Origin of the sequence: Streptomyces calvus (genome assembly GCF_006782915.1) — a bacterium.
Taxonomy (GTDB): domain Bacteria; phylum Actinomycetota; class Actinomycetes; order Streptomycetales; family Streptomycetaceae; genus Streptomyces; species Streptomyces calvus.
The window spans coordinates 1-55,794 of sequence record NZ_VCNP01000056.1 but is presented as its reverse complement, the minus strand read 5'-3'; the positions used below and the strand labels follow the sequence as shown (position 1 = coordinate 55,794).

General features: G+C 73.7%; 51 protein-coding genes and 1 pseudogene (1 of these 52 only partly in view). 17 read left to right on the top strand and 35 right to left on the bottom strand.

The window, feature by feature from the left end:
• On the bottom strand, positions 1–1,217 hold the 5' portion of the coding sequence (gene argH / locus FGW31_RS28590) for an argininosuccinate lyase (RefSeq protein ID WP_142196442.1). Its footprint begins 217 nt before the window's first position; the window shows 1,217 of its 1,434 coding nt (coding positions 1–1,217); its start codon is at positions 1,215–1,217; its stop codon lies off the left edge, out of view.
• Between the two features lie 102 nt (positions 1,218–1,319).
• Positions 1,320–2,513, bottom strand: coding sequence for an argininosuccinate synthase (locus FGW31_RS28585; protein WP_142196441.1), 1,194 nt, complete (start codon positions 2,511–2,513; stop codon positions 1,320–1,322).
• Positions 2,514–2,890: 377 nt separating this feature from the next.
• Here FGW31_RS28585 and FGW31_RS28580 point away from each other — a divergent pair, with 377 nt between their 5' ends.
• From FGW31_RS28580 to FGW31_RS28565, 4 genes are all read left to right on the top strand, one after another.
• Positions 2,891–3,478, top strand: coding sequence for a pyridoxamine 5'-phosphate oxidase family protein (locus FGW31_RS28580; RefSeq protein ID WP_142196440.1), 588 nt, complete (start codon positions 2,891–2,893; stop codon positions 3,476–3,478).
• A gap of 394 nt (positions 3,479–3,872) precedes the next feature.
• Positions 3,873–5,255, top strand: coding sequence for a ferredoxin reductase family protein (locus tag FGW31_RS28575; RefSeq protein WP_161174257.1), 1,383 nt, complete (start codon positions 3,873–3,875; stop codon positions 5,253–5,255).
• A 107-nt stretch (positions 5,256–5,362) separates the two neighbouring features.
• Positions 5,363–6,232 carry an FMN-binding protein gene (locus tag FGW31_RS28570; protein ID WP_142196439.1) on the top strand — a complete coding sequence of 290 codons (870 nt, stop codon included), beginning with the start codon at positions 5,363–5,365 and terminating at the stop codon, positions 6,230–6,232.
• A gap of 55 nt (positions 6,233–6,287) precedes the next feature.
• The gene (locus FGW31_RS28565) at positions 6,288–7,025 is read left to right on the top strand and encodes an FAD:protein FMN transferase (protein WP_142197269.1); all 738 of its coding nucleotides are present in this window, start codon (positions 6,288–6,290) and stop codon (positions 7,023–7,025) included.
• Between the two features lie 128 nt (positions 7,026–7,153).
• Here the strand turns inward: FGW31_RS28565 and FGW31_RS28560 are convergent, their stop codons facing one another.
• The 6 genes from FGW31_RS28560 to FGW31_RS28535 all read right to left on the bottom strand — a co-directional run bounded on the left by FGW31_RS28560 (position 7,154) and on the right by FGW31_RS28535 (position 13,177).
• Complete coding sequence (locus FGW31_RS28560) at positions 7,154–7,693, bottom strand: arginine repressor (protein ID WP_142196438.1); 540 nt, start codon at positions 7,691–7,693, stop codon at positions 7,154–7,156.
• 7 nt (positions 7,694–7,700) lie between these two features.
• On the bottom strand, positions 7,701–8,906 hold the full coding sequence (locus tag FGW31_RS28555) for an acetylornithine transaminase (protein ID WP_142196437.1): 1,206 nt from the start codon (positions 8,904–8,906) through the stop codon (positions 7,701–7,703).
• A complete protein-coding gene (gene argB / locus FGW31_RS28550; protein WP_142196436.1) occupies positions 8,903–9,805 on the bottom strand; it encodes an acetylglutamate kinase in 903 nt (300 codons plus the stop codon). Before argB ends, FGW31_RS28555 begins: the two co-directional genes overlap by 4 nt.
• Positions 9,802–10,953: a bifunctional glutamate N-acetyltransferase/amino-acid acetyltransferase ArgJ gene (gene argJ / locus FGW31_RS28545; RefSeq protein WP_142196435.1), complete on the bottom strand. Its 1,152-nt coding sequence runs from the start codon at positions 10,951–10,953 to the stop codon at positions 9,802–9,804. The genes argB and argJ overlap by 4 nt, the downstream gene beginning before the upstream one ends.
• An 88-nt stretch (positions 10,954–11,041) precedes the next feature.
• Positions 11,042–12,070 carry an N-acetyl-gamma-glutamyl-phosphate reductase gene (gene argC / locus FGW31_RS28540; RefSeq protein ID WP_142196434.1) on the bottom strand — a complete coding sequence of 343 codons (1,029 nt, stop codon included), beginning with the start codon at positions 12,068–12,070 and terminating at the stop codon, positions 11,042–11,044.
• 171 nt (positions 12,071–12,241) lie between these two features.
• Positions 12,242–13,177 (bottom strand): LysR family transcriptional regulator, encoded by a 936-nt coding sequence (locus tag FGW31_RS28535; protein WP_142196433.1) that lies wholly within the window; start codon positions 13,175–13,177, stop codon positions 12,242–12,244.
• Positions 13,178–13,310: 133 nt separating this feature from the next.
• On the opposite strand from FGW31_RS28535, the gene FGW31_RS28530 reads away from it, so the two are divergent.
• Both FGW31_RS28530 and FGW31_RS28525 read left to right on the top strand, forming a co-directional pair.
• Positions 13,311–14,555: an MFS transporter gene (locus FGW31_RS28530; RefSeq protein WP_142196432.1), complete on the top strand. Its 1,245-nt coding sequence runs from the start codon at positions 13,311–13,313 to the stop codon at positions 14,553–14,555.
• Between the two features lie 80 nt (positions 14,556–14,635).
• Positions 14,636–15,190: a DoxX family membrane protein gene (locus FGW31_RS28525; RefSeq protein ID WP_142196431.1), complete on the top strand. Its 555-nt coding sequence runs from the start codon at positions 14,636–14,638 to the stop codon at positions 15,188–15,190.
• A 67-nt stretch (positions 15,191–15,257) separates the two neighbouring features.
• Here FGW31_RS28525 and FGW31_RS28520 read toward each other — a convergent pair whose 3' ends face one another.
• Entirely contained in the window at positions 15,258–17,747 is a 2,490-nt protein-coding gene (locus tag FGW31_RS28520; protein WP_142196430.1) for an alpha-L-arabinofuranosidase C-terminal domain-containing protein, read from the bottom strand.
• A gap of 157 nt (positions 17,748–17,904) precedes the next feature.
• On the opposite strand from FGW31_RS28520, the gene FGW31_RS28515 reads away from it, so the two are divergent.
• Positions 17,905–18,345 carry a DUF6314 family protein gene (locus FGW31_RS28515; protein ID WP_142197268.1) on the top strand — a complete coding sequence of 147 codons (441 nt, stop codon included), beginning with the start codon at positions 17,905–17,907 and terminating at the stop codon, positions 18,343–18,345.
• Here the strand turns inward: FGW31_RS28515 and FGW31_RS28510 are convergent.
• The 3 genes from FGW31_RS28510 to FGW31_RS28500 all read right to left on the bottom strand — a co-directional run bounded on the left by FGW31_RS28510 (position 18,327) and on the right by FGW31_RS28500 (position 21,031).
• Positions 18,327–18,920 (bottom strand): histidine phosphatase family protein, encoded by a 594-nt coding sequence (locus FGW31_RS28510; protein ID WP_142196429.1) that lies wholly within the window; start codon positions 18,918–18,920, stop codon positions 18,327–18,329. The two genes, FGW31_RS28515 and FGW31_RS28510, sit on opposite strands and share 19 nt — an antisense overlap.
• Before the next feature lie 129 nt (positions 18,921–19,049).
• Positions 19,050–19,487, bottom strand: a complete 438-nt coding sequence (locus FGW31_RS28505) for a GNAT family N-acetyltransferase (protein ID WP_142196428.1) — start codon at positions 19,485–19,487, stop codon at positions 19,050–19,052.
• A 71-nt stretch (positions 19,488–19,558) separates the two neighbouring features.
• Positions 19,559–21,031, bottom strand: coding sequence for an aminotransferase-like domain-containing protein (locus tag FGW31_RS28500; RefSeq protein ID WP_142196427.1), 1,473 nt, complete (start codon positions 21,029–21,031; stop codon positions 19,559–19,561).
• Here FGW31_RS28500 and FGW31_RS28495 point away from each other — a divergent pair.
• Both FGW31_RS28495 and FGW31_RS28490 read left to right on the top strand, forming a co-directional pair.
• Positions 21,030–21,947 (top strand): DMT family transporter, encoded by a 918-nt coding sequence (locus FGW31_RS28495; protein ID WP_142196426.1) that lies wholly within the window; start codon positions 21,030–21,032, stop codon positions 21,945–21,947. The genes FGW31_RS28500 and FGW31_RS28495 overlap by 2 nt on opposite strands.
• 91 nt (positions 21,948–22,038) lie before the next feature.
• Positions 22,039–22,236, top strand: coding sequence for a DUF1918 domain-containing protein (locus tag FGW31_RS28490; RefSeq protein ID WP_142196425.1), 198 nt, complete (start codon positions 22,039–22,041; stop codon positions 22,234–22,236).
• Position 22,237: 1 nt separating this feature from the next.
• On the opposite strand, the gene FGW31_RS28485 is transcribed toward FGW31_RS28490, so the two are convergent.
• Positions 22,238–23,470, bottom strand: a complete 1,233-nt coding sequence (locus FGW31_RS28485) for a glycoside hydrolase family 10 protein (protein WP_233452586.1) — start codon at positions 23,468–23,470, stop codon at positions 22,238–22,240.
• A 170-nt stretch (positions 23,471–23,640) separates the two neighbouring features.
• Here FGW31_RS28485 and FGW31_RS28480 point away from each other — a divergent pair, with 170 nt between their 5' ends.
• Positions 23,641–24,501 carry a 3-hydroxybutyryl-CoA dehydrogenase gene (locus tag FGW31_RS28480; protein ID WP_142196424.1) on the top strand — a complete coding sequence of 287 codons (861 nt, stop codon included), beginning with the start codon at positions 23,641–23,643 and terminating at the stop codon, positions 24,499–24,501.
• A 60-nt stretch (positions 24,502–24,561) separates the two neighbouring features.
• On the opposite strand, the gene FGW31_RS28475 is transcribed toward FGW31_RS28480, so the two are convergent.
• From FGW31_RS28475 to infC, 10 genes are all read right to left on the bottom strand, one after another.
• The gene (locus FGW31_RS28475; protein ID WP_142196423.1) at positions 24,562–25,089 is read right to left on the bottom strand and encodes an NUDIX hydrolase; all 528 of its coding nucleotides are present in this window, start codon (positions 25,087–25,089) and stop codon (positions 24,562–24,564) included.
• Positions 25,090–25,231: 142 nt separating this feature from the next.
• Positions 25,232–26,572, bottom strand: coding sequence for a transcriptional regulator (locus FGW31_RS28470; protein ID WP_142196422.1), 1,341 nt, complete (start codon positions 26,570–26,572; stop codon positions 25,232–25,234).
• A gap of 255 nt (positions 26,573–26,827) precedes the next feature.
• Complete coding sequence (locus FGW31_RS28465) at positions 26,828–27,925, bottom strand: PP2C family protein-serine/threonine phosphatase (protein WP_142196421.1); 1,098 nt, start codon at positions 27,923–27,925, stop codon at positions 26,828–26,830.
• A 210-nt stretch (positions 27,926–28,135) separates the two neighbouring features.
• A complete protein-coding gene (pheT, locus tag FGW31_RS28460; protein WP_142196420.1) occupies positions 28,136–30,703 on the bottom strand; it encodes a phenylalanine--tRNA ligase subunit beta in 2,568 nt (855 codons plus the stop codon).
• Positions 30,703–31,824: a phenylalanine--tRNA ligase subunit alpha gene (gene pheS / locus FGW31_RS28455; protein ID WP_142196419.1), complete on the bottom strand. Its 1,122-nt coding sequence runs from the start codon at positions 31,822–31,824 to the stop codon at positions 30,703–30,705. Before pheS ends, pheT begins: the two co-directional genes overlap by 1 nt.
• Before the next feature lie 146 nt (positions 31,825–31,970).
• Positions 31,971–33,107 carry a sensor histidine kinase gene (locus FGW31_RS28450; RefSeq protein WP_142196418.1) on the bottom strand — a complete coding sequence of 379 codons (1,137 nt, stop codon included), beginning with the start codon at positions 33,105–33,107 and terminating at the stop codon, positions 31,971–31,973.
• A 102-nt stretch (positions 33,108–33,209) separates the two neighbouring features.
• The gene (locus FGW31_RS28445) at positions 33,210–34,070 is read right to left on the bottom strand and encodes a TrmH family RNA methyltransferase (protein WP_142196417.1); all 861 of its coding nucleotides are present in this window, start codon (positions 34,068–34,070) and stop codon (positions 33,210–33,212) included.
• Between the two features lie 252 nt (positions 34,071–34,322).
• Positions 34,323–34,706: a 50S ribosomal protein L20 gene (rplT, locus tag FGW31_RS28440; RefSeq protein WP_004933571.1), complete on the bottom strand. Its 384-nt coding sequence runs from the start codon at positions 34,704–34,706 to the stop codon at positions 34,323–34,325.
• A 98-nt stretch (positions 34,707–34,804) separates the two neighbouring features.
• Positions 34,805–34,999 carry a 50S ribosomal protein L35 gene (rpmI, locus tag FGW31_RS28435; RefSeq protein ID WP_004933563.1) on the bottom strand — a complete coding sequence of 65 codons (195 nt, stop codon included), beginning with the start codon at positions 34,997–34,999 and terminating at the stop codon, positions 34,805–34,807.
• Positions 35,000–35,107: 108 nt separating this feature from the next.
• A complete protein-coding gene (gene infC / locus FGW31_RS28430) occupies positions 35,108–35,752 on the bottom strand; it encodes a translation initiation factor IF-3 (RefSeq protein ID WP_142197266.1) in 645 nt (214 codons plus the stop codon).
• A gap of 393 nt (positions 35,753–36,145) precedes the next feature.
• Here infC and FGW31_RS28425 point away from each other — a divergent pair, with 393 nt between their 5' ends.
• Positions 36,146–36,523, top strand: coding sequence for a DUF1844 domain-containing protein (locus tag FGW31_RS28425; RefSeq protein ID WP_142196416.1), 378 nt, complete (start codon positions 36,146–36,148; stop codon positions 36,521–36,523).
• Positions 36,524–36,712: 189 nt separating this feature from the next.
• Here FGW31_RS28425 and FGW31_RS28420 read toward each other — a convergent pair whose 3' ends face one another.
• A complete protein-coding gene (locus tag FGW31_RS28420; protein WP_142196415.1) occupies positions 36,713–37,447 on the bottom strand; it encodes an SseB family protein in 735 nt (244 codons plus the stop codon).
• Between the two features lie 67 nt (positions 37,448–37,514).
• Between FGW31_RS28420 and FGW31_RS28415 the strand changes: the two genes are divergently transcribed.
• Entirely contained in the window at positions 37,515–38,294 is a 780-nt protein-coding gene (locus tag FGW31_RS28415; RefSeq protein WP_233452585.1) for a serine hydrolase, read from the top strand.
• Here the strand turns inward: FGW31_RS28415 and mycP are convergent.
• Positions 38,291–39,469 (bottom strand): type VII secretion-associated serine protease mycosin, encoded by a 1,179-nt coding sequence (gene mycP, locus FGW31_RS28410; protein ID WP_142196413.1) that lies wholly within the window; start codon positions 39,467–39,469, stop codon positions 38,291–38,293. The two genes, FGW31_RS28415 and mycP, sit on opposite strands and share 4 nt — an antisense overlap.
• A complete protein-coding gene (locus FGW31_RS36135; RefSeq protein WP_308432317.1) occupies positions 39,466–41,115 on the bottom strand; it encodes a hypothetical protein in 1,650 nt (549 codons plus the stop codon). The genes mycP and FGW31_RS36135 overlap by 4 nt, the downstream gene beginning before the upstream one ends.
• Before the next feature lie 734 nt (positions 41,116–41,849).
• Here FGW31_RS36135 and FGW31_RS28400 point away from each other — a divergent pair.
• Positions 41,850–43,052 (top strand): amino acid deaminase/aldolase, encoded by a 1,203-nt coding sequence (locus FGW31_RS28400; protein ID WP_142196412.1) that lies wholly within the window; start codon positions 41,850–41,852, stop codon positions 43,050–43,052.
• Here the strand turns inward: FGW31_RS28400 and FGW31_RS28395 are convergent.
• The 6 genes and pseudogenes from FGW31_RS28395 to FGW31_RS28370 form a co-directional block, all read right to left on the bottom strand.
• A complete protein-coding gene (locus FGW31_RS28395) occupies positions 43,049–43,951 on the bottom strand; it encodes an IS481 family transposase (RefSeq protein WP_142196411.1) in 903 nt (300 codons plus the stop codon). The genes FGW31_RS28400 and FGW31_RS28395 overlap by 4 nt on opposite strands.
• Positions 43,952–43,959: 8 nt before the next feature.
• Positions 43,960–44,238, bottom strand: a pseudogene (locus tag FGW31_RS28390) (leucine zipper domain-containing protein); the annotation flags it as partial.
• 111 nt (positions 44,239–44,349) lie between these two features.
• A complete protein-coding gene (locus FGW31_RS28385; RefSeq protein ID WP_142197264.1) occupies positions 44,350–45,267 on the bottom strand; it encodes a DUF2510 domain-containing protein in 918 nt (305 codons plus the stop codon).
• Between the two features lie 27 nt (positions 45,268–45,294).
• A complete protein-coding gene (locus tag FGW31_RS28380; protein ID WP_142196410.1) occupies positions 45,295–46,077 on the bottom strand; it encodes a 3-oxoacyl-ACP reductase in 783 nt (260 codons plus the stop codon).
• Between the two features lie 6 nt (positions 46,078–46,083).
• Positions 46,084–47,457 (bottom strand): aldehyde dehydrogenase family protein, encoded by a 1,374-nt coding sequence (locus FGW31_RS28375; protein ID WP_142196409.1) that lies wholly within the window; start codon positions 47,455–47,457, stop codon positions 46,084–46,086.
• A gap of 8 nt (positions 47,458–47,465) precedes the next feature.
• A complete protein-coding gene (locus FGW31_RS28370) occupies positions 47,466–48,836 on the bottom strand; it encodes a glutamine synthetase family protein (protein ID WP_142196408.1) in 1,371 nt (456 codons plus the stop codon).
• A gap of 85 nt (positions 48,837–48,921) precedes the next feature.
• Here FGW31_RS28370 and FGW31_RS28365 point away from each other — a divergent pair, with 85 nt between their 5' ends.
• From FGW31_RS28365 to FGW31_RS28355, 3 genes are all read left to right on the top strand, one after another.
• Positions 48,922–49,656 carry a FadR/GntR family transcriptional regulator gene (locus FGW31_RS28365; RefSeq protein ID WP_142196407.1) on the top strand — a complete coding sequence of 245 codons (735 nt, stop codon included), beginning with the start codon at positions 48,922–48,924 and terminating at the stop codon, positions 49,654–49,656.
• A 157-nt stretch (positions 49,657–49,813) separates the two neighbouring features.
• Positions 49,814–51,262, top strand: coding sequence for an ethanolamine permease (gene eat, locus FGW31_RS28360; RefSeq protein WP_373303445.1), 1,449 nt, complete (start codon positions 49,814–49,816; stop codon positions 51,260–51,262).
• 19 nt (positions 51,263–51,281) lie between these two features.
• Positions 51,282–51,989, top strand: a complete 708-nt coding sequence (locus FGW31_RS28355; protein ID WP_142196406.1) for a gamma-glutamyl-gamma-aminobutyrate hydrolase family protein — start codon at positions 51,282–51,284, stop codon at positions 51,987–51,989.
• A gap of 32 nt (positions 51,990–52,021) precedes the next feature.
• On the opposite strand, the gene FGW31_RS28350 is transcribed toward FGW31_RS28355, so the two are convergent.
• Positions 52,022–52,957 (bottom strand): LysR family transcriptional regulator, encoded by a 936-nt coding sequence (locus tag FGW31_RS28350; RefSeq protein WP_142196405.1) that lies wholly within the window; start codon positions 52,955–52,957, stop codon positions 52,022–52,024.
• Positions 52,958–53,027: 70 nt separating this feature from the next.
• Here FGW31_RS28350 and FGW31_RS28345 point away from each other — a divergent pair, with 70 nt between their 5' ends.
• Positions 53,028–54,179 (top strand): TDT family transporter, encoded by a 1,152-nt coding sequence (locus tag FGW31_RS28345; RefSeq protein ID WP_142197262.1) that lies wholly within the window; start codon positions 53,028–53,030, stop codon positions 54,177–54,179.
• Here the strand turns inward: FGW31_RS28345 and FGW31_RS28340 are convergent.
• The gene (locus FGW31_RS28340) at positions 54,091–54,819 is read right to left on the bottom strand and encodes a helical backbone metal receptor (RefSeq protein ID WP_142196404.1); all 729 of its coding nucleotides are present in this window, start codon (positions 54,817–54,819) and stop codon (positions 54,091–54,093) included. The two genes, FGW31_RS28345 and FGW31_RS28340, sit on opposite strands and share 89 nt — an antisense overlap.
• Positions 54,816–55,391: a helix-turn-helix domain-containing protein gene (locus tag FGW31_RS28335; protein WP_142196403.1), complete on the bottom strand. Its 576-nt coding sequence runs from the start codon at positions 55,389–55,391 to the stop codon at positions 54,816–54,818. Before FGW31_RS28335 ends, FGW31_RS28340 begins: the two co-directional genes overlap by 4 nt.
• Positions 55,392–55,794: the final 403 nt, after the last annotated feature.

The window sequence follows — 55,794 nt, the reverse complement described above, 5'->3', positions numbered from 1 at the left end:
TCGGCCTCGGCGGCCTTGACGCACTCGCCGGCCACCTCGTGCGCGACGCGGAACGGCACGCCCTGCTTGACCAGCCACTCCGCGATGTCGGTGGCGAGCGAGAAGCCGGCCGGGGCCAGTTCCTCCATGCGCTCGCGGTGCACGGTGAGGGTGGCCATCATGCCGGTGAAGGCGGGCAGCAGGATCTCCAGCTGGTCGATGGAGTCGAAGACCGGCTCCTTGTCCTCCTGGAGGTCCCGGTTGTACGCCAGCGGCAGCGCCTTGAGCGTCGCCATCAGGCCGGTGAGGTTGCCGATGAGGCGGCCGGACTTGCCGCGCGCCAGCTCGGCGATGTCCGGGTTCTTCTTCTGCGGCATGATCGACGAGCCGGTGGAGAAGGCGTCGTGCAGCGTCACGAAGGAGAACTCCTTCGTGTTCCAGATGATGATCTCCTCGGCGATCCGGGAGACGTTCACGCCGATCATCGCGGTGATGAACGCGAACTCGGCGACGAAGTCCCGGGAGGCCGTGCCGTCGATGGAGTTGGCGGCGGAGCCGTGCTCGAAGCCGAGGTCCTTGGCGACCGCCTCCGGGTCGAGGCCGAGGGAGGAACCGGCCAGGGCGCCCGAGCCGTACGGCGACACGGCCGTCCGCTCGTCCCACTGGCGCAGCCGCTCGGCGTCCCGGGACAGCGCCTGGACGTGGGCGAGGACGTGGTGGGCGAAGAGCACCGGCTGGGCGTGCTGGAGGTGGGTGCGGCCGGGCATGGCCACGTCCGGGTGGGCCTCGGCGAGGCCGACGAGCGCGTCCTGGAGGTCGGCGATCAGTCCGCCGATGGTGCGGGCGTGGTCCCGCAGGTACATGCGGAAGAGGGTCGCCACCTGGTCGTTGCGCGACCGGCCGGCGCGCAGCTTGCCGCCGAGGTCCGGGCCGAGGCGCTCCAGCAGTCCGCGCTCCAGGGCGGTGTGGACGTCCTCGTCGGCGATGGTGCCGGTGAACGAGCCGTCGGCGACGTCGGCCTCCAGCCGGTCCAGGCCCTCGATCATGCGGGTGAGTTCGTCCTCGGTGAGCAGGCCCGCGGTGTGCAGGACGCGCGCGTGGGCGCGCGAGCCGGCGATGTCGTAGGGCGCGAGCCGCCAGTCGAAGTGGACGGACGCGGACAGCTTCGCCAGGGCCTCGGCGGGACCGTCGGCGAAACGGCCGCCCCAGAGCCGTACGTCACCGCTGTTGCTGCTCACTGCGTTGCTCCTCGGGAAGATGGCGATGTGCGACCGCCTCCCCACTCTCGGCAAGCGGGGAGGCGGCTGTCAGGCTAGTGCGTGCGGAGGACCGTCCGGCGCTTACGCGAGGTCGCGCTTGGCGGCGATCTTCGACGACAGGCTGTAGATGTCGATGAAGCCCTTGGCGGCGGCCTGGTCGAAGGTGTCGCCGGTGTCGTACGTGGCCAGGTTGAAGTCGTACAGCGACGACTCCGAGCGCCGGCCGGTGACGACGGCGCGGCCGCCGTGCAGCGTCATCCGGATGTCGCCGTTGACGTGCTGGTTGGCCTCGGTGATGAAGCCGTCCAGGGCGCGCTTGAGCGGGGAGAACCACTGGCCGTCGTAGACCAGTTCGCCCCAGCGCTGCTCGACCTGCCGCTTGTAGCGGGCGAGTTCGCGCTCGACGGTGACGTTCTCCAGCTCCTGGTGGGCGGTGATCAGGGCGATCGCGCCGGGGGCCTCGTACACCTCGCGGGACTTGATGCCGACGAGGCGGTCCTCGACCATGTCGATCCGGCCGATGCCCTGGGCGCCGGCGCGCTCGTTGAGCTGCTGGATGGCCTGGAGCACGGTGACGGGCTTGCCGTCGATGGCGACCGGGACGCCCTCCTTGAAGGTGATGATCACCTCGTCGGGCTCACGCGACAGGGCGGGGTTCTGCGTGTACTCGTAGACGTCCTCGATCGGCGCGTTCCAGATGTCCTCGAGGAAGCCGGTCTCGACGGCGCGGCCGAAGACGTTCTGGTCGATGGAGTACGGGGACTTCTTGGTGGTCGCGATCGGCAGGCCCTTGGCCTCGCAGAAGGCGATGGCCTTGTCGCGGGTCATGGCGTAGTCGCGGACCGGGGCGATGCACTTCAGGTCGGGGGCGAGGGCGACGATGCCGGCCTCGAAGCGGACCTGGTCGTTGCCCTTGCCGGTGCAGCCGTGGGCGACGGTGGTGGCGCCGTGCTTCTGCGCGGCGGCGACGAGGTGCTTGACGATCGTCGGCCGGGACAGGGCGGAGACCAGCGGGTAGCGGTCCATGTAGAGGGCGTTGGCCTTGATCGCCGGGAGGCAGTACTCCTCGGCGAACTCGTCCTTGGCGTCCGCGACCTCGGCCTCGACGGCACCGCAGGCGAGCGCGCGCTTGCGGATGACGTCCAGGTCCTCGCCGCCCTGGCCGACGTCGACCGCAACGGCGATGACCTCGGCGCCCGTCTCCTCGGCGATCCAGCCGATGGCGACGGAGGTGTCCAGACCGCCTGAGTAGGCGAGTACGACGCGCTCGGTCACGGGTTTCTCCTCACAGTGCATTCGCTGACATGCATGAGTATGCAGGAGTCCGCATGATTCGTCAATCCGCCCGGGTCCGCCCTCCCCGGAGGGCCATGGATCCGGCCGTACGGAGGCCGGGTCCATGGCGCGCGTGAACGGTGACCACCGCCGACCCGTACCCCTGCGCGACCGCGGACGCCGCGCCGGCCGGACCCGTCGCCACCACCGCCGGACCGCCGACCGTCCCGGCCCGCCGGCCGCCTGCCCTTCACCGAGTGGGGCGGCAGGCGCCGCGACCGCCCCGTGTACGCGCCGGCCGGGGCGGCCGCGGACCCCTCCGGCGCGTTTCGCAATTCCTTAGACGAGCGAAAGATTCGCGTCCATAATCGTTAGACATGGGAAAGACCTATGAGCGCATGGACGGCCGCCTCCGCACCTTCATCGAGGAACAGCCGGTCTTCTTCACCGCCACCGCACCCCTGTCCGCCGACGGCACGGTCAACCTCTCGCCCAAAGGGCTCAAGGGCTCCTTCGCGGTCCTCGACGAGCGCACCGTCGCCTACCTCGACTTCGCCGGCTCCAACGCCGAGACCATCGCCCATCTGCGGGAGAACGGCCGCATCACCCTGATGTGGTGCGCCTTCCAGGGCCCGCCGAACATCGTCCGCGTGCACGGCCGCGGCGAGCCGGTCTTCCGAGACGACCCGCGCTTCGGCGACCTGCTCGCCCGCTTCCCGGACATCGACCCGGGCAACCACGGCCTGCGCGCGATCGTCGTCGTGACGGCCGAACTGATCCGGGACACCTGCGGGTACGCGGTGCCCCTCATGACGTACGAGAGCGACCGGGACCTGCACGGGAAGCGGTTCGCGCGGGAGGACGACACCTCGCTCGACGCGTACTTCACCAAGAAGGAGCACGTCGCGACCAGCCTGGACGGACTTCCCGGGCTGCCGTTGCCGCTGCCGCCCTCCACGGTCTGAGCCATGCGCCCGGCCGTCGTCCCCGCGACGACCGCCGCGCACCGTCGGCGGCACGACGACGCCCCCGACACCGCTGCCCCCGCCGTCCTCCTCCCGCCGGCCCTGCTCGTGCCCGGCGCCGGGCCGTCCGCCCCCGCCGCTGCCGACGCGGACGGCGGACACCGGGGGCGGCAGCCGGCTGATCACCGCGCCGGGCACGGGCGCGGTCTCCGTCACGCCCACCTGACGGAACCGCAGGAGCGGACGCCGAGTGACGGCCGGTTCCGCGCCGGGCCGCTTCGGGACGAAGGGCGGGCGCACGGCGATCACGCGCTGCCGAACCGGCAGCGGCGCTGAACGCTCCCGCGTGACGGCACGTACTCGTGGGCCAAGGGCCGAGTCCCACGGAGGAACCGTGACCACCACGCTCGCCGGCGGCCGTGCCGCCCGCCGCCAGACGATGCGCCGCATCCGTCCGCGCCGCTCCCCCGCCGTCCCCCTGCTGCTCGCCGTGGCGGCGGGCGCGGCGGCCGTGCTCTGGCTGTGGTGGAGCAGCACCGCGTCCATCGCCGACACCACCGGCCGGATCGTCGCCGCCGGCCGGATCACGGGTCTGCTCGCCGGTTACCTGATGGCGCTGGTGGTGCTGCAGATGGCGCGGGTGCCCGCGCTGGAGCGCCGGGTCGGTTCGGACCGGGTCGCCCGCTGGCACGCGATGAGCGGCCGCTACACCGTCTGCCTGGTGCTCGCCCACGTCTTCCTGATCATGTGGGGCTACGCCCGTCAGGCGGGCCGGAGCCTCGGCGGCATCGTGCAGCAGACCGTCACCTCCGTCACCACGCTCCCGGACATGGGCAAGGCCGCCGCCGGCACCGGCCTGCTGTTCCTGATCGCGCTCCTGTCCGTCGGCGGGATCCGGCGCCGGCTGCCGTACGACGCCTGGTACCACGTGCACCTGCTGACGTACGCGGCGGTGTACCTGACGTTCTGGCACCAGATCACCACCGGCAACGAGTTCGCCGTCGAACCGGCCGCGAAGACCTTCTGGTACGGGCTCTACGGCACCGTGACGGTACTGGTCCTGTGGTACCGGATCATCACGCCGGTCCGGCTCAACCTTCGGCACCGGATGCGGGTCGAGGCGGTCGTCGAGGAGACGCCGGGCATCGTGTCGGTGCTGATCCGCGGGCGGCGGCTGCACCGGATGGGCGCGGAGGCCGGGCAGTTCTTCCGCTGGCGGTTCCTGGCGCCCGGGATGCGCTTCAGCTCCCACCCGTACTCGCTGTCGGCGGCGCCCCGCCCGGACATGCTGCGGATCACGGTGAAGGCGATCGGCGACCACAGCTCCCGGCTGCGCGAGCTGGAGCCGGGCACGCGGGTGTGGGCGGAGGGCCCGTACGGGGCGCTGACCGCGCAGCGCCGCAGCCGCGGCAAGGTGCTGCTGGTCGCGGGCGGCGTCGGCATCACTCCGATGCGGGCGCTGTTCGAGACGCTGCCCGGCGCCTCCGGCGACATCACGCTGCTGTACCGCGCCAACAGCACACAGGACCTGGCGCTGTGGGGCGAGCTGGCCGGGATCGCCGACGAGCGCGGCGCCCGGCTGATGTACGCGGTGAACAGCCCCGGCGGTGAGCGTCCGGACATCTCGGCGGAGAGCCTGCGGCGGAAGATCCCGGACATCGACCGCCACGACGTCTTCCTGTGCGGGCCGCCCGGCTTCGCGCGGTCGGTGTACGAGGCACTGCGCGGCGCCGGGGTCCCCGCCCGCCGCATCCACCACGAGTCGTTCGAGATGTGAGCGACGGGCCGTCCACCCCGCCAGGAGCTGTCGTTCACACCCGTCAGGAGCTGTCGTCCGCACCCGTCAGGAGCTGTCGTCCACACCCGTCAGGAGCTCGAGAAGCGATGAGGAAGTCCCATCCCGTCCGGCGTGCCGTCCTCGCGACCGCCGCCACCGTCTCCGGCATCGTGCTGCTGCTGTCGCTCAAACCGGCGTCCGATCCGGGCTCGGCCGCCGCGGCCGGCGGTTCCGTCCCGCCCGCGGCGGCCGGGTCCCCGCAGGGCGGGGCCCGGCCCGTCGGGGACGGCACGGTCACCGGCGACGCGGCCCGCACCCAGTACGGCGCGGTGCAGGTCCGGCTGACGGTGAGCGGCGGAAGGATCACCAAGGCGGAGGCGGTCCGGGCACCCGCGGGCGGGCAGAGCGACCGGATCACCTCCAACGCCGTGCCCCGGCTCAACCGGGCGGTCGTCACCGCGCAGGGCGCGGACATCGACGCCGTGTCCGGCGCCACCTACACCAGCACCGGGTACAAGCAGTCGCTCCAGTCGGCGCTCGACAAGGCGCGGGCGGCCGGGGACTCCGGGGCGCCGGGGTCCTCGGGACCGGCCGGCTCGTCGGGCTCGTCAGGCTCATCGGGCTCGTCCGGAGAGTCTGGAGGGTCCGGAGAGTCTGGAGGGTCCGGAGGGTCCGGCTCCGGGGAGGCGGGCGGTGAGCGGGCCGCCCGGACCGTCACCGGCGACGCGGCGCAGACCCGGTACGGGCCGGTGCAGGCGCGGATCACCGTCAACGGCGGAAGGATCACCAGGGCCGAGGCGGTCCAGGCGCCCCGTGGCGGACAGAGCGACCGGATCACCTCCGACGCCGTACCGAAGCTCAACCGGGCGGCCGTGGCGGGCGGGAACGCGGACATCGACGCCGTGTCCGGCGCCACCTACACCAGCGCCGGGTACAAGCAGTCGCTCCAGTCGGCGCTGGACCGGGCCGGTGGCTGACGCGGTGGACGAGTCCGCCGGGACTCCCGCCGCGGTGCGTCACGCGGAGGAGACGATGGGGACCGTCTTCTCCTTCGACGTCCGCGGCGGGGAACCCGCCGCCGTCCGCGCCGCACTGCAGGCGGCGGTCGCCGAACTGCACCGGGTGGACGAGGTGTTCAGCACCTACCGCGACGACAGCCAGGTCTCCCGGCTGGCCCGCGGGGAGCTGACGCTCGGGGAGTGCGATCCCGAGGTCGCGGAGGTGCTGGAGCTGGCCGCGGAGGCGGAACGGGTGAGCGACGGCTGGTTCAGCCCTCGCTACCGGGGCCGTCTCGACCCGACCGGGATCGTCAAGGGCTGGGCCGCCGAGCGGGCGGCGCGGCGGATCGCCGGGGCCGGGGCGGCGGGGGTGAGCGTCAACGGCGGCGGCGACGTCCAGCTGCTGGGCGTGCCGGGGGCGGACCGGCCGTGGCGGGTCGGTGTGTCGGACCCGCTGCGCCCCGGCGCTCTGGCCGCCGTCGTCTCCGCGGCCGGCGCGGCGGAGCTGGCCGTGGCCACCTCGGGCACCGTGGAGCGCGGTGAGCACATCGTCGACCCTCGCACCGGCCGTTCCGCGGTCACCGACCTGGTCGCCGTGACCGTCGTCGCGCCCCGGCTGACCTGGGCCGACTGCTGGGCCACGGCGGCCTTCGCGATGGGTTCGCGAGGGGCCCTCGGCTGGCTGGAGTCGCTGCCGGACGCCGAGGCCCTGCTCGTCACGGCGGGCGACGAGGTCCGCTGCACCGGCGGGCTGGCGGCCTGGCTGGGGTGAACCGGGCCGCGGTCCACGGCCCCGCACCTCAGCCCGCTCCTCAGCGACCGTTGCCGGCGAGCGCCCCTTCCGCACAAGCCGTCAGCGCCCGCCCCGCGCGAACCGTCAGCGTCCGCACGGTTCCGGCCTCAGTGCCCGTTCTGGGCGAGCCGCAGCAGGTGCTCCGCCAGCGCCTGCCCGCCCGTCGGCTCCCTGCTGATCAGCAGCAGCGTGTCGTCGCCGGCGATGGTGCCGAGGATGTCGTGCAGTTCCGCCTGGTCGATGGCCGAGGCGAGGAACTGCGCCGCGCCGGGCGGGGTGCGCAGGACCACCAGGTTCGCCGAGGCCTCCGCGGAGATCAGCAGCTCCTGGGAGAGCCGCCGCATCCGCTCCTCCTTGGCGGACTCCCCCAGCGGCGCGCGGGGCGTGCGGAACCCTCCTTCGCTCGGCACCGCGTAGATGAGGTCGCCGTCGGTGTTGCGGATCTTCACCGCGTTCAGCTCGTCCAGGTCCCGGGAGAGCGTCGCCTGGGTGACGCTCAGCCCGTCGTCGGCGAGGAGTTTCGCCAACTGGCTCTGGCTGCGCACCGGTTGCCGGTTGAGGATGTCCACGATCCGGCGGTGGCGTGCGGTGCGCGTCTGCGGCACGGCAGGCCCGGCGTGCTGGCCCTGGTCCTGCTCCTGGCTCATCGTCGTCTCATTCTCCGGATCGTCCTTCCCCGCCCGGCCTGCCGGCCTCGTCCAGGATGCCGGGCAGCGCCCCGAGGAAGGCGTCCACCACGTCGTCCCCGAGGGTCAGCGGCGGCATGAGCCGTACGACATCGGGGGCGGGCGCGTTCACGAGGAATCCGGCGTCCTGAGCCGCCTGTTGCACCTGGGGCGCGAGCGGCTCGGTGAGCACGATACCCAGGAGGAGGCCCGCGCCCCGGACATGGTCGACCAGGGCGTGGCCGAGCGCCTCGATTCCGGCGCGCAGTTTCTCGCCCTGCCGCTTGACGTTGTCCAGCAGTCCGTCGTTGGCGATGGTGTCGACGACGGCGAGTCCGGCGGCGCAGGCGACCGGGTTGCCGCCGAAGGTCGTGCCGTGCTGACCGGGCTGCAGCAGGTCGGCGGCGCGTCCGAAGGCGACGGTGGCGCCGAGCGGCAGTCCGCCGCCGAGTCCCTTGGCGAGCGTGACGACGTCCGGCAGGACTCCTTCGTGGGCCTGGTACTCGAACCAGTTGCCGGTGCGGCCGATGCCGGTCTGCACCTCGTCCAGCACGAGCAGCGCGCCCGTGGCGGCCGTGATGGCGCGGGCCGCCTTCAGGTAGCCGGCCGGGGGCACGACGACCCCGTTCTCGCCCTGGACCGGCTCGATGATCACCAGTGCGGTGTCCTCGGTGACCGCGGCGGCCAGCGCCTGCGCGTCGCCGTACGGGACGTGTGTGACGTCGCCGGGCAGCGGCAGGAACGGCTGCCGTTTGGCGGGCTGGCCGGTGAGCGCGAGGGAGCCCATGGTGCGGCCGTGGAAGCCGCCGTCGGTGGCGACCATGTGGGTCCGCCCGGTCAGCCGGCCGATCTTGAACGCGGCCTCGTTGGCCTCGGCGCCCGAGTTGCAGAAGTAGACCCGGCCCTCGCGGCCGAAGAGCTGGATCAGCCGTTCGGCGAGGGCGACGGGCGGTTCGGCGACGAACAGGTTGGAGACGTGGCCGAGCGAGGCGATCTGCCGGCTGACGGCCTCGACGACGGCCGGGTGGGCGTGGCCGAGCGCGTTGACGGCGATGCCGCCCACGAAGTCGGCGTACTCCCGGCCGTCGGCGTCCCACACCCGGGCGCCCTCGCCGCGTACGAGCGGCAGGCGCGGGGTGCCGTAGTTGTTCATGAGCGCGCCCTGCCAGCGCTGGGTCAGCTCTTCGTTGGTCACGACTCCCCCTGTTCGTCGGGCACGACCATGGTGCCGATGCCCTCGTCCGTGAAGATCTCCAGCAGGATCGAGTGCTGGACCCGGCCGTCGATGACGCGGGCGGTGGTGACGCCGTTACGCACGGCGTGCAGGCAGCCCTCCATCTTCGGCACCATGCCCGAGGACAGTTCCGGCAGGAGTTTTTCGAGCTGGGACGCGGTGAGGCGGCTGATCACCTCGTCGCTGTTGGGCCAGTCCTCGTAGAGGCCCTCGACATCCGTGAGGACCATGAGGGTCTCGGCGCCGAGTGCGGCGGCGAGTGCCGCGGCCGCGGTGTCGGCGTTGACGTTGTAGACGTGGTGGTCGTCCTGGCTGCGGGCGATCGAGGAGACGACCGGGATGCGGCCGTCGGCGAGCAGCGCCTCGATCGCGCCGGTGTCGATGGCGGTGATCTCGCCGACCCGGCCGATGTCGACCGGCTCGCCGTCGATGCGGGGCCGGTGTTTGGTGGCGGTGAGGGTGTGCGCGTCCTCGCCGGTGAGGCCGACGGCGAACGGCCCGTGCCGGTTGAGCAGCCCGACCAGTTCCCGCTGCACCTGTCCGGCGAGCACCATCCGTACGACGTCCATGGCGTCCTCGGTGGTGACGCGCAGGCCGGCCTTGAACTCGCTGACGATGCCGTGCCGGTCGAGGGCGGCGCTGATCTGGGGTCCGCCGCCGTGCACGACGACCGGTTTGAGGCCGGCGTGCCGCAGGAAGACCACGTCCTGGGCGAACGCGGCCTTGAGGTCCTCGTCCACCATGGCGTTGCCGCCGAACTTGATGACGACGGTCTTCCCGTGGTGCCGGGTCAGCCAGGGCAGGGCCTCGATGAGGATCTGCGCCTTGGGCAGCGCGGTGTGCTTACGCGTGGTGGTCATGAGGAGTAGGCGCTGTTCTCGTGGACGTAGTCGGCGGTGAGGTCGTTGGTCCAGATGGTGGCGGTCTGCTCGCCGGCGGCGAGGTCGGCGACGATGTGGACCTCGCGGTAGCGCATGTCGACCAGGTCGCGGTCCTCGCCGACGCCGCCGTCGCGGCAGACCCAGACGCCGTTGATGGCGACGTTGAGCCGGTCGGGCTCGAAGGCGGCGGACGTGGTGCCGATGGCGGACAGGACGCGGCCCCAGTTGGGGTCCTCGCCGTGGATGGCGCACTTCAGGAGGTTGTTGCGGGCGATGGAGCGGCCCACCTCGACGGCGTCGTCCTCGGTCGCGGCGTTGATCACTTCGACCTTGATGTCCTTGCTGGCGCCCTCGGCGTCGCGGATGAGCTGCTGGCCGAGGTCGTCGCAGACGGCCCGGACGGCCTCGGCGAACTCGTCGTAGCCGGGGGTGACTCCGGCGGCGCCGGAGGCGAGCAGCAGGACGGTGTCGTTGGTGGACATGCAGCCGTCGGAGTCGACGCGGTCGAAGGTGACCTTCGTGGCATCGCGCAGGGCCTTGTCGAGGGTGGCGCTGTCGAGGTCGGCGTCGGTGGTGAGGACGACCAGCATGGTGGCGAGGCCGGGGGCGAGCATGCCGGCGCCCTTGGCCATGCCGCCGACGGTCCAGCCGTCCCGGGTGACGACGGACGTCTTGTGCACGGTGTCGGTGGTCTTGATGGCGATGGCGGCCTTCTCGCCGCCGTGCTCGGACAGCGCGGCGGCGGCCGTCGCGACCCCGGGGAGCAGCTTGTCCATGGGCAGCAGCACGCCGATGAGGCCGGTGGAGCAGACGGCGACCTCGCCGGCGCCGCAGCCGAGCACCTCGGCGGCCTTCTCCGCGGTGGCGTGGGTGTCCTGGAAGCCCTTGGGGCCGGTGCAGGCGTTGGCGCCGCCGGAGTTGAGGACGACGGCGGACAGCTGCCCGCTCTTGAGCACCTGCTCGGACCAGAGCACCGGCGCGGCCTTGACGCGGTTGGAGGTGAAGACGCCGGCGGCGGCGCGGCGGGGTCCGTTGTTGACCACGAGGGCCAGGTCGGGGTTGCCGTTCTCCTTGATTCCGGCGGCGATGCCCGCCGCCGTGAATCCCTTCGCGGCCGTCACACTCACTGTGTCTCCTCGTTGGCTTCTCCGCCCGCGCGGTGCGAGGGTGCGGGCGTCGTGGTCGTCTGCGGCCCGGTGGCTGCGCGGGCGTCGCTCACGGCGCGACGCCGATCGTCGTCAGCCCGGTGGTCTCGTCGAGACCGAGGGCCAGGTTCATGCTCTGGACGGCACCGCCCGCGGTGCCCTTGGTCAGGTTGTCGATGGCGCTGATCGCGATGATCCGCCCCGCGTCCGCGTCGTACGCGACCTGCACCTGAACAGCGTTGGAAGCGTGGACGGACGCCGTCGCGGGCCACTGGCCCTCGGGCAGCAGGTGCACGAACGGTTCGTCGGCGTAGGCCTTCTCGTAGGCGGCGCGGACGGAGTCGGCGGTGACGCCGGGCTTCGCCTTGGCGGTGCAGGTGGCGAGGATGCCGCGGGGCATCGGCGCGAGGGTCGGGGTGAAGGAGACGGAGACCGGCTCGCCGGCGACCGCGCCGAGGTTCTGCATCATCTCGGGGGTGTGCCGGTGGCCGCCGCCGACGCCGTACGGCGACATGGAGCCCATGACCTCGCTGCCCAGCAGGTGCGGCTTGGGCGCCTTGCCGGCGCCGGAGGTGCCGGAGGCGGCGACGATCACGGCCTCGGGCTCGGCGAGCGAGGCGGCGTACGCCGGGAAGAGCGCCAGGGACACCGCGGTCGGGTAGCAACCGGGCACCGCGACGCGCTTGGACCCCTCCAGCGCGGCGCGGGCACCCGGCAGTTCGGGCAGGCCGTACGGCCAGGTGCCGGCGTGCGGGGAGCCGTAGAACCGCTCCCAGTCGGCGGCGTCCTTCAGCCGGAAGTCGGCGCCCATGTCGATCACGAGCACGTCCGGGCCGAGCTGTTCGGCGACGGCGGCCGACTGTCCGTGCGGCAGCGCGAGGAAGACGACCTCGTGTCCGGCGAGGACCTCGGGCGTGGTGGGTTCCAGGATGCGGTCGGCGAGCGGCAGCAGGTGCGGCTGGAGCGCGCCGAGCCGCTGTCCGGCGTTGGAGTTGCCGGTCAGGGCGCCGATCTCGATCCCGGGGTGGGCGAGCAGCAGACGCAGCAGTTCGCCTCCCGCGTACCCGCTGGCTCCGGCCACTGCGGCACGTACGGTCATGGAACCTCCTCCTCGATGGCATGACTATACGCAGCGATGCAGATTTATGCAATGGTCATCCGCTCGCACCCGAGGCCCGCCGAACCGGGCCCGGCAGGTCACTGCCCGGGTCGCACGCGGCCCATGCCCGCGCCTTCACCACGGTCACCGCCCCGGCCGCCGTCGCGGCGGTCAGCGAGGGATCACCCAGTCCGGCGTCCAGGTCCCGGCGGCGTCGTGGCCGGCGGCCGTGGCGGCGAGGTGGGCGCGGAGGGCGGCCAGTGCGGGGTGGGGGTTGTCGCGGTGCCAGAGGAGCGCGTGCGGGTAGACGGGCGTCGGGTCGGTCACCGGGATACGGCGCAGGCCGTGGCCGGCGGGCCGGACGAGGCGGGGGTGATCACCCATGAAGGTGGCCAGGGCCGGGGTGTCGGCGACCGTGTCGAGGAGCGCGTCCGAACCGAAGTTGGGGCCGGTCGCCTCGATGGTGAGGCCGAACGCGGCGACGAGGTCGTCGTAGTAGGCGGCCCACTCGGTTCCGGGGACGATGCCGGGCATCCAGATCCGGTGCCCGGCGAGCCCGGCGAGGGTCACCGAACGGGCGCCCGCCAGCGCGTGGGCGGGGCCGGTGAGGAGGTGGAGCGGCTCGTCGAGCACCCGGACGGACGCGATGTCGTCGGGCAGGGGCCGGCCGGGCGCGGCGACGGCGCGGAAGGACGCGTCGATCTCACCGGACCGGAGGGCGGCGACGGCCGTGCCGACGTCGAACAGCTTCACCACGTCGAGGTCGATCCCGGGATGCGCGCGGTGGAAGCCGCGCATCAGGCCGGAGGTCGCGCCGCGCAGGTTGATCACGTCCACGCGCAGGGGGCGGCGGCCGGGACGCACGGAGGCGGCGGCCCGGTCGGCGGCGCGCAGCAGTTCGCGCGCGTGGGGCAGGAACGCCTGCCCGTCGATGGTGAGCTCGACACCGCGCGGCGTACGGGTGAACAGGCGCACGCCGAGGGTGCGCTCCAGCGCGGCGATGCGTTTGGAGACGGCCTGCTGGGTGACGGCCAGCTCGGCGGCGGCCTCCTGGAACTGCCCCGCCTCGGCGGCGAGGAGGAAGGTGCGGACGGCGTCGAGGTCCATGACGGCACCCTACGGACACAACCACCGGTTGTGTCCGGGCGCTCCCGCGGTTGTTTGATCCCCGGGCGCGGCGCTCGTTTTGATGCTCCCGATCGCGGATCGGTCGTGCGGACGGGTGGCGAGGGGCGGCGGGATGCGGAGCGGGTACCGGCTGGGGCGGCGGTTCGGATGGCTCTGGGCGGCGTACGGGACCAGCGCGCTGGGCACCTGGCTGGCCTTCGGGGCGTTCCCGCTGATCGCGCTCCAGGTGCTGCACGCCTCTCCGGCCGAGGTGGCCACACTCTCCGCCGTGGGGGCGGCGGCGGGCGCGGCCGTGGCGGTGCCGCTCGGCCCGTGGGTGGAGTTCCGCCGCAAGCGGCCGGTGCTGATCGCGACGGATCTGGTGCGGTGCGCGGCGCTGCTGACGGTCGCCGCCGCGTTCGCGCTGGGCGTGCTCACCTTCGTCCAGCTGCTGCTGGTCTCGGTGGTGGTCGCGGCGTCCGACATCGTCTTCCGCGCGGCCTCCGGCGCCTACCTGAAGTCGCTGCTGCCGCCCGAGGACCTGCTCGTCGCCAACGCCCGGTTCGAGTCGACGGCCTGGACGGCCACGGTCGTCGGACCGCCGCTCGGCGGGGCGGTGACCGGGCTGCTCGGTCCGGTGGCGACGGTGGTGGCCGACGCCGTCAGCCATCTGCTGTCGGCCCTCGGCATCCGCGCGACGGGCGGGCACGAAGCGCCGCCTGGGCGCCGGGCGGCGCCGCGCATGCGGGCCGGTGACCTGCTCGACGGCTGGCGGTACGTCCTCGCCGACGCGACACTGCGTCCGCTGCTCCTGCACACGGCCCTGTTCAACGGCCTGGTGACGGCCGCCTCGCCGCTGCTGGCCGTGCTGCTGCTCGGCCGGCTCGGTGTCGCGCCGTGGCAGTACGGCCTCGCCTTCGCCGCGCCTTCGGTCGGCGGGCTGGTCGGCGCGCGCCTGGCCCGGCCGCTGGTGACCCGGTTCGGGCAGCACCGGGTCCTTGTGACGGCCGGGACGCTGCGCACGCTCTGGCCCGTCGGCCTGGCCTTTCCGGGTCCTGGCACCGGCGGGCTGCTGCTGGTGGCGGGCGTCGAGGCCGGGCTCATCCTCTGCTGCGGCGTGTTCAACCCCGTCTGCGCCACCTACCGCCTCGAACGCACCGCGACCGGCCGGGTCGCCCGCACGCTGACCGCGTGGACGGTGACGGTCAGGGCCACGACCGCGCTGCTGACGGCCGTCTGGGGTGTGCTCGGCGGGCTGCTGGGCCTGCGTACGGCCATCGGCCTGGCCGGTGTTCTCCTGCTGGCGACCCCGCTGCTGCTGCCCCGCCGGGACCATTGCTTGAAAGTTGAAACAGGGACGGGTCATCGCTTAACTTGAAGCTTCAAGATTTCCGTGGTGCCGCCACCCCCACCCACCGGGCGCCCACCGTCCCCGCCGTCCCCTCACGAGGAGTCCCCATGAGCCGTCCCGCCTCGACCCTGACCCGCCCCACGGCCACGACCGGCCAGGACGCCCACGCCGCGCCCGCCCGGGCCTACGACATCGGCCTGCTGGTGCTGCGTCTCGCGCTCGGCCTGATCATCGCCGCGCACGGCACCCAGAAGCTGTTCGGCTGGTTCGGCGGCGGCGGCATCGAGGGCACCGGGATGTTCTTCGCGTCCGTCGGCTACCCGGCGCCCGAGACGTTCGCCGTCGTCGCCGGGCTGACCGAGACCCTCGGCGGGCTCGGCCTCGCCCTCGGCCTGCTCACCCCGCTCGCCGCCGCGGCCGTCGCCGGCACGCTGGTCAACGCGCTCGCCGTCAAGTGGGGCGGCGGCTTCTTCGCTCCGGAGGGCGTGGAGTACGAGATCCTCATCGCCCTGGCCGCGGTGGCGCTCGCCCTGACCGGCCCCGGCCGGATCGCCGCGGACCGGCTGGTTCCGCCGCTGCGCCCGCACCGCCTCGCCCACGGCGTCGCCGCCGTCGTGCTCGGCGCCGTGCTGGCCGGCGCCACCCTGCTGCTGCGCCACTGACGCGCCCCGCACGGCCTGCGCGGGAGCGGGCCGCCGTCTCCCGGACGGCGGCCCGCTCCCGCGTCCGCTACCGCCGCGCGATCCTCAGGAACGTCACCGAGTGCGCCGGGAACGTGTACGTGAACTCGTCCGCGACGCCGCGGAAGGTGGACGTGACCGGGCTGACCGGCGTGTCCGTCTCGGTGTTCACCGCGTCCGCGTCGGCGGCCAGCGTGGTCACCCGGGCGCTGGAGCCGACCCGGGCGCCGCCGAGGTCGATCGCCGTGCGGGCCTCGGCCGGCTGGGCGTTGACCACCTTGACGATCAGGTCGCCGGTGCGCTCGTCCTCGGTGACCACCTGGCGGAACGGCTCGGCCGGCTTGTCGTCGGTGAAGCTGCCCCACTCCTCGCCGTCGAGGTAGAGGGTGACCTGGCGGCCGCGCACCGTGATGTCGATGTCGTAGGCGCGGCCCGTCTCGATCGACCCGGCCCTGGAGATCAGCGTCGACTTGCCGCCGTCCACGGACTGCTCGACGGCGGACTGGGTGTTGTTCCAGCCGCCGAGGTTCCACCAGTAGTGGTTGCCGGTGTCCTTGACGCCGAAGGCGACGAGGAAGCCCTCCTTGCCGGACTTCTTGGTGGCTCGCACGTGCAGGTCGTAGTCGTGCCAGGCCGGGTCGCCGGCCGTCACCAGGGTGTTCTCGGCCGCCTCGTCGGTCTGGACGTACTGCCCGTCCCGGACGCTCCAGCTGCCGCCTCCGCTGTGGGTCCACCGCGAGGCGTCACCGGAGAAGTCGTCGCTCAGCAGCGTCGAGCCGTCCGCGGAGGTGACCCTCACGTCGTCGTACGCGGCGCTGGTCGCCCACGTCGACAGGCCGACGGAACCCGTGATCGGGCCGCTGACGTCCGGGGTGGTGCTCGCCCGCGACGGGACCACGCGGTCGCCGACGTTGGTCATGAACAGCTTCTGGACCTCGTAGTTGGCCGAGCCCCAGGAGGCGTGGTTGTTGAACCAGATCATGTCCGGCGACCACTGGACGTAGTCCTCGTTGGCGAGCAGCGGCGCGTACGAGGCGAGCTTCACGATGTCCGCGTTGCGCTCGAGACCGGTCATGAACGCCGCTTCGGCCAGGCCGTTCTTCCAGGCGTTGCCCTGGGAGGCGTACTCGCCGAGGAAGACCTTCGGGCCGCCGCGGTCGTAGGAGTCGTAGCGGTCGTTGTTCTGCAGGAACCACTGCGGGCTGTTGTAGTAGTGCTCGTCGACCATGTCGACCCTGCCCTCGCGGTTGAGCTGCCAGGCGGTGTCGAAGGTCGTACCGGAGTCGTCCGGGCCGGAGTTGGAGATCACGGTGATGTCCGGGTACTCGGCCTTGATGGCGGCCCGGAACCTCTCGAAGCGGGCGAAGAACTCCCTCGGGAGGTTCTCCTCGTTGCCGACCCCGATGTGGGTCAGGTGGAAGGGCTTGGGGTGGCCCATCTGCGCGCGGACCTTGCCCCATGTGGAGGTCGCCGGGCCGTTGGCGAACTCGATGAGGTCGAGAGTGTCCTGGATGTGCCGCTTCAGCAGCGCCTCGTCGTCGGTGGCCCGGTTCTGGCCGCAGCCGGTGACCAGGGCCGGGACGACGGGCAGCGGCATGGCGCCGATGTCCTCGGCGAAGCGGAAGTACTCGTAGTAGCCGAGGCCGTAGCTCTGGTTGTAGCCCCAGAAGTTGGCGTTGGTGGCGCGCTCCTCGACCGGGCCGATCGTGTCCTTCCACTGGTAGGAGCGCTTGCGCTGCCAGCCACTGGCCTCGCTGTAGTCCTCCATGGAGCCGGTGTTGACCAGGCAGCCGCCGGGGAAGCGGACGAAGCCGGGCTTCAGCGCGGCGATCTTCTCGGCGAGGTCCTTGCGCAGCCCGTTGGGCTGGTTCTTGTAGGTGTCGCGCGGGAACAGCGACACCATGTCGAGGGCGGCGGCGTCCGTGGCGGCGACGGTGAGCCGCCCGCGGTTGCTGGTGCGGGCCGCGGTGAACGTGGCCTCGTACTGGGCCCAGCCGCCCTCGACGGCGACCTGGCGGGTGGTGGCCAGCGCGCCCGCGGCGTCCTTCAGGGAGACGGTGAGCGTGGTGCCGCTCGCGGCGCGCGCCCACACCGAGAAGTCGTACCGCTTGCCCTTCTCCACCCGGACGCCGGTGTTGTAGCCGGCGTTCGTCACCGACGAACCGGCGCCCAGGGAGAGGTAGTTGCGGTTGCGCTCGTTGAGCCGGCCCGAGTCGTTCACCACCTCCGCGGTGCCGGTCACCGACCAGGAGGTCAGCGGCGTGTAGGAGCCGTTGTCGGCGGTGGAGTACTCGAAGGACCGGTTCTGCACGAGTTCGGCGTACAGGCCGCCGTCGGCGGCCCGGTTGATGTCCTCGAAGAAGACGCCGTACATCGTGTCGTCGATCCGCGCGCCCTCGGCGGCCGGGTCGACGGTGATCGTGTAGTCGGCGACGTCCTCGGCGTGCGCGGGCGCGGGGACGAGGGCGGCGGCCGTCAGCAGGGCGGTGGCGGTGAGACCGAGTCTGAGGCGGGTGCGGCTTCGGGCGGTGCGTGACATGGATGCTCCGCGGCTCTGTAGGAGTGGGTGGCACGGGGGCACCACCCTCGTTCGAAATATCGACCATTGGTCAACACTTCGAACGGCAAGATAGGGAGGAGGCAGGAGCACGTCAATGGGTCGTGCACCGGCGAACCGGCACGGAAAGCGGGACGGGATGGGCGAGTTCTGGCCAGTGCCCGATGCACTGGACTACCTGAGCGGAAGGTGGCGGGCGGAGCGCAGCGTGCGGGACCTGGCGAGCGGCGACCGGGGACGCTTCACGGGAACCGTCGACTTCGGGCCGCTGGAGGGCGGCGGTCTGCTGCACCACGAGTCCGGCGCGTTCACCTGGCGGGGCGTGACCCGGCCCGCCGAGCGCACCCTGCGCTTCCTGCCCGGACCCGGCGGCACGGCGGACGTGCGGTTCGCGGACGGCCGCCCCTTCCACGACCTGGACCTCGGCACCGGCCGGCACGTCGCCGACCATCCCTGCTCCGCCGACCTCTACCGGGGCGAGTTCACCGTTCTCGGCGCGGGCCACTGGCGGGCGGTCTGGCGGGTGCGCGGCCCCGCGAAGGACCTGGAGCTCGTCACCGACTACGCCCGCGTCGGCTGAGCGCCGGCCCCTTCCAGGCGCAGGTTCCAGCGGCCCGCCCGCCCGGCGACGGTGATCGTCGACAGTGAGCGGACGTCGATGCTCCAGTACGTGGCGGGCGGCGCCTTGAGCACATAGACCAGGGCCGCGCGGATCACCGACGGCTCGGCCACGGCGACGACCCGGCAGCCGTCCTCCACCGGCCGGGTGTCGAGCCAGCCGCCGACACGGCCGATGAAGTCCGGCAGCGACTCACCGCCGTACGGGGCGGAGCACGGGTCGGCGAGCCAGGCGTCCACGGCCTGAGGCTCCCGGGCCATCGCCTCGCCCAGCGTCAGCCCCCGCCACCGGCCCATGTCGCAGTCCCGCAGGGCGAGTTGCACCAGCGGTGCGTAGCCGAGGCCGTCGCCGGTGGCGCGGCTGCGCGGGGCCGGGGAGCAGTAGCGCAGGTCGGCCGCCGCGAGCGGCAGCAGCTCGTGCGCGACCTGTTGCACCTCGTTCCAGCCGGCCCGGTCCAGCGGCCGGGCGTCCTCGAACCGCTCGGCGAGCGCCGAGGAGCTCCCCGCGGCGGCGACAAAGGTGACCCGAAGTGCCATGCGGCGATGGTCGGGCGCCGGAGGGTGGCGGTCAAGAGGTGTCGCGGGCCCGTCACTCCAGGTGCCACGGGCCTTACTCGCTGGTAAGGACGCGGGGATCGCGTCACCCGGGACACCGGACCGCCGCGCTCACTCGAACAGCAGCGCCATCCACTGGTCGGGCCGGTCCAGCGGGCGGAAGCCCAGCTCGGCGTAGACGCCGTGCGCGTCGTGCGTGGCGAGCACGACGCGCTTGACCCCGTACCCCCGCACCTCGTCCCGTACGGCCGCCACCAGGCCCGTGCCGAGCCCCTTGCCCCGCACCGACCGGTCGACGTACACGTCGCACAGCCAGGCGAAGGTCGCCCGGTCGGTGACGACCCGCGCGTACGCCACCTGCTCGCCCGAAACCGCCTCGTACACACCGAAGTTGAGCGATCCGGCGATCGCCAGGTCCTGCCTCTCGCGGGAGCGGCCCAGGGCCCAGTACGCGTCGGTGGACAGCCACCGGTGCACCCGTGCGGCGTCGATGCGGGCCGGGTCGGCGGAGATGTCGTAGCCCTCGGGCAGGCGCGGTGTGTCGGTCATGGCGGGATGGTCGCAGGCCGGACGGCCGGGCGTCGACCCGTTATCGCGGCGGGCGGCGGGGCGTCGACCCGTTATCCGGGGCGGTGGGCGCCGGCCCGTTGTCCCGGGCGGCCGGGCAGGTCGTCGAAGGCCGTGCGCAGCCGCCGTACGCCCTCCTCGATCTCGCCCGTGCCCGCCACCGCGGCGAAGCTGAGGCGCAGGTGTCCGGCCGGTGGTTCGGCGCTGAAGTAGGGGCGGCCGGGGGTGACGGCGACGCCCGCGCGCAGGGCCGCCGCGGTCAGCGCGGACTCGGAGGTGCCGTCCGGCAGCCGCAGCCACAGGTGGTAGCCGCCGGACGGCACGTGCGGCAGGGCCGGTTCGGGCAGGTGCAGGCGGAGCGCGGCGGTCATCGCCTCCCGGCGGGAGCGCAACGCGGCCGAGACCGCGCGCAGATGGCGCGGCCAGGCCGGCGAGCCGACCAGTTCCAGCGTGGCCTCCTGCAACGGCCGTGGCACGAAGAAGGTGTCCACGACCTGGATGGCCCGCAGCCGCTCCAGCACCGGCCCGTGCGCGACCAGGGCGCTCACCCGGAAGCTGGGCGAGGTGGCCTTGGTGAGCGAGCAGACGTGCACCACGACCCCGTCGGGGTCGTCGGCGGCGAGCGGGCGCGGCAGCGGACCGGCGTCCTCGTGCACCAGCCGCCGCACGAAGTCGTCCTCGACCACGAAGGCACCCGCCTCCCGGGCGATGCGCAGCACCTCGCCGCGCCGCTCCGGAGCGAGCACGGCCCCGGTCGGGTTCTGGAACAGCGGCTGGCAGACCAGGACCCGGGCGCCGGTCGCCTTGAACGCGTCGGCGAGCAGCGCGGGCCGTACGCCGTCCGCGTCCACCGGGACGGGCACCGGGCGCAGTCCGGCCGCGCGGGCGATGGCCAGCATGCCGGGGTAGGTGGGCGACTCCACGAGCACGGGGGCGCCCGGCGGGGCGAGCGCGCGCAGGGCGGTGGTCAGCGCGGACTGGCCGCCCGAGGTGACCAGCACGCCCGCCGCCGTGACCGGTCCGCCGATCTGGCGCGCGAACCACTCGCGCAGCTCCGGCAGGCCCTCCATGGGCGGCCGCCCCCAGGCGCCCGGCCGGCGCCCGGCCCGGGACAGCGCCGCCGCCATCGCCCGCTCCGGTTGCAGGCAGGGGTGCAGATAGCCGCCGTTGAACTCGATGACGCCGGGCGGCGGCGCGGCCAGCGAGACCAGCACTCCCGAGGCGTCCACGGAGCGGGGTACGACGTCGGCGGCGCCGTCCGCGCTGAGGGCCACCTCCTGCCAGGAGGTGTCGCCCGCGGCCGCGGCCTGGGGGCGGGGCTGGGCGCGGAAGGCGCCGGCGCCGGGGCGGGTGACCACCAGGCCCTCGGCGGCGAGCTGCGCCAGCGCCCGGGACACGGTCACCGGACTCACCCGGAACCGCTCCACCAGGGCCCGACTCGACGGGAGCTTCCCACCCGGAGAGTAGCAGTCCAGCTCTTCTCGCAGCTTGTCCGCCAGGTCACCGACGCTGCTACCCTCATGCATGAGAGCACAGAGTAGCGCTACTACCCCTCCCGCGATAGCGGTCCCCGCCGACCGCGACCGCCGCGGCCTCGGCACCCTCCAGGCCGCCCTCGGCGTCATCGCCTTCTCCCTCACCTTCCCCGCCACCGCCTGGGGTCTGGAGGGCTTCGGGCCCTGGACGCTGGTGGCCGTGCGCAGCGCGCTCGCGGCCCTGATCGCCGGCGGCTGTCTGCTCGCCCTGCGCATCCCCGTGCCCGACCGCCGCCACTGGCCCGGGCTCGCGGTGGTCGGCGCCGGGGTGGTGCTCGGCTTTCCGATGCTGACGACGCTGGCGCTGCAGACCTCGACCACCGCGCACGCCGCCGTCGTGGTGGGCCTGCTCCCGCTGACCACGGCCCTGCTGTCCGCCCTGCGCGTCGGCTCCCGTCCCTCGCGCACCTTCTGGGTGGCGGCGCTCGCCGGGGCCGCCGCCGTCGTGGCGTTCACCGTGCAGCAGAGCGGCGGCGCGCTGACCACGGCCGACCTGTACCTGTTCGGGGCGCTGGTGGTGTGCGCCGCCGGGTACACCGAGGGCGGCAGGCTGGCCCGGGTGATGCCGGGCTGGCAGGTGATCGGCTGGGCGCTGATGCTGTGCCTGCCGCTCGCGCTGCCCGTCGCCGCCGTCGCGCTGGCCGTCGAGCCGGTGACCCTGACCGCGCACAGCGTGGCCGGACTGCTGTGGGTGGCGGCGGGTTCGCAGTTCCTCGGGCTGATCGTCTGGTACCGGGGCATGGCGGCCATCGGCATCCCCAAGGCCAGCCAGTTGCAGCTGGCCCAGCCGCTGCTCACACTGGTGTGGTCGGTGCTGCTGCTGAACGAGCACCTGACGGCGGCCGCCCCGCTGACGGCCGCGGCGGTGCTGGTGTGCATCGCCGTCACCCAGCGGGCCCGCGGCTGAGGAGTCGTACGGCCCGCTGCCCGGCGCTGCGCTCCGCCGTAGACTCGAGGACACGGACCGCTGCTCCCGCATCCGCTGAGGAGGCCCCGCGATGCGCGCAACCGAGGGTGACCAGCTTGTCCAGCACGGCAGGGTGGTCGGCCAGCACGACAAGGTCGGCGAGATCGTCGAAGTGATGGGCCAGGAAGGCAACCCGCCCTATCGCGTCCGTTTCGAGGACGGGCACGAGGGAGTGTGCTCCCCCGGCCCCGACACCGAGATCCGGCACCGGACCAGGACCGAACGGTAGATCAGCGCGGGGGTTCCGCCGGCCGGCGGTAGTGGTCGGCGACCACCCGCGCCATCGCCCCGACCGGATCGGTCGCCACCTCACGGGCGGCGAAGAAGACGTGCCCGCGCACCTGCGGGTGGCGCCCGGCCAGCGTGAGGTGGCGGGAGAGTTCGGCCGGGTCCTGCCAGGGGACGGGCTGGGCGGGGTCGCCCGCCTTGTACAGCGCCTCTCCCACGTACAGCCGGGTCCCCGAGCCCCGGACGACCTCGGCCCACCAGGGCAGCAGCGCGGCGTAGTCGGCGGCGGCGAAGCCGATGTTCCAGTACAGCTGCGGGCAGATGTAGTCGATCCAGTTCTCCCTGGCCCACTTCCGGGTGTCCGCGTGCAGGTCGTCGTACGTCTGCACGCCCGCGTGCGTGTCGGAGCCGCGCGGGTCGGTCGCGGCGTTGCGCCACACCCCGAAGGGGCTGATGCCGAACCGGGTGCCGGGCCGGATCGCCCTGATCCCGTCGGCCGTCTCGCGCACCAGGCGGTCCACGTTGTCGCGCCGCCACGCGGCCCGGTCCGGGAAGGCGCCGCCGTGGGTGTCGTAGGCGAGGTCGTCGTCGAAGGTCTGGCCGGCCACCGGATACGGATAGAAGTAGTCGTCGAAGTGGACCGCGTCCACGGGGTAGCGGCGTACGGCGTCGAGCATCGCCTCCCGCACGAAGGCGCGCACCTCGGGCAGCCCCGGGTTGTAGTAGAGCCGGCCGCCGTACGGCACCACCCAGCCGGGGTTGCGGCGGGCCGGGTGGGAGGCCGTGAGCCGGCCGGGGTCGGCGTGCATCGCGACCCGGTACGGGTTGAACCAGGCGTGCAGTTCCAGACCGCGGGCGTGCGCCGCGGCGACGGCCGTGCCGAGCGGATCCCAGCCGGGGTGCGCGCCCTGGGTGCCGGTGAGGTACTGCGACCAGGGCTCGTGGGGCGAGGGCCACAGCGCGTCGGCGGTGGGCCGCACCTGGAGGACCACGGTGTTGAGGCGGGCGCGGACGGCCGCGTCGAGGAGGGCGAGCAGCTCGGCCCGCTGGGCGGCGGCGCCCAGTCCCGGCCGGGAGGGCCAGTCGCGGTTGGTCACGGTGGCGATCCACATGCCGCGCATCTCGCCGGCCGCCGGGGCGCGTCCGGCGCGTGCCGGCGCGGCGGACGCCTGCGGCACGGTCGCCAGCGCCGCCAGCGCCGCCGTCGCGAACATCCTGCGTGACACCCGTCCCATCGCGTCCCCCTCGGACCTCGCCGAACCGCCTGGTCACCGACCGTCAGGCGTTCAGGATGCCCCACCCCCGCGATCGATCATCGATACTTCGGAGTAACGTGCACGAACGGAGCAGGCACCGGGACCCGGGCGGACCTGCCACAGCCGTAAGCAGTAGCGAAGGGAACGATGTGACCGACATCGAACGCGTCGGAGTGGTGGGCTGCGGTCAGATGGGCGCGGGGATCGCCGAGGTGTGCGCCCGCGCCGGCCTGGACGTCATGGTCGCCGAGACCACCGGCGAAGCCCTGGAGATCGGCCGTACCCGGCTGTTCAACTCCCTGTCGAAGGCGGCCGAGCGCGGCAAGATCAGCACGGAGGAGCTCGAGGCCACCCAGGCCCGGCTGAGCTTCACCACGGACCTCGGCGAGTTCGCCGACCGTGACCTGGTGATCGAGGCCGTGGTCGAGAACGAGCAGGTCAAGACGGAGATCTTCCAGGTGCTCGACCAGGTGGTGACCCGCCCGGACGCCATCCTCGCCTCCAACACCTCCTCCATTCCGCTGGTGAAGCTGGCGGTCGCCACCTCGCGGCCCGACCACGTCATCGGCATCCACTTCTTCAACCCGGCCCCGGTGCAGAAGCTGGTGGAGCTGATCCCGGCGCTCACCACGTCCGAGGGCACGCTCAGCCGCGCCCAGGTGTTCACCGAGAAGGCGCTGGGCAAGCACGCCATCCGCGCCCAGGACCGCTCCGGCTTCGTGGTCAACGCGCTGCTGATCCCGTACCTGCTCTCCGCGATCCGGATGTTCGAGTCGGGCATCGCCAGCCGCGAGGACATCGACAACGGCATGGAGATGGGCTGCGCCCACCCGATGGGCCCGCTGAAGCTGTCCGACCTGATCGGCCTGGACACGGTGGCCTCGGTCGCACACTCGATGTACGAGGAGTACAAGGAGCCGCTGTACGCCGCTCCCCCGCTGCTCCAGCGCATGGTGGACGCGGGCCGGCTGGGCCGCAAGAGCGGTTCCGGCTTCTACACCTACGGCTGAGCCCGCCGAACGGCGCGGCGAAGGGGCCCGGCACCGCGTACGGTGCCGGGCCCCTCGGCGTCAGATCCGCAGGTGGTGCAGCAGGAGTAACGCGGCCGCCATGCCGGCGGCCGGGACCTCGCCGCGGGCGACGAGGTCGGGGACGACCTTGAGCGGCACCCACTCCCTCCGGTCCGACTCGAAGTCGTCCACCGGGTGTCCGACGTACTCGGCCTCGTCGGTCCAGTAGATGTGGTGCCGGGCGTCGGTGAGGCCGTTGGACGGTTCCACGCTCATCAGATGGTGCAGGGGTCCCGGCCGCCAGCCGGTCTCCTCCTCCAGCTCCCGCGCCGCGGCACGGGCCACGTCCTCGCCGTCCTCGACGACGCCCGCCGCCAGTTCCCAGCCCCAGCTGTCGGTGATGAAGCGGTGGCGCCAGAGCAGGAGGACCTCGTTGGCCTCGTTCACCACCGTGGCCGCGGCGACGGGCCGCAGCCGTATGAGGAAGTGGTCGAGGTGCCGGCCGTCCGGCAGCTCGACATCCGCGAGATTGACGCTGAACCAGCGGTTTGAGTACCTAGTTTGTTCGTTCTGTTTCGTCCACTGCACGGTTCTGCCACCTTCCGGGGAGTAAGGGGCAATATCGCAGCAGGAGCGCTCCGGCAGCAGGCGCACGGGAGGCCGCCTCCGGCGCAGCGGAAGGCGCGGTGGAGGCGCATGCCGGTCGCGGCGGCCCCGGACCCGGCGGTTTCTACAGCGGCAGGCGCAGCGCCCCGTCGATGAGTTCGGCCGCCTCGGCCGTGCCCGCGCACCCGCTGCGCACGAGGTGCTCGCGCACCGCGCGCAGGCGGTCGCGCAGCCGCTGCGACTCCATCCCCCGGGCCTGCTCCGCCATCTGGACCGCGATGGCCACCGCCTTGTCGGCGTTGCCCTGGCGCAGTTCGATGGTGCTCAGCATGGCCAGCCGGTGCACCCGCCCGCGGTCGTGCGCGGGCGTGCCGACGGCCGCGGCGGCGTGCTCCCCGGCCGCCGCGACGTCGCCGAGGCTCAGCAGTGCCTCCGCGACCTGGACGTTGACCAGTCCGGGCTGCACATAGCCGGTCTCGTCGGGTTCGTGTCCGCGCCGGATGCGCTCGGCGGACTGTTCCGCCCGGCGGATGCAGGACAGCGCGCTCGTGCCGTCACCGAGGTGCGCGTACGCCTTGGCCTGCATCGCGTACAGGTCGGAGGCGAGCGCCGGGGTGATGTCGGTGCCGGCGGCGCGCAGCGCGGCCTCCGCGAAGGCGACGGCCTGCCGGTGCTCCCGCATGTACAGCGACTGGTTGACGAGCAGCGCGATCACATAGGCGCCGAGCCCTCGGTCGCCGCTGGCCTTGGCCAGCCGGAGCGCCTGGTGGAAGTAGCGCTGGGCGAGGCCGTGCGCGTCGGAGTCGTAGGCGCAGATGCCGGCGATGGCCACCAGGCCGCCGGTGGCGCGGTGCAGTTGGCGGCCGGTGGCGTCGGTGTAGCCGCCGCGCAGCAGCGGGGCGGCCTCGGCGTTGAGGAAGCCGACGATCCGGGCGCGCGTCACCATGCCGCCCGCCTTGCGGTACATCTGCTCGTAGTGGGTGCGGGCGGCGCGCAGCATGTCGAGGTCGCCGGGGGTGACCCGGTGCCGGCCGCCGCGCGAGACGTCCACGTCCTCGGGCGGGTTCTCCCACTCCCACACGGGCATCACGGCGGGCGTCCCGGTGACCGCGGGAGCGCCGAGGACGTGCGGGCGGCGCTGCTGGTCGGAGCGCCACAGGGCGGTGGCCCGCTCCACGAACCCGCTGAGCGAACCGGTGTGCGCGGCGGACGGCTCACCGGGCACACCGAGCCCGATGTCGTCGAGGGTGACCGGGCGGTGCAGCCGGGCGGCGAGCACCTCGCAGATCAGGTCGGGCACCTGGCCGCGGGGCCGCTGGCCCTTCAGCCACCGCGCCACGGCGGTGTGTTCGTACCGCAGGGACAGGCCGCGCGCCCTTCCGGCCTGGTTGACGTGTGCGGCCAGGCCCGCGTGCGAGATCCCGGCCTCGTCCAGGATCGCGTCGAGCAGAGTATTGGGCTGCATGAGGCCCCCCGGTGACTCGGTGGCGGACAGAGTAGTGGCCGACCGTTCACACGGGGTGTGAACGGAGTGCCCGAATCCGTAGCGTGCGCGCACTGTCGCGGAGAGTTTCCACCCGCTTGACTGAAGTGCCTCGAAAGAGGCCGGCCGGGCCGTCGGCTCCCCCTCGTACAGTGCGGCGGCCCGTATCCGCGCCGTCCGCCCGGCTGCCTGCCCGACACTCCGTGGCGGGGCGGACGGCGCGCGGCCCGGTCCCGCTCACGCGGGGAACTGCAGGTGATCGGACGGGCCGAGGTCGGCCGCGGCGGTCCGCACGCCGGACCGCAGCCGGGACGCGGCGGGACGGGCCGGGCGCTCGTTCCTGAGGATCAGCAGGGCCACGTCGTCCTGCGGAGGATCGGTGGTGTGGCGCAGCAGGGCCGTGAGGACCCTGCGCCGTACGGACTGGGCGGTGAGCGGCTGTTCGCGCGCCGCCTCGGTGAGGACGTCCCGCAGCGGGAAGAACCTGCCTTCGGCGTCGCGGGCCTCCTCGGCGCCGTCGGTGTGCAGGACGAGCGCCTCGCCGGGCCGCAGGCGGGGGCAGGCCACGGCGGGCAGGTCGGCCGGCAGCGGGAACGGGCCGAGGGGCGGCAGCGGGTCGGCGCGGGCCAGCGGTTCGGCCCCGGAGCCGGTGAGCAGATGCGGCCAGGGGTGGCCGCAGTTGAGCGCCCGCACCTCCCCGGCCGGCAGGATCTCCAGCAGCAGGACGGTGACGAACTCCTCGCCGTCCGGGCCGGTGCCCGCCGGGTCGGCATCGGTGCGGGCCCGCTCCCGCAGATGCCGTGCCATGGCCCGCTCCAGCCGGCGCAGCACGCCGGCCAGCTCCGCCTCGTCGTGCGCGGCCTCGCGGAAGCTGCCGAGGACGGCGGCGACGGTCCGCGCGGCGCCCAGCCCGTGCCCGCGCACATCGCCGATGACGGCCCGCACGCCGTGCTCGGTGGCGACCACCTCGTACAGGTCGCCGCCGATCCGGGCGCCCCGGTCGGCGGACAGGTGGACCGCGGCGACGGCCAGACCGTCGACCCGCGGGGGTGGTGGCCGCAGCACCACGCTCTGCGCGGCGTCCGCGATCCGGCGGGCCCGCCGCAGCTCGTCGAGCAGCCGACGCCGTACGTGCATCACGACACCCATGACCACGGTGCACATGACGGCGCTGCTGACCAGGCGCGCGCCGAGGGCGTCGTCGTGGGCGAGCGGGCAGGCCATGCGGTAGGTGACCGCGACGGCGCCCCAGGCCGTGGGCACGGCGAGGGTGAGCGCCCGTGAGCGGAACCGGGACGGCACCCAGCGGGGAGCCCCAGGCTTGAAGCGGATCATGCCGATGGCCCCCCATGTAGGCCCGGACAGCGCAGACCGGCCTCGAGAGGCCGGTCCGATTCTGTCGACCGCTTCACCCGATCCGGACGTATCACCTCGAATAGTCACCCGAATGAGTGAGGTGACCGGCGCGGTGAAAGACGTGAGGGGCGTGGGAGGCGTGCGACACGCCTTCCACGCCCCTCACCGTCGGAGTGGGGCCGGAGCTTTTCAGCCCCGCAGGACGGCCCCGGTGCGCTCACCCGCGAGGGCGACCGCCGTCTCGCGGGCCGCCGACGCCTCGTCGACGGTCAGCGTCCGGTCGTTCGCGCGGAACCGCAGCGCGTACGCCAGGGACTTGCGTCCCTCGCCGAGCTGCTCGGCGTTCTCGTACACGTCGAACAGGCGGATGGACTCCAGCAGCGTCCCGGCGCCCTCGCGCAGCGCCGCCTCGACCTCCGCGGCGGGCACGAAAGCGTCGACGACCAGCGCGACGTCCTGCGTGGCCACGGGGAAGGTGGAGATGCCCGGGGCCTGCGGGGTGTCGTCGCCGACCTGCTCCAGCGCGTCGAGGTCCAGCTCCATCGCGCAGCTGCGCGCGGGCAGGCCGAGCGTCTTCAGCACACGCGGGTGCAGCTCGCCGGCGTGGCCGATGACGCGCTCGGCGCTGTCGACGGTGACGGTCAGCTCGGCGCAGCGGCCCGGGTGCCACGGCCCGTACTGGCCCTTGCGCACGCCGAGTTCGGCACCGGCCTCACGGGCGACGGTCCGGGCGGCCTCGACCGCGTCGGCCCAGTCGCCCGGGCGGCCCTTGCCCCACCAGCCGGCCTGCTCGCGGGCGCCGGCCAGCACGACGGCGACGTGCCGCGGCTGGTCGGGCAGCGCGGCGTCGAGCGCGGCGAGGTCCGCCTCGGCGGGGCGCCGGTCGACCGGCAGGTTCGCCGCGATCCGCTGCTCGTCACGGGGGTGGAAGACCAGACCGGTCTCGAACAGCGCCAGGTCGTGCGAGCCGCGGCCGTCGTTGCGGCGCAGCGCGGCGAGCAGGCCCGGCAGCAGCGAGGTGCGCAGGGCGGGCTCCTCGTCGCTGAGCGGGTTGACCAGCCGGACGACGCGGCGGGCGGGGTCGTCCGCCTCCAGGCCGAGCTGGTCGAAGACCTGCTCGCCGACGAACGGGTAGTTCAGCGCCTCGACGTAGCCGGCGCCGGCCAGGGCGCGGCCGATGCGGCGGTGCAGCCGCTGCCGGGCGGTCAGGCCGCGGCCCGCCGGCGGCTTGGGCAGCGTGGAGGGCAGGTTCTCGTAGCCCTCCAGCCGGATGACCTCTTCGGCCAGGTCGTTGGGGTCGGTGAGGTCGGGCCGCCAGGACGGCACGGTCACGATCAGCTCGTCCTGCCCGCCCGTCGCCCGACCGCCACCCCCCGAGGACGCGTTCCACGCGGCAGTGTTGCCGTACACGTCGCAGCCGACCTCCTGGAGGCGGCGTACGACGGTCTCGCGGCCGTACCTCACACCCGCGACCTTGTCCGGGTGGTCGGCGGCGATGCGGACGGTGCGCGGCGCGGTCGGCGCGATGACCTCGGTGACGCCGGCCTCGGCGGTGCCGCCGGCGAGCAGCACCAGCAGGTCGACGGTGCGCTGCGCGGCAGCGGCGGCGGCCTGCGGGTCGACGCCCCGCTCGAAGCGGCGGGAGGCCTCGGAGGACAGCTTGTGCCGGCGGGCGGTGCGTGCGATGGACACCTGGTCGAAGTGGGCGGCCTCGATGACCACGTCGCTCGTCGCGTTCTCGGTGTCGGCGTGGTCGGCGATCTCCGTGTCGGCGCCGCCCATGACGCCGGCGAGGCCGATCGGGCCGCGGTCGTCGGTGATGACCAGGTCCTCGGCGTGCAGCTTCCGCTCGACGCCGTCGAGGGTGACGATCTTCTCGCCCTCCGCGGCGCGGCGGACGCCGATGGTGCCCTGGACCAGGTTGCGGTCGTAGGCGTGCAGCGGCTGGCCGAGCTCCATCATCACGTAGTTGGTGACGTCGACGGCGAGCGAGATCGGGCGCATGCCGACCTTCTGCAGGCGGCGCTTCAGCCAGATCGGGGAGCGCGCCTCGGGGCTGAGGCCGGTCACCGTGCGGGCGGTGAAGCGGTCGCAGCCGGCCGGGTCGGAGACCTGCACCGGGTAGCCGAAGGCGTTCGGGCCGGGCACGTCGAGCAGGGCCGGGTCGCGCAGCGGCAGACCGTAGGCGATGGCCGCCTCGCGGGCGACGCCGCGGATGGACAGGCAGTCGCCGCGGTTGGCGGTGACGGCGATGTCCAGCACCTCGTCGACCAGTTCGAGGAGCTCGATGGCGTCCTTGCCGACCTCGGTCTCCGGCGGCAGCACGATGATGCCGTGCGTGCCGTCGTCGCCCATGCCCAGCTCGTCGCTGGAGCAGATCATGCCGTGCGAGACCTTGCCGTAGGTCTTGCGGGCGCTGATGGAGAAGCCGCCGGGCAGGGTGGCTCCGGGCAGGACCACGACGACCTTGTCGCCGACGGCGAAGTTGCGGGCGCCGCAGACGATCTCCTGCGGCTCACCGGTGCCGTTGGCCCGGCCCACGTCGACGGTGCAGAAGCGGATCGGCTTCTTGAAGCCCTCCAGCTCCTCGATGGTCAGCACCTGGCCGACCACGAGGGGGCCCTTGAGGTCGGCGCCGAGGTGCTCGACGGTCTCGACCTCCAGCCCGGCCGAAATCAGCTTGGCCTGCACGTCGCGGCCGGTCTCGGTGGCCGGCAGGTCGACGTACTCCCGCAGCCAGGAAAGCGGGACCCGCATCAGATCTCCATCCCGAACGGCCGGGTGAACCGGACGTCACCCTCGACCATGTCTCGCATGTCTTCGACGTTGTGGCGGAACATCAGCATCCGCTCGATGCCGAACCCGAAGGCGAATCCGCTGTACTTCTCCGGGTCGACGCCGCAGGCGGTGAGCACCCGCGGGTTGACCATGCCGCAGCCGCCCAGCTCGATCCAGCCCTCGCTGGAGCAGGTGCGGCAGGGCCGGTCGGGGTTGCCGACGGACGCGCCCTTGCAGACGTAGCAGAGCATGTCCATCTCGGCGCTCGGCTCGGTGAAGGGGAAGAAGTTCGGCCGGAGCCGGGTCTTCATGCCCTCGCCGAACAGCGACTGCACCATGTGGTCCAGGGTGCCCTTGAGGTCGGCCATGGTCAGGCCCTCGTCGATGGCGAGCAGCTCGACCTGGTGGAAGACCGGCGTGTGGGTCGCGTCCAGCTCGTCGGTGCGGTACACGCGGCCCGGGCAGATCACGTAGACCGGCAGCTCACGGCCGAGCGCGGAGCGGATCTGCACGGGCGAGGTGTGGGTGCGCAGCACGACGCCGGACTCGGTGCCGCCCTCGGGTCCGGCCACGAAGAAGGTGTCGGCCTCGCCGCGGGCCGGGTGGTCCGGGCCGATGTTGAGGGCGTCGAAGTTGAACCACTCGGCCTCGGCCTCGGGGCCCTCGGCGACCTCGTAGCCCATGGCCACGAAGATGTCCTCGATGCGCTCCGACAGCGTGGTGAGCGGGTGGCGGGCGCCGGCCGGGACACGGTCGTAGGGCAGGGTGACGTCCACGGCCTCCTCGACCAGGACGCGCGCGTCGCGCTCGGCCTCCAGTTCGGCCTGGCGGGCGGCGAGGCCCTTGTTCACGGCACCCCGCGCCTGGCCCACCCGCTTGCCGGCCTCGGCCTTGGCGTGCGGCGGCAGGGCGCCGATCTCGCGGTTGGCGAGCGCCAGCGGGGAGGCGGGGCCGGTGTGGGCGACCTTGGCCTCGTGGAGCGCGTCGAGGGAGTCCGCGGCGGCGAAGGCGGCGAGCGCCTCGTCCCGCATGCGCTCGATCTCTTCCGGTTTCAACGCCTCGACCTCGACAGGGTCGTACGACTTATTCGGTGCCGACATCTCTTCCCGTGCTTCCGATTGGCTGGCTGAAGGTCCCCGTACCGACTCGTGGACGGCTCGTCACGGTTCTTGGGACGCAAAGGTGCCAAAGGCCGAGTCTAACGGGGCGAGGGAACGCGAACGCGCCCGTGGGGCCCTGGGACGTCTCAGGTGAGATACGCCGGTGCCGCCACGGGCAACGTAAATCGGAACTCGGCGCCGCCGCCGGGGGCGCGTCCGACCGTGATGGTGCCGCCGTGGGCCTCGACGATGCCCTTGACGATGTACAGCCCCAGGCCCGTGCCGCCGCGCTTGCTGCCCCGCCAGAAGCGGGTGAAGACGCGGTTCATGGACTCCTCCGGGATGCCGGGCCCTTCGTCGCTCACGGTGACCGACGTTCCGGTGTCCTCCCCTTCGCGGGGCGACGCCGTGGCCGTGATGTCGATGGTGACGGTTCCCTCGCCGTGGCGCACGGCATTTTCGATGAGGTTGCTGAGCACCTGGTCGATCTTGTCCGGGTCGGCCCACAGGTCGGGCAGCGGCTGGGCGAGCCGGAGCAGGAACCGGTCGGCGGGCTGGCCGGCGGCGACGTAGGCCTGGATGTGCCGTCCGACGGCGGCGCCGATGTCGACGGGCTGGCGGCGCACCTCCAGGCGTCCGGAGTCGATGCGGGATATGTCGAGCAGCTCGGCGATGAGCCGGGTGACGCGGTCGGCGTCGGCGTCGACGGTCTCCAGCATCAGGCGTTTCTGGTCGTCGGTGAACCGTTCCCACTTGGCGAGCAGGGTGGCGGTGAAGCCCTTGACGGAGGTGAGCGGGGAGCGCAGTTCGTGGGCGACGGTGGCGATCAGTTCGGCGTGGCTGCGCTCGGTGCGGCGCCGGGCCTCGGTGTCGCGCAGGGTGACGACGACCCGGCGGACGGGGCCGGTGGGGCGGGTGCGGACGTAGCGCGCGGAGACGAGGACCTCGCGGCCGCCGGGGAGGAGCAGGTTGCGTTCGGGCTGGCGGACCCGGATGGCGAGGCCGCCGTAGGGGTCGGTGAGCTGCCACCAGCGGCGGCCCTCCAGGTCCTCTAACGGAAGGGCCGTCTCCAGGGGGCGGCCGAGGGCCTGCTCGGCGGGGACGGCGGTGATGCGGGCGGCCGCCGCGTTGAAGCAGATCACCCGTCCGTGTTCGTCGGCGACGACGAGTCCGTCGGGCAGCTGGTCGGGGTCGATGCCGAGGTCGGCGAGATCACCGGGCCGGGGCGCGGGTGGGCGCGTCACCCGCTGTGCTCCCGGTGCGCTGCTCGTGCCGACGCTCATGCCCGTACTCCACCTCTCGCAACCTCCGCGGGGCGCCCCGTGCTCGTGCCCAGCGAGAGCTCGGGGGAGGTTCCCCGGGCTGGTCACCCTACTAGGCCCGGCCTAGTTCCCGCTGACGGAGCGACACCCTCCGGCGGCGCGCTGTGCGCGTGCCGACGCGTAGAGACATACGGCGGCGGCGGTGGCGAGGTTCAGGCTCTCCGCCTTCCCGTGGATGGGGACGCGGACGACGGCGTCGGTGAGTGCGCGGGTCTCCTCGGGCAGGCCCCAGGCCTCGTTGCCGAAGACCCAGGCGGTCGGTCCGCCCATGGTGCCCTTGTCGAGTTCGTCGTCGAGGTCGCGGTCGCCGGCGCCGTCCGCGGCGAGCAGCCGTACGCCGGCGTCCCGCAGGCCCGCCACGGCCTGTTCGACGGGGACGCCGACGGCGACGGGCAGGTGGAAGAGCGAGCCGACGGAGGCGCGTACGGCCTTGGGGTTGTACAGGTCGACGGAGGCGTCGGTGAGGACGACGGCGTCGGCTCCGGCGGCGTCGGCGCACCGCAGTACGGTGCCGGCGTTGCCGGGGTCGCGTACGTGCGCGAGGACCGCGACGAGACGGGGCCGGCCGGCGAGGATCCGCTCGAACGGCGTGTCGAGGAACCGGCACACCCCGACGAGTCCTTGCGGGGTGACGGTGGTGGAGATGTCGGCGACGACCTGTTCGGCGGCGAGGTGGACGCGGGCGCCGGCGTCCCGGGCGGCGCCGATGATGTCGGCGTACCGCTCGGCGGCCTCGGGGGTGGTGAACAGCTCGACGAGCGTGGCGCTGTCACCGGCGCGGTGCGCGGCGGCCTCCCGCACGGCCTGGGGCCCCTCGGCGAGGAACAGCCGCTCCTTTCCCCGGAAGTTCCGCTTGCCGAGCCGTCGCGCGGCGGCGACACGGGGGGAACGGGGGGAGATCAGCTCGGGGCCGACGGAGGGCATCTTCTTCACCTTCTGGAGATCTCGAACACGCGGCCGTCCCGGACGAACGGTCCGCGGCATGCCCGGGGGCCGCGCGCGGGGCGCGGGGCGCGGGACGTCCGGGCGACGGGACTGCGGCTCACCCGGAGGGATGCCGCACGGCGGGCGGCGGGCGGCGGGCAGCGGGCTGCGGGCGGCGGGCGCAACAACAGGACCCGCAAGCCGTGAAGCCTGCGGGTCCTTCGGTCACGTCGGCTCAGCGCCGACGCGGCGTCACGCGGCCTTGGGCGCGTTCACGTCCGCCGGGAGCGCCTTCTGGGCGACCTCGACGAGCGCCGCGAAGGCGGTGGCGTCGTTGACGGCCAGCTCGGCCAGGATCTTGCGGTCGACCTCGACGTTCGCGGCCTTCAGACCCTGGATGAAGCGGTTGTACGTGATGCCGTTGGCGCGGGCAGCGGCGTTGATGCGCTGGATCCACAGCTGGCGGAAGTCACCCTTGCGCTTCTTGCGGTCGTTGTAGTTGTAGACCAGCGAGTGGGTGACCTGCTCCTTGGCCTTGCGGTACAGGCGCGAACGCTGACCGCGGTAGCCGGAGGCCTGCTCGAGGATCGCCCGGCGCTTCTTGTGGGCGTTGACTGCCCGCTTGACGCGTGCCACTTGTTAACTCCTTGTAGCGGGGCCGTGGTTGTACCCACACGGCCCGAATTCGATTGGGTCCCGGTCTGACGTGCGTACGGCGCTCGCGCGCCGGGGCGTCACTTGCCGAGAAGCTTCTTGATCTTCGCGGCGTCGCCCGGGGCCATCTCGGCGTTGCCGGTGAGGCGACGCGTCACGCGGGACGACTTGTGCTCGAGCAGGTGGCGCTTGCCGGCGCGCTCACGGAGCACCTTGCCGGAGCCGGTGACCTTGAAGCGCTTGCTGGCACCGCTGTGCGACTTGTTCTTCGGCATAGCGCCGTTCTCTCCTCGTCGGTGGCGCTCCGATGCCCGGTCGTGGACCGGGCACGGTGGAGCGTCGTACTTGTTTCGGTTGCTTCCTGGGGCTCGCGCCCCGGGGAGTCACGCCTCGGCAGGCTCCTCGGCGGGCGCCTCGGCGTCGGTGTCCGCGGGGTTCTGCGAGCGGCCGGGGTTGGCCTTCGCGGACGCCTTGCGGGCTTCCTGTGCCTGGCGGGCCTCGGCCATCGCCTCGGTCTTCTTCTTGTGCGGACCGAGGACCATGATCATGTTGCGGCCGTCCTGCTTGGGGTTCGACTCGACGAACCCGAGCTCCTGGACGTCCTCCGCGAGCCGCTGCAGCAGTCGGTAGCCGAGCTCCGGCCGGGACTGCTCGCGACCACGGAACATGATCGTGATCTTGACCTTGTCGCCCTGCTTGAGGAACCGGACGACGTGACCCTTCTTGGTGTCGTAGTCGTGCGGGTCGATCTTCGGCCGGAGCTTCATCTCCTTGATGACCGTGTGCGCCTGGTTCTTGCGCGCCTCACGGGCCTTCATGGCCGACTCGTACTTGAACTTCCCGTAGTCCATGAGCTTGCACACGGGCGGACGGGCGTTCGCCGCTACCTCGACGAGGTCGAGGTCGTACTCCTGGGCAAGCTCCAGTGCCTTCGCGAGCGGCACGATGCCGACCTGCTCGCCACTGGGACCGACAAGTCGCACCTCGGGAACGCGAATCCGGTCGTTGATGCGGGGCTCGGCGCTGATGGATCCTCCTCGGTAGCACCACGCGACGGTCTGGCGGACAGCCGCGTAACGTCTGTGTTCGTTAGACCTAACCGCGCCGAAGCAGAAAAAATGCCCCGGACGATCACAGGCGGGGCTCCTCGAACTACCGGAGCGCCGCCGCGGTGACCGCGGGGCACGATTTCGGGCGGATCGCCGTCGGAGACGGGGCCGCCTGACCGGTGACCCGCCGCCCTGAGGGCGGCCAGGTGGGAGTTCGAAGCCTCCACTTGTGGGTCGGGCTCGTGCACCACGAGGCATACGGGTCCGACCGGTCGTTACACAAGGTTAGCAGCTCCCGGGAAGGTGCGCTAACCGACGGTCTCCCGCCTCCTGCCGTCCATGCGCCGTCCGCCTGCCCCTATCGTGTGGAGCATGAGTGAGACCTCCCCCTCGGACACCCCCGAGACCCCCGGCAACCCCGACTTCGACGCCATGGCCCGCGACATCGCCGAGGTCCCGGCCGTCGAGGTGATCGTCACGGTCGCCGTCAACCTGATGAGCGCCGCCGCCGTGAAGCTCGGTCTGACCGAGGAGGGCGACACCTTCAAGGACCTGGACGAGGCGCGCAAGCTGGTGCACGCGCTGGCCGGTCTGCTGGACGCGTCCGCGACCGAGATCAGCTCCTTCCACGCGGCGCCGCTGCGGGACGGCCTGAAGTCGCTGCAGCTGGCGTTCCGCGAGGCCTCGCTCGTCCCGGACGAGCCGGGCCAGGGCCCGGGCGAGAAGTACACGGGCCCGATCTACGGTTAGGGTCTGTCGTTCGGATCAGGTCGGCTGGGAGACACCGTGCCTCCTAACCCACCCGAGCGGGGCGTGGTGCGTGCAGCTGCAAGGCGGAGGAGGGCGGCGACGCGGGGCGTCAACAACCGACGACAACGCGGCAGATGTGCGTGCCACGCCCCGCGACGCCGACATGGTCCGAACGACGGGCCCTGGATCTCAGGGAGTACGGACGTACAGGGGCTCGCCGGGCGGCGTCGCCTCGGCCGGCAGGACTGCCAGGTCGAGGCCGCGCACCAGGCGGGCCCTCAGCGTTTCGTCGGCGGCCAGCCGCCGGGCCACCGCGCGGGCGCTCTCGGCGGCGGGGACGGACGGGTCGAGGACGAGGGCGAGGGTGCCGTCGGCCTGACCCGGGCCGAGGTGGGCGCGCAGGACGGCGGGCTCGGCGGCCACCGCGGCCCGTACGGCCTCGACGACGGCCGGGTCGGCGAGCGGGTCGGTGCTCGTGCGGCCCTCGGCGAGCGCCAGCAGGGTCTGCCCGGTCAGTTCGAACGGCACGGGACCGGCCAGGTCCAGGACGACCGTGTCGGCCTTCTCGTGCGCGGCGGCCTGCAGCGCCTGGTGCAGCGGTACGGCGACGGGACGGGCCGCCGGGTCCCAGCGGGCGAGGGAGTCGGTGGAGGTGAAGGCCGGCAGCGCCGTGCGGTGTCCCGCCTTGAGGGTGGGGACGGCCATGTCGCTGGTCTTCTCGCGGCGAAGCCCCCTCTCGTCCTCCTCGGCCTCGCCGAGCAGGGCCACCACGGGCACCAGCAGCCGGGCGCCCTTGAGCGCCTCCAGGACGGGACCGACGGCGGAGCCGTCCTCGGCCCAGGCGGCGAGCGCGGCGCTCAGCCGGGGGTCGGCGGAGCCGTCGTCGTCGCGGTAGCCGGGGTCGGGAATGTTCTTGTTCGCCACGGTCACCGACCTTAGCGGCCGTCCGTGGCAGGCTCGGACGCGGGCGGCTTCGGCGGAGGGGACGGCTGTGGTGACGGGGACGGGGCGTGGGGCGCGACTGGCGGCGGCCGTGGCGGCGGTGCGGCCGGCAAGCGGTGCGGGGCTGTCGGTGGCGGCCGTGGACCTGGCGAGCGGGGAGACCGTCTCGTACGGCGGCCGGGCGTTCGTCACGGCGAGTGTCGTCAAGGTCGACATCCTGGCGGCGCTGCTGCTCGGGGCGCAGGACGCCGGACGGGAGCCGACCGCGCAGGAGCGGTCGTACGCGGCCGCGATGATCGAGCGCAGCGACAACGACGCGGCGTCGGCGCTGTGGGACCGGATCGGACGGGCGGCCGGCCTGAACGCGGCGAACGCCCGCCTCGGGCTGACGGAGACCACGGGCGGCGACGGCACGCTGTGGGGGCTGACCCGCACCACGGCCGTGGACCGGCTGAGGCTGCTGCGGCAGGTGTTCGGCGAGGACGCGGAAAGGTCGGAGCTGGGCGAGGACGCGCGGGCGTACGCGCGGGGGCTGATGCGGCGGGTCGTGCCGGACCAGGCGTGGGGCGTGCCGGCCGTGGCGGACCCGGGCACGGCGTGGGCCGTGAAGAACGGTTGGCTGCCGCGGGACGCGACCGGGCTGTGGGTGGTGCACAGCGTCGGCTGCGTCACCGTCGGCGGCCGGGTGTGCCTCATGGCGGTGCTGTCCGACGGCAACGCGTCCCGGGCGCGGGGTGTGGCCATGGTGGAGCGCGCCGCGGCGGCGGCCCGGTCGGTGTGGCAGGAGTGTCCCGCCGTCGGCCGCGCCGACGGGGACGGCGGGCCCTAGTAGTCCTCGCCGTGGGTGCGGCGGCCCCGCCACAGGACCACCGCGGCCACCAGCAGCACGCCGCCGGCGCCGCCCGCCAGCGGGGCCGCCCAGTCGGCGGTGTCGTCGGACTCGGTGGCGTCCGGGCCGGGGCCGAAGTAGCGGTCGCCGTGGGCCGCCGACTTCAGGCCCTCCGGTTCCAGGCGGCCGGCCGCCTCGATCGCGGCGGCCGGGTCGATGAAGCCGAAGCCCCGGGAGTCGTCGCGGCCGTCGGCGGGGGCGTTGCGGGCGGTGTCCTCCAGGAGGCGCTTGACCTGGGCCGGGGTCAGGCCCGGGTGGGCGGCCTTGACCAGGGCGACGGCGCCGGAGACGAACGCGGCGGCGGCGCTGGTGCCCCAGCCCTCGTAGTACTTGTGGTCCGGGTCGGCGATGATCACGTCGACGCCGGGCGCGCTGACCGTGGCGTACCAGCGGCGGGTGGAGAACGGGGCGCGGGTGCCGTAGCGGTCGACGGCGGTCACGGCGATGACCCCCGGGTAGGCGGCCGGGTAGGAGATGCGGTCGCCCTTCTCGCCGCCGTTGCCCGCGGAGGCGACGACGACCACGCCCTTGCGCAGCGCGTACTGGATGGCCTCGTCCTCGCCGGGTTCGGGGTGTGCGGAGGCCGAGTCGTCGCCGAGGGACAGGTTGATGACGTCGGCGCCGTGGTCGGCGGCCCAGCGGATGCCCTCGGCCAGGGCGTTGCCGCGGGTGCTGCGGGCCTTGGCGCGGGAGGGGTCGCCGTCCTCCAGGATGACGCGGACGGGCAGGATCTTCGCCTCGGGTGCGATGCCCATGACGCCGTCGGCGTTGCCGGGGCCGTGTCCGTGGCCGGCGATGATGCCGGCCATGGCGGTGCCGTGCCGGGCCCAGGCGCGGTCGCCCTCGCTCGCGCCGAAGCCGACCAGGTCCTCGCCGGTGAGGACGTTGCCCTCGAGGTCGGGGTGGTCGGCCTCGACGCCGGTGTCGAGGACGGCGACGGTGACGCCCGCTCCCTTGGTGGTCTGCCAGGCCTGCGCGGTGTGCATGGCCTCCAGGGACCACTGGCGGGCGCGGATGCCGTCGGCGTGGGCGGGCGCGGTGGGGAGCAGCACGAGGGTGCCGGCGAGGAGGACGGCGAGGACCGCGGCGGGGCGGCGGCCGGTGAGCGGCCTCATGAGGGCCGTTCCGTGGCGGTGCCGGCCTTCTTGCGCAGACCGCGTTCGACGCGGTCGGCGAGGCCCTGTGCCTCGTGGCCGAGGCCCGCCTGGGCGGGGGCGGTGGTGGCTCCGGACTCCATGGCATCCTCGGCGGGTTGCGGGGTGTCGACGGCACGGCCGTCGGCCCAGCCGGAGACGGCGTAGACGACGACGGGGGCGTCCGTGAGGACGGAGATCGCCCAGGAGGCGCGCTGCCGCGCGCCGAACCCGGCGGCGGCGGTGCCCTCCGCGGCGTACGGCAGCGGCATCAGGTCGGTACGGCGGTCCAGGCGGTCCCGGTCGAAACGGTCGGCGAGGGCGGTCATGCCGGCGGCGTCGGCCGTGGTGAAGAGCAGGCCCACGGTGGTGACGTGGCTCTGGGTGGCGTCGGTGTAGGTGGCGCGCAGCAGGCGCTCGCAGCCGACCGGTGCGAGGGCCTTGCGCAGCAGCGGGTCGAAGGCGTCCCGGCAGCCGCTGTCGGGGGCGACGGCGATCCGGGTCCAGAACCGGTCGGCGCCGCCGGGGCCCGCGCCCTTGCCCTGCACGGTGGGCGGGAACAGCTGGTCGACGGGGACGTTGTGCCACATGTCCCCGGCGGCGGCGAAGCTGCCGCGCGATCCGGGCCGGTCCGCGTCACCGGTGAGCCAGCTGCCGGCGACGGCGCCGCCGATGAGGCCGGTGCCGAGGACGAGGCAGGCGGCGGCCGCCGCGACCTGTGACCGGTTGCGGCGCCCGAGCGGGCGCGGGCGCGCGTCGACGTCGTAGCCCTCCGGCTCCCCGAAGGTCACGCGGGGCCGCCGCGCGTCTGCGGCGGTGCGGCCGGGGGTCGGGGGCGCGCTCCAGGAGAGCCCGGGGTCGGGCGCGGCGGCGGACGGGTGGGCGGAGCCCTGTGCGGGGCGGCGCGGAGCGCCGGGAGCCGGGCGGGACGGGACGGGCGGCACCGACGGCGTCCCGCCCGGCCGGGAGTCCGGGTCGGCGGGGACGGGCCGCAGCGGGGTGGTCGTCTCCGAGGGACTCTCCGGCGGGACGCCGGTGCCGGGTGCGCCGGTGCGGTGGGCGGACTGCGACGGAGCGCCGGAGCCGGGTGCGCCGGTGCGGTTGGGGGATTGCGGCGGGGCGCCGGAGCCGGGTGCGCCGGTGCCGTGGGCGGACTGCGGTGGGACGCCGGAGCCGGGTGCGCCGGTGCCGTGGGTGGGCTGCGGGGGTACGGAGGGGGTGTCGGCCGGGGTGTGCGGGCTTCGGCCGGCGGTCGGCGGCGCGTCGGGGAAACGTGCGGAGGCGCGCGGCGGCGGGGGCGGGGACACCTCGCCGCCGGGGCCCGTGAGACGCGGCCGCGGCACCGAAGGGCCGCGGGAGTCCCGGGACTGCGCGGAGCCGGCGGTGCGCCCCTCGGCCCCGCCTCCGTCGGCCGCCTCACCCGCACCGAACACACCGGTGCCACGCGCGGTGCGTCCGCGGGGGCCGGCCACGCCGGGTACGGCACCGGACGCCGGCTCACGGACGTCGTAGACGCTCGGGCCGCCCGCGGTACCGGCGGCCTCCGCGCCGGCGGACGTACCGCCGGATTCGGTACCGGCCGCCCCGTCGCGCGGCTCTCGCGCCTGGAAGGCACCCGTACCGTCCACGGTGCGTCCCCGGGGACCGGACGGGTCCGAACCGCCGGTGGAGGGCACCGGCGTGCGGGTGTCGAAGAGACCGGTGCCGCCCGCGGTACGGCCCCGGGGAACCGATCCGCCACCGGCGCCGGGGCCGGCCGCCGGTTCGCGGCCGTCGAAGGCGCCGGGACCGCCCGCGGTGCGTCCGCGCGGGACCGTCGGGGCGGGAGGCGTGAGGCCGGGTCCGTCGGTCGGGCCGGGGTTGCGGAGGCCGGGCCCGTCGGTCGGGGCGGCGCTTGGGATGCCGGGCCCGTCGGTCGGGGCGGCGCTTGCGATGCCGGTTGCGTCGGTCGCGGCGGGGGTTCGGGGGCCGGGGCCGTGGGGGGAATCCTGGTTGTTCTGGGGGTCACGGTCCGCCGGGGCGGGGGCGGGCGGGTGCGCGGGGCGGGGCGGGACGGGGGGACGCGGGGGGAAGGAGGCGCGCCGCGCTTCCGTGCTCATGCACCCCCCGTTTCCTCGTGCCCGGGCCGTCCACTGCCGCGGGCCGGTGATCTCCTGCCAGGGGCCCGGACTCGTCCCGGGCACAGATACCCGCACGGACGGCACGTCATCCCGCCCGGACTCCGGGCCGGCGCCGATCCGCCGTGCGTGCGCGTCACTCTACGGCGTGGCCCCGCCCGTACGGGAACCCAGTCCGCACCGCCGCGGCATCTGCCCGGAACGTCCCCCTACCCTGCGGTAATCCCGTCTGGCAGGCTGCGCTCATGACTGCGCGCTCCGTCGACCGGGCCCGTTACGACCGGGCCACGGCCCAGCTCGACGCCCCGCTCGCCCTCGTGGATCTCGACGCCTTCGACGCCAACGCGGACGATCTGGTCCGCCGGGCGGGCGGCAAGCCGGTGCGGGTCGCCAGCAAGTCCGTGCGGTGTCGCGCGCTGCTCGAACGGGTCCTGGCCCGGGAGGGCTTCGCGGGCATCATGTCGTTCACCCTCGCCGAGTCCCTGTGGCTGGCCCGCTCCGGTTTCGACGACGTCCTGCTGGCCTACCCGTCGGCCGACCGCGCCGGGTACGCGGAACTGGCCGCCGATCCGGGGCTCGCCGCCGCCGTCACCGTCATGGTCGACGACCCGGCGCAGCTGGACCTGATCGACGCCTCGCGTGCGGGCGGCGGCGAAGTGGTGCGGGTGTGCCTGGAGTTGGACACGTCGCTGAAGCTGCTCGGCGGGCGGGTGCGGGTCGGCGCCCGGCGTTCCCCGCTCCACTCCCCCGGCCAGGTCGCCGCCCTGGCGCGCGCGGTGTCCCGGCGCCCGGGCTTCCGGGTCGTGGGGATCATGGCGTACGAGGGTCATGTGGCCGGGGTCGGCGACGCGGTGGCCGGGCGGCCGCTGCGGTCGCGTGCGGTGCGGCTGATGCAGGCCGCCGCCCGCCGGGAACTCGCCCAGCGGCGGGCCGCCGTGGTGCGGGCGGTGCGGGAGGTCGTACCGGATCTGGAGTTCGTCAACGGCGGCGGCACGGGCAGTGTGCAGCACACCGCCGCGGAGGACGCGGTGACGGAGATAGCGGCCGGTTCGGGGCTGTACGTGCCGCGGCTGTTCGACAACTACACGTCGTTCAGCGGGCGCCCGTCGGCGCTGTTCGCGCTGCCCGTGGTGCGGCGCCCGGGCGTGGGTGCGGTGACGGTGCTGGGCGGCGGGTATCCGGCGTCCGGCGCGCCCGGCGCGGACCGGCTGCCGGTGCCGTACCTGCCCGAGGGGCTGCGGTACGACCCGCAGGAGGGGGCCGGTGAGGTGCAGACGCCGCTGCTGGGGTCGCCCGCCGACGATCTGCTGATCGGCGACAAGGTGTGGTTCCGGCACGCCAAGGCGGGCGAGCTGTGCGAGCGGTTCGACGCGCTGCACCTGGTCGAGGGCGACGCGGTGACGGCGACGGTGCCGACGTACCGCGGCGAGGGCCGCACGTTCCTCTAGGTGTGCTGTCCGGACAGGTTGGTGACGCGGCTGGCGGGTGTCTGGCCGTGGATGCCGGTGTGGGGGCGGTGGTAGTTGTACCAGTCCAGCCAGTCGGGAAACGTGGCCTGGCGTTCGCGGTCTGAGGTGTAGGGCCGCTGGTAGGCCCACTCCTCGAGCAGGGTGCGGTGGAAGCGTTCGACTTTGCCGTTGGTCTGCGGCCGCCAGGGCCTCGTCCAGCGGGGGCTGATGCCCAGCTCGTGGCAGGTCTGGCGCCAGGTGTTCTTGGTGTAGGCCCAGGCGTTGTCGGTCAGCACGCGCTCGACGGTGACGCCTTGCTGGGCGAACCAGGCAGTTGCCCGTCGCAGGAAGGCTGCGCAGGTGGCGGCCTTCTCATCGGGAAGGTCCTCGGTGTAGGCGAGGCGGGTGTGGTCGTCCAGGGCGGTGTGCAGGTAGGCGTATCCGGTGCCGTTGCGGCGGTCCTGGTTGGCCCGGCCGGCTGCCCGGCCGAGGACCTTGTGGCCGCCGCCGTCGGGGATGCGGCCGAGCTTCTTGACGTCGATGTGGACCAGTTCGCCGGGCCGGGCACGCTCGTAGCGGCGGACGGGTTCGCCGGTGGCCCGGTCGCAGGCGGCGAGCGCGGGCAGGCCGTGCCGGACGAGGACGCGGTGGGCGGTGGAAGCGGCGATGCCGGCACGGGCGGCCAGACGCAGCGGACCGATCCGGTGTTCGCGTCGCAGCCGCACCACCTGCTGTTCGACCGGGGCGGGCGTCTGGCGCGGGCTGTGGTGCGGGCGGCTGGAGCGGTCGAGCATCCCGGCCGCGCCCAGCTGCCGGTAGCGGCCCGCCCAGCGTGCGGCGGTGGTGGGGCTGACCTGGAAGCGTTCCGCGGCCCGCCGCAGCGGCCAGCCTTCCTCCACGACACACCGGCCAGACGCAGCGGACCGATCCGGTGTTCGCGTCGCAGCCGCCCCACCTGCTGTTCGACCGGGGCGGGCGTCTGGCGCGGGCTGTGGTGCGGGCGGCTGGAGCGGTCGAGCATCCCGGCCGCGCCCAGCTGCCGGGAGCGGCCCGCCCAGCGTGCGGCGGTGGTGGGGCTGACCTGGAAGCGTTCCGCGGCCCGCCGCAGCGGCCAGCCTTCGTCCACGACACACCGGGCCAGACGCAGCCTCCCGGTCGGAGTCAGCGGGGCATTACGGTGGGACACGAGGGCCTCCTGAGCTTCGGCGGTAGATGTCGCGATCCACACCGAACCCAGAAGGCCCTCACCTGTTCAAGCACCCAGCACGCGTGTCACCAACGTCCCGGGACAGCACATCTAGGGCCTGTCGGTCGGGCCGATGCTGCTGCCGACGCCGCCGCCGGAGTCGGCGTCGGTGGCCGAGCGGATGCCCTCGGTGATGCGGTCCATGTCGGCCAGGGGCGGGCCGTCCTCGCCGGCGTCGAAGACGTAGCGGACGACGACCGGGGACTCGGTGCCGACGCTGGACGGGAAGACCAGGGACTGCACGTAGCCGCCGGGCCCCTTGGCGGTGGTCACGCGCCAGCGCACGTAGTACCCGGCGCGGCCCGCCACCGCGACCGTGCCGGATCCGACGGCCTCGTGGGACTCGATGCCGCCGTAGGGGCGGTTGCCGACGGCGTCCTGGTCGAAGGCCTCGTCGGCGGCGTCCCGGATGTCCCGCTCGGCGAGCAGCCGTGGCGAGGTCTCGTCGCTGGCGGTCACCGTGCGGGAGATGACGAGGCCGTGGCGGCAGACGGTGCCCTCGCCGGGGCAGTCGTAGGTGCCCTCGGTGGTCATGACGACGTCGTCCTCGGCGACGTGCTCGGGGCGGGTCCAGCCGTCGAGGAGCGGGAAGGTGATGCCGTTGAGCTGGTCCTCGACGACGTGCGGGTCCGCTGAGGCGGACTCGGACTCGGACGGTGACGGGGTGCCCGCGGTGGAGGGCGTGGCGGTGGGGGCCGTGGTGGTGGCCGGTGCGCTCCTCGTGCCGGGGCCGTCGTCGTCGCCGAGGAACACCGCGCCGGTGACGATCGCGGCGACGAGCACCGCGCCCGCGGTGGTGAGCGCGATCGCCCGCGCCCGGCCGGTGCCCGCGGTGCCGTCCGGCGACGGGGGCACCGGAGGGCCGGCGGCCTCGGGGGCGCGCCGGTGCTCGGTCCAGGCCGTGCCGTCCCACCAGCGTTCCAGGTGGGGTCCGTGCGGGTCGGGGTACCAGCCGGGCGGGGGCGTCATGCTCATTGCGGCACTGTAGGACGGGCGCTACAGCGGCGTGACGTACGCCCCCGAGATTCCGCCGTCCACCAGGAAGTCGGTGGCGTTGACGAAGGAGGAGTCGTCGCTGGCCAGGAAGGCGACGGCGGCGGCGATCTCCTCCGCCTCGGCGAACCGGCCGAGCGGGATGTGCACCAGGCGGCGGGCGGCGCGCTCGGGGTCCTTGGCGAAGAGTTCCTGCAGGAGCGGGGTGTTGACCGGGCCGGGGCACAGCGCGTTGACGCGGATGCCCTCGCGGGCGAACTGCACGCCGAGTTCCCGGGACATGGCGAGAACGCCGCCCTTGGAGGCGGTGTACGAGATCTGGCTGGTGGCCGCGCCCATCCGGGCCACGAAGGACGCCGTGTTGATGATCGAGCCCTTGCCCTGGCGCCGCATGTAGGGGATGGCGGCCTTGCAGCACAGGTAGACGGAGGTGAGGTTGACCTCCTGGACGCGCTTCCAGGCGTCCAGTCCGGTCTCCAGGATGGAGTCGTCGTCGGGCGGGGAGATGCCGGCGTTGTTGAAGGCGATGTCGACGCTGCCGTAGGTGTCGTACGCGGTCCGGAACAGCGCCTCGACCTGCTCCGGGTCGGTGACGTCGACGTTCACGAAGAGGCCGCCGGTCTCCTCGGCGGCGGCCTTGCCGCGTGCCTCGTCCACGTCGCCGCAGACCACGTGCGCGCCCTCGGAGGCGAGCCGGCGGGCGGTGGCCAGGCCGATGCCGCTGCCGGCTCCGGTGACGACGGCGGTGCGGCCGGCCAGTCGGCGGCAGATGGTGTCCTCGCTCATGTGCGGTCAGGCCTCCGTGCTGATGAAGACGTTCTTGGTTTCGGTGAAGGCGGCCAGCGCGTCCGGGCCGAGCTCGCGCCCGACGCCGGACTGCTTGAACCCGCCGAAGGGGGTCCAGTAGCGGACGCTGGAGTGGGAGTTGACGGACAGGTTGCCCGCGCGGACCGACTGGGAGACGCGCAGGGCGCGGCCGGCGTCCCGGGTCCAGATCGAGCCGGACAGGCCGTAGTCGGTGGCGTTGGCCAGGCGTACGGCGTCGGCCTCGTCGTCGAAGGGCAGGACGACGGCGACGGGGCCGAAGACCTCCTCGACGGCCACGCGGGCGCGGGGGTCGACGCCGGTGAGGACGGTGGGCGGGTACCAGTGGCCGGGGCCCTCGGGTGCCTTGCCGCGGATGCCGTCGAGGTCGTCGGTGACGTAGGAGCGGACGCGGTCGAGCTGGGTGCGGGAGATCAGCGGGCCCATCTGGACGTTCTCGTCGGCCGGGTCGCCGACCCGGACGGACTCGATCGCGGGGGCGAGCAGTTCCAGGAAGCGGTCGTGCACGGAGCGCTGGACGAGGATGCGGGTGCGGGCGCAGCAGTCCTGTCCGGCGTTGTCGAGGAAGGACATGGGTGCGGCGGCCGCGGCGGTCTCCAGGTCGGCGTCGGCGAAGACGATGTTGGGGCTCTTGCCGCCGAGTTCCAGGGTGACGCGCTTGAGGTGCGCCGCGCCCTTGGCCCACACCTGTTTGCCCACGGCCGTCGACCCGGTGAAGACGATCTTGGCGACGCCGGGGTGTTCCACGAGGGCGTTGCCGGCGACGGGGCCGTGTCCGGGCAGCACCTGGAACAGGCCCTCCGGGAGCCCTGCGTGCAGGGCGAGTTCGGCCAGGCGCAGGGCGGTGAGCGGGGTCGTCTCGGCCGGTTTTAGGATCACGGCGTTGCCCGCGGCGAGCGCCGGTGCGGTGCCCCAGGCGGCGATGGGCATCGGGAAGTTCCAGGGGGCGATCACGCCGACGACGCCGAGCGGTTCGAGGAAGGTGACGTTCACTCCGCCGGGGACCGGGATCTGCCGGCCGGTGAGGCGTTCCACTCCCCCGGCCGCGTAGTCGAGCAGGTCGCGGACGTTGCCCGCCTCCCAGCGGGCGTTGCCGAGGGTGTGGCCGGCCTCGCGGACCTCCAGCCGGGCCAGTTCCTCGACGTGCTCGTCGACGGTGGCGGCGAACCGGCGCAGCAGCCGGGCCCGTTCGCCGGGCGCGAGGGCGGCCCAGGCGGTCTGCGCGCGGGTGGCGCGTACGACGGCGGCGGCGACGTCGGCGGGGGTGGCGGCCGGGACGGTGGCGATCACCTCCTCGGTCGCGGGGTTCTGTACCTGGAGTTCGGTGGACTGCTCGGACACGGAGGGCCTCACATGCGTTCGAAGGAGCGGCGCAGCTCCCAGTCGGTGACCGCGGCGTCGAAGGCGTCGGTCTCGACGCGCGCCATGTTGCGGTAGTGCGCGACGACCTCGTCGCCGAAGGCCGCCTCGGCGATCGCGCTGTTCTCCCACAGCTCGGCGGCCTCGCGCAGGGTGGTGGGGACGTGTGCGAAGCCGGCGGTGTAGGCGTTGCCGGGGCAGGGTTCGGGCAGTTCCAGCTTGTGCTCGACGCCGTACAGGCCGGCGGCGACCATGCCGGCCACGGCGAGGTGCGGGTTGACGTCGCCGCCCGGGAGCCGGTTCTCGAAGCGCAGCGAGCGGCCGTGGCCGACCACGCGCAGGGCGCAGGTGCGGTTGTCGCGGCCCCAGGCGACGGCGGTCGGGGCGAAGGAGCCCGGCTGGAAGCGTTTGTAGGAGTTGATGTGCGGGGCGTAGAGCAGGGAGAACTCGCGGAGCGCGGCGAGCTGTCCGGCGAGGAAGTGCCGCATCAGCTCGGACATGCCGCCCGGGTCCTGCGCGGTGCCCGCCATGACGTTGGTGCCGTCGGCGTCCGCGAGGGAGAGGTGGATGTGGCAGGAGTTGCCCTCGCGTTCGTTGTACTTGGCCATGAAGGTGATCGAGACGCCCTCCTGGGCGGCGATCTCCTTGGCGCCGGTCTTGTAGACCGCGTGCTGGTCGCAGGTGACCAGGGCCTCGTCGTAGCGGAAGGCGATCTCGTGCTGGCCGGGGTTGCACTCGCCCTTGGCGGACTCGACGGTGAGTCCGGCGCCGGCCATCTCGTTGCGGATGCGGCGCAGCAGGGGTTCGATGCGTCCGGTGCCGAGCACGGAGTAGTCGATGTTGTACTGGTTGGCCGGGGTGAGGCCGCGGTAGCCGGCGTCCCAGGCCTGTTCGTAGGTGTCCTTGAAGACGATGAACTCCAGCTCCGTGCCGACCTGGGCGGTCAGGCCGAGTTCGGCCAGCCGGTCGAGCTGGCGGCGCAGGATCTGGCGGGGTGCGGCGACGACCGGGGAGCCGTCGTCCCAGGCGAGGTCGGCGATGACCAGGGCGGTGCCCTCGTTCCACGGCACGCGGCGCAGGGTGGCGAGGTCGGCGTGCATGGCGAAGTCGCCGTAGCCGCGCTCCCAGGAGGACATGGCGTAGCCGTCGACGGTGTTCATGTCGGCGTCGACGGCGAGCAGGTAGTTGCAGCCCTCGGTGCCGTGCTCCAGCACCTCGTCGAGGAAGAAGCGGGCGGCGAACCGCTTGCCCTGGAGCCGCCCCTGCATGTCGGGGAAGGCCAGGACGACGGTGTCGATCTCACCGCCGGCGACGAGGGCGTGCAGCTCCTCGACGGCGAGCGGGGGTGTGCGGTCTGCCACGGGAGACCCTCCTCGGGCTTCTTCGGTCAGCCGGGAGCCATAAGGTATTGCCGAGAACCATTGCTTGGGAAGGGGGCACGACCGGATGGCACGGGAAGCGGTCGGCGGCGTCGGGGACCGGCTGGCGCCGGTGCTGCGGCAGGTCCGCGCGGGCAACGGTTTCGAGGAGGCGCTGGAGCAGATCCTCCAGGTGCTGCGGCTCGGTCTGGTGGCGGGCGGGGAGCGGCTGCCGGCCGAACGGGAGCTCGCGGAGCGACTGGGCATCAGCCGGGTGACGCTGCGCGAGGTGCTGAAGGTGCTCCAGGACCAGGGCCTGGTGGAGTCGCGGCGCGGCCGGTACGGCGGCACGTTCGTGCTGCCCCGGCCGACCGACACGGGTGAGGCGGAGCTGCGGCGGCGGATCGCGGAGACCGACATCGAGGACGTGCTGCGCTTCCGCGAGGTGCTGGAGGTGGGCGCGGCGGGGCTGTGCGCGGCGCACGGGCTCACGGACGGGCAGGCGGCGCGGCTGCGCGCGGCGCTGGCCGGCACGCACGACGCGCCGCTGGCCGAGTACCGGCGCCTGGACACGCTGTTCCACCTCACGCTGGCCGAGCTGTCCGGCTCGCCGTCGCTGACCGCGCAGTACGCGGCGGTGCGGGCGACGGTGAACGACCTGCTGGACTGCATCCCGCTGCTGGTGCGCAACCTGGAGCACTCCCAGCGCCAGCACACGGCGCTGGTGGAGGCGGTGCTGGAGGGCGACGCGGACGGGGCGCGGGAGATGATGCGCGAGCACTGCGCGGGGACGGCGGCGCTGTTGCGGGGGTTCCTGGGCTGAGGACGCGTGCGGCGGGCCGGGGGCGGGCAGGGTTTACCGGGGCTTGACGCACGGGTCTTGCGCTCACGCGGTGCACGCCACGAAGGTATGGGCCCACAAAGGTCTGGATCCGCTCCATTGCCCATGTCAGCGCCGCCGCCCCCTGGGGAGTCGCCCCGTGAGCCTGCCATCCTCGTCCCGTGAACCCGCCGGTGCGGCGGACGACGACTACCTGGAGCGCAGGAAACTGCGCCGCGGCAGCGCCGGCTGGCTGCTGCTGACCGGCCTCGGCGTCGCCTACGTCGTCTCCGGTGACTACTCGGGCTGGAACTTCGGCCTGGCCGAGGGCGGCTTCGGCGGCCTGGCGATCGCCATGGTGCTGATGGGCGCCATGTACACCTGCATGGTGTTCGCCCTGGCCGAGCTGTCCTCGATCCTGCCCACGGCCGGCGGCGGCTACGGCTTCGCCCGCCGGGCGCTCGGCCCCTGGGGCGGGTTCCTCACCGGCACGGCGATCCTCATCGAGTACGTCCTCGCGCCCGCCGCGATCTCCATCTTCATCGGCGACTACGTCGAGTCCCTGGGCCTGTTCGGGCTGGAGTCCGGCTGGCCGGTGTACCTGGCCTGCTTCGTGCTCTTCATCGGCATCCACCTGTGGGGCGTCGGCGAGGCGCTGCGGTTCAGCTTCGTCGTCACGGGCATCGCGGTGGCCGCGCTGGTCGTCTTCGCGCTGGGGGCGCTGCCCGAGTTCGACGCCTCCTCGCTCGACGACATCCCGGTGGACTCCTCGGCGTTCGGCGCGAGTTCCTGGCTGCCGATGGGGCTGCTCGGCATCTGGGCGGCGTTCCCGTTCGGCATGTGGTTCTTCCTGGGCGTGGAGGGCGTGCCGCTGGCCGCCGAGGAGACCAGGGACCCGGCGCGTACGCTGCCGCGGGCGATCCGCTGGTCCATGGGCATCCTGGTGGTGCTGGCCGTGGTGACCTTCGTCGCGGCGGCCGGGGCGCGCGGCTCGGCCGCGGTGCAGGACGCGGGCAATCCGCTGGTGGAGGCGCTCCAGCCGGACGGCGAGGCGACGACGCTCAGCCGCATCGTGAACTACGCGGGCCTCGCCGGTCTGGTCGCGTCGTTCTTCTCGCTGATCTACGCCGGTTCGCGGCAGCTGTTCGCGCTGTCCCGCGCCGGTTACCTGCCGAAGTTCCTCTCCCTCACCAGCCGCCGCCGTGCGCCCTACCTCGGCCTGCTGGTGCCCGGCGCGATCGGTTTCGCGCTGGCCGCGGGCACGGGCAACGGCGCGCGCATGCTGAACATCGCCGTGTTCGGCGCGACCATCTCCTACGCGCTGATGTCGCTGTCGCACATCGTGCTGCGCCGCCGGGAGCCGGACCTGCCGCGGCCGTACCGCACGCCGGGCGGGGTGCTCACCTCGTCGGTGGCGCTGGTGCTGGCCTGCGCGGCGCTGGTGGCGACGTTCCTGGTGGACGTGACGGCGGCGTTCATCGCGCTGGCGGTGTACGTCGTGGCCCTGGCGTACTTCGGTCTGTACAGCCGCGGGCACCTGGTGGCGAAGGCGCCGGAGGAGGAGTTCGCGGCGCTGGCGGCCGCCGAGGCAGAGTTGTCACGGGACTGAGGCGCGGGAGGTGCTCGGCATGGCGGCCAGGCCGCTGATCGGGATCAGTACGTACACGGAGTCCGGTGTGCGCTGGGGCGTGTGGCAGCTGGACGCCGCGCTGCTGCCGGCCGGCTACCCGGGCCTGGTGCAGCGGGCGGGCGGACTGGCGGCGATGCTCCCGCCGGACGCGCCGGAGCACGCGGCGGCGGCCGTGGCGCGGCTCGACGGTCTGGTGATCGCGGGCGGCCCCGACGTGGAGCCGGTCCGCTACGGCGCCGAGCCCGACCCGCGCACCGGCCCGCCCGCCCGGGAGCGGGACGCCTGGGAGCTCGCGCTGATCGAGGCGGCCCTGGAGCGCCGGCTGCCGCTGCTCGGGATCTGCCGGGGCATGCAGCTGCTGAACGTCGCCCTCGGCGGCACCCTCGTCCAGCACCTCGACGGGCACGCGCAGGTGCCGGGCGTCTTCGGCCGGCACCCGGTCAAGCCGGTGCCGGGCACGCGCTACGCGGGCATCGTCCCGGAGGAGACGTCCGTGCCGACCTACCACCACCAGTGCGTGGACCGCCTCGGCGCGGGCCTGGTCCCGTCCGCGTACGCGGAGGACGGCACGGTGGAGGCGGTCGAACTGCCCGCGGGCCCCTCGGCCCCGTGGGTCCTGGGCGTGCAGTGGCACCCGGAGATGGGTGAGGACGTCCGCGTGATGCGGGCGCTCACCGCGGCCGCCGCCGACCGCGCTCCGTCCTGAACGGCCCGCTCGGCCGCGGGTGAACGGCCCGCTCAGCCGCGGGTGAGCGACAGCAGGTCCCGGGCCGGGCCGGTGGGCCGGTGGCCCGTGGGCCAGACCGCGCGCAGGTCGCGGGCGAGGGCGATGCCGTCGACGGGGATGCGGACCAGGCGGCGCATCGCCAGTTCCTCGCCGACGGCCAGTTCGCTGAGGACCGCCGGACCGGCGCCGCTGATCGCCGCCGCCTTCACCGCGGTCGTGGAGGACAGCTCGATCAGCGGCAGGGCCGGTCCGCCCAGGGCGGCGTCCAGGACCTGCCGGGTGCCGGAGCCCTTCTCCCGCAGGATCAGCGGCGTCGTCACCAGTTCCCCGGCGGCGAGCGGGCGCCGACGGCGGGCCCAGGCGTGCGTCGGCGCCGTCACGACGATCAGCCGGTCGTGGGCGATCACCGCCGAGTCCAGGCCCGCCGGCACCGTCACCCCCTCCACGAAGCCCAGGTCGGCCTCGCCGGACACCAGCCGCTCCGCCACCGCGGCCGAGTTCCCGGCCAGCAGCGACACCGCCGTGTCCGGCCGCTGGGCGCGCAGCGCGATCAGCCAGCCGGGCAGCAGGTACTCGGCGATCGTCATGCTCGCCGCCACCCGCAGCCGTGAGTCCCTGCGGTCCCGCAGCGCCTGCGCACCCGCGTCGAAGGCCTCCGCCGCCTCCACGATCCGTCGCGCCCAGTCGGTGACCAGCGCCCCCGCGGCCGTCAGCCGCGAACCCCGCGGCGAGCGGTCGACCAGGGCCACTCCGAGTTGCCGTTCCATGGACCGGATCCGGCTGCTCGCGGCGGGCTGGGTGATGCCGAGTTCCCGCGCCGCCCCGCCCAGACTGCCCAGCCGTGCCACCGCCAGCAGCAGCTCCAGCGCGCCGAGGTCCGGCACCCGGTGGGCCAGGGAGCCGAGGCCCGCGGGCCGGTCGTCGGCGTGCTCTTCCGTCCTGCTCATAAACCCAGCTTATGCGGCCATAGGGGTGAACTCCCTGGTGGCGGCCCTGGCCCGGTACGACGGTGGGTCCATGGTCACCGTCTCCGCACGCCCCGCGCACGCCGCTGCTCTGCGCCATCTCGGACCCAACTGGTACGCCTGCGTGATGGGCACGGCCGTGGTGGCCACCGCGGGCGCCGCGCTCCCCGTGCGGATCCCGGGGCTGCGCACCGCCCTCGCCGCCGTCTGGGCGCTGTCGCTGGTCCTGCTCGTGGCCCTGCTCGCCGCCCGCACGCTGCACTGGACCCGTCACGGCGACCAGGCCCGGGCCCATCTGCTCGACCCGGCCGTGGTGCCGTTCTACGGCTGTCTGTCCATGGCGCTGCTGGCCGTCGGCGGCGGCGCCCTGTCCGTCGGGCGGGACTGGATCGGGGCCGGTCCGGCGCTGGTCCTGGACGCCGTGCTGTTCTGCGCCGGTACGGCCGTCGGGCTGGCGGCCGCCGTGGCCGTCCCGTACCTCATGGCCGTACGCCACCGGCCCGGCCCGGAGCAGGCGACGCCCGTGTGGCTGCTGCCGCTGGTCGCGCCCATGGTGTCCGCCGCCGTCGGGCCGCACCTGGTGCCGCACCTGCCGCCCGGACAGCCCCGGCAGACGCTGCTGCTGGCCTGCTTCGCCCTGTTCGGGCTCAGTCTGCTCGCGACGCTGCTGATGCTGCCGCTGGTCTTCGCCCGCCTGGTCACCGGGGGCCCGCTGCCCCTGCCGCTCACCCCGACGCTGTTCCTGGTGCTCGGCCCGCTGGGCCAGTCCACCACCGCCGTCGGCGCGTTCGCGGACGCCGCTGCCGGCGTCGTGCCGTCGCCGTACGACCAGGGTTTCGGTCTGCTCGCCGTGCTGTACGGGGTGCCCGTGACGGGTTTCGCGCTGCTGTGGCTCTGCTTCGCCGCGGCGCATGTCGTACGGGCCCGCCGCCGCGGTATGCGGTTCTCGATGACCTGGTGGTCGTTCACCTTCCCGGTGGGCACCTGTGTCACCGGTGCCGCCGCCCTGTCCCGGCACACGGGACTGCTCGTCTACGACGGCCTGACGGTGCTCCTGTACGCGGGCCTGGTCGCCGCCTGGGCCACCGCCGCGCTGCACACCGCGCGCGGACTGGTCAGCGGCGCGCTGCCCGCAGCGCCCGCCCCAGCACCGTCGGTGCCTCGGCAAGCGACGGCCCGTACCAGGTCAGGTGCCGGCCGCTGACCAGCGCGCAGGGCAGACCGGCGAAGGCCTCGGGGCCGTCGTCCGCGGTGAAGCGGTACGGCTCGTCGGGGAGCACGACGAGGTCGGGCCGCGCCGCGCGCAGGTGCTCCAGCGGCAGGCGCGGATAGCGTTCGGGGTGGCCGGCGTACAGGTGGTGCACGCCGAGGCGGGACAGCAGGTCGCCCGCGAAGGTGTCCCGGCCGAGCACCATCCAGGGCCGCCGCCAGACGGGCACGACGGCCGTCCGCCGCTCCCGCGGCGCGGGCAGCGCCTCCCAGGCGGCCTCGGCCTCCTCCAGCCACCGCGGCCGCGCGGCGGTCCCGCAGGCGGTGAGCACCCGGTCCAGCTCGGCGAAGGCCTGCGGCAGCGTCCGCACCTCCGTCACCAGCACCCGCAGGCCGGCCGCGCGCAGGGCGGCCAGATCGGGTTCCCGGTTCTCCTCCTCGTTGGCGATCACCACGTCGGGCGCGAGCGCGGTGATCGTGTCGATCTTCGGGTTCTTGGTCCCCCCGACGCGTACGACGTCCAGACCGGCCGGATGCGTGCACGAGTCGGTGGCGCCGACCAGGGCGCCGGGCGCGGAGAGCGCCACCGCCTCCGTCAGTGACGGGACGAGGCAGACGACCCGGGGCGGGCTCATCGGCCCGGCTTGTCGCGGACCGCCTCGATGTGTTCGGCGACGGCGACGACGAGCAGCCGTGTCTCCGGGACCGTGGCCCGCCAGCGGTGCCGGACGCCTCCGGTGAGGTAGAGCGTGTCGCCGCGGCCCAGGCGGTAGGCGCGTCCCTCCGCCTCGATCTCCACGGCGCCGTCCGCGACGTACATCAACCGGTCGTTGCGGAACTGCAGTTCGCGGCCGGCGTCGTGGTCGCCGGTGAACTCCGAGGCGTGCATCTGGTGGTGGCCGCGCACCAGGGAGCGGGTCCGCGGGTCCGGCTCCGGTTCGCCGCCGGCCGGCTCCGCGCGCACGACGTCCACGCTGCACGCCGGGTCGGCGGCGGCCAGCAGTTCCACCGCGGTGGTGCGCAGCGCGTCGGCGACCTTCTCCAGGGAGCTCTGGCTGGGGCGCGCCCGCTCGTTCTCGATCTGGCTCAGGAACGGGACCGACAGGCCGCTGCGCTCGGCCACGACGGCGAGGGTGAGTTCCAGCGCGCGGCGGCGGCGCCGCACGGCCGCGCCCACCCGCAGGGGCTGTTCTTTGTGGTCGCCCATCGCTCCGGCTCCCTCCTTCGCCGTCCGCCCGCCGCCCTGTACGCCGGTGGCCGGCGCACCCCTTCTGTTCACTGCACCCTACGCATGTTCGGCAAACCGTTTCAGGCGGCTGTCACGTCGCCGTCATCTGCGGGCGGCACCGACCTCACAGTTCGCGCCAGCCGCCCGGTGCGCCCCTCGGCTTCCCCGTGGGTGCGATACGGGGTGTTCCCCGCCATTGTTCCCCGGGCGGGCCGGAAGGTCACGGGGAGGTTCGGGCAGGGCATGGCGCTCCGTGGTTGTCCGGATTCTTACCGTGTTCCCGGCGCGGTCCGGGACGCGTCCGTAGCGTCGCGCGCAGGCACCGAGCGGCGGGCCCGGGGCGCGCGCATGCACCGAGGGGCGGGCCCGAAGCGTCGCGTGC

Coding starts and splice junctions, on each gene's coding strand:
- FGW31_RS28580 (WP_142196440.1), top strand. CDS start 2,891: ATGGGAAAGACCTATGAGCGCATGGACGGCCGCCTCCGCACCTTCATC.
- FGW31_RS28570 (WP_142196439.1), top strand. CDS start 5,363: ATGAGGAAGTCCCATCCCGTCCGGCGTGCCGTCCTCGCGACCGCCGCC.
- FGW31_RS28565 (WP_142197269.1), top strand. CDS start 6,288: ATGGGGACCGTCTTCTCCTTCGACGTCCGCGGCGGGGAACCCGCCGCC.
- FGW31_RS28560 (WP_142196438.1), bottom strand. CDS start 7,693: ATGAGCCAGGAGCAGGACCAGGGCCAGCACGCCGGGCCTGCCGTGCCG.
- argB (WP_142196436.1), bottom strand. CDS start 9,805: ATGACCACCACGCGTAAGCACACCGCGCTGCCCAAGGCGCAGATCCTC.
- argC (WP_142196434.1), bottom strand. CDS start 12,070: ATGACCGTACGTGCCGCAGTGGCCGGAGCCAGCGGGTACGCGGGAGGC.
- FGW31_RS28535 (WP_142196433.1), bottom strand. CDS start 13,177: ATGGACCTCGACGCCGTCCGCACCTTCCTCCTCGCCGCCGAGGCGGGG.
- FGW31_RS28530 (WP_142196432.1), top strand. CDS start 13,311: ATGCGGAGCGGGTACCGGCTGGGGCGGCGGTTCGGATGGCTCTGGGCG.
- FGW31_RS28525 (WP_142196431.1), top strand. CDS start 14,636: ATGAGCCGTCCCGCCTCGACCCTGACCCGCCCCACGGCCACGACCGGC.
- FGW31_RS28520 (WP_142196430.1), bottom strand. CDS start 17,747: ATGTCACGCACCGCCCGAAGCCGCACCCGCCTCAGACTCGGTCTCACC.
- FGW31_RS28515 (WP_142197268.1), top strand. CDS start 17,905: ATGGGCGAGTTCTGGCCAGTGCCCGATGCACTGGACTACCTGAGCGGA.
- FGW31_RS28510 (WP_142196429.1), bottom strand. CDS start 18,920: ATGGCACTTCGGGTCACCTTTGTCGCCGCCGCGGGGAGCTCCTCGGCG.
- FGW31_RS28505 (WP_142196428.1), bottom strand. CDS start 19,487: ATGACCGACACACCGCGCCTGCCCGAGGGCTACGACATCTCCGCCGAC.
- FGW31_RS28495 (WP_142196426.1), top strand. CDS start 21,030: ATGAGAGCACAGAGTAGCGCTACTACCCCTCCCGCGATAGCGGTCCCC.
- FGW31_RS28500 (WP_142196427.1), bottom strand. CDS start 21,031: ATGCATGAGGGTAGCAGCGTCGGTGACCTGGCGGACAAGCTGCGAGAA.
- FGW31_RS28490 (WP_142196425.1), top strand. CDS start 22,039: ATGCGCGCAACCGAGGGTGACCAGCTTGTCCAGCACGGCAGGGTGGTC.
- FGW31_RS28485 (WP_233452586.1), bottom strand. CDS start 23,470: ATGGGACGGGTGTCACGCAGGATGTTCGCGACGGCGGCGCTGGCGGCG.
- FGW31_RS28470 (WP_142196422.1), bottom strand. CDS start 26,572: ATGCAGCCCAATACTCTGCTCGACGCGATCCTGGACGAGGCCGGGATC.
- FGW31_RS28465 (WP_142196421.1), bottom strand. CDS start 27,925: ATGATCCGCTTCAAGCCTGGGGCTCCCCGCTGGGTGCCGTCCCGGTTC.
- pheT (WP_142196420.1), bottom strand. CDS start 30,703: ATGCGGGTCCCGCTTTCCTGGCTGCGGGAGTACGTCGACCTGCCGGCC.
- pheS (WP_142196419.1), bottom strand. CDS start 31,824: ATGTCGGCACCGAATAAGTCGTACGACCCTGTCGAGGTCGAGGCGTTG.
- FGW31_RS28450 (WP_142196418.1), bottom strand. CDS start 33,107: ATGAGCGTCGGCACGAGCAGCGCACCGGGAGCACAGCGGGTGACGCGC.
- FGW31_RS28445 (WP_142196417.1), bottom strand. CDS start 34,070: ATGCCCTCCGTCGGCCCCGAGCTGATCTCCCCCCGTTCCCCCCGTGTC.
- rpmI (WP_004933563.1), bottom strand. CDS start 34,999: ATGCCGAAGAACAAGTCGCACAGCGGTGCCAGCAAGCGCTTCAAGGTC.
- FGW31_RS28425 (WP_142196416.1), top strand. CDS start 36,146: ATGAGTGAGACCTCCCCCTCGGACACCCCCGAGACCCCCGGCAACCCC.
- mycP (WP_142196413.1), bottom strand. CDS start 39,469: ATGAGGCCGCTCACCGGCCGCCGCCCCGCCGCGGTCCTCGCCGTCCTC.
- FGW31_RS28400 (WP_142196412.1), top strand. CDS start 41,850: ATGACTGCGCGCTCCGTCGACCGGGCCCGTTACGACCGGGCCACGGCC.
- FGW31_RS28385 (WP_142197264.1), bottom strand. CDS start 45,267: ATGACGCCCCCGCCCGGCTGGTACCCCGACCCGCACGGACCCCACCTG.
- FGW31_RS28380 (WP_142196410.1), bottom strand. CDS start 46,077: ATGAGCGAGGACACCATCTGCCGCCGACTGGCCGGCCGCACCGCCGTC.
- FGW31_RS28365 (WP_142196407.1), top strand. CDS start 48,922: ATGGCACGGGAAGCGGTCGGCGGCGTCGGGGACCGGCTGGCGCCGGTG.
- FGW31_RS28355 (WP_142196406.1), top strand. CDS start 51,282: ATGGCGGCCAGGCCGCTGATCGGGATCAGTACGTACACGGAGTCCGGT.
- FGW31_RS28350 (WP_142196405.1), bottom strand. CDS start 52,957: ATGAGCAGGACGGAAGAGCACGCCGACGACCGGCCCGCGGGCCTCGGC.
- FGW31_RS28345 (WP_142197262.1), top strand. CDS start 53,028: ATGGTCACCGTCTCCGCACGCCCCGCGCACGCCGCTGCTCTGCGCCAT.
- FGW31_RS28340 (WP_142196404.1), bottom strand. CDS start 54,819: ATGAGCCCGCCCCGGGTCGTCTGCCTCGTCCCGTCACTGACGGAGGCG.
- FGW31_RS28335 (WP_142196403.1), bottom strand. CDS start 55,391: ATGGGCGACCACAAAGAACAGCCCCTGCGGGTGGGCGCGGCCGTGCGG.